The sequence below is a fragment of the Bacillus sp. RC242 genome, from assembly GCF_044908245.1.
GTDB classification, from domain to species: Bacteria; Bacillota; Bacilli; order Bacillales; family Bacillaceae_G; genus Bacillus_A; species Bacillus_A mycoides.
Map to the genome: position 1 here is coordinate 574944 of NZ_JBIYCZ010000001.1, position 57671 is coordinate 632614.

At 37.2% G+C, this 57671-nt stretch carries 55 protein-coding genes, 1 pseudogene and 3 other annotated features (2 of these 59 cut by a window edge); of the genes and pseudogenes, 7 read left to right on the forward strand and 49 right to left on the reverse strand.

Going from position 1 to position 57671, the window contains the following annotated elements:
• The 10 genes from aspS to ABH957_RS03180 all read right to left on the reverse strand — a co-directional run.
• Window positions 1-451, reverse strand: partial view of an aspartate--tRNA ligase gene (aspS, locus tag ABH957_RS03135; protein ID WP_002067242.1) — the 5' portion only. 1325 nt of this gene lie to the left of the window's left edge; 451 of the gene's 1776 nt are visible here — the first part of the coding sequence; its start codon is at window positions 449-451; the stop codon falls past the left edge of the window.
• Window positions 452-463: 12 nt separating this feature from the next.
• Window positions 464-1735 (reverse strand): histidine--tRNA ligase, encoded by a 1272-nt coding sequence (gene hisS, locus ABH957_RS03140; protein ID WP_404510642.1) that lies wholly within the window; start codon window positions 1733-1735, stop codon window positions 464-466.
• 69 nt (window positions 1736-1804) lie between these two features.
• Window positions 1805-2035 (reverse strand) — a binding site (T-box leader).
• A gap of 54 nt (window positions 2036-2089) precedes the next feature.
• Complete coding sequence (locus tag ABH957_RS03145) at window positions 2090-2266, reverse strand: hypothetical protein (protein WP_001242605.1); 177 nt, start codon at window positions 2264-2266, stop codon at window positions 2090-2092.
• A 269-nt stretch (window positions 2267-2535) separates the two neighbouring features.
• Window positions 2536-2976: a D-tyrosyl-tRNA(Tyr) deacylase gene (locus ABH957_RS03150; protein WP_016092357.1), complete on the reverse strand. Its 441-nt coding sequence runs from the start codon at window positions 2974-2976 to the stop codon at window positions 2536-2538.
• 17 nt (window positions 2977-2993) lie between these two features.
• Complete coding sequence (relA, locus tag ABH957_RS03155) at window positions 2994-5177, reverse strand: GTP diphosphokinase (RefSeq protein ID WP_002138443.1); 2184 nt, start codon at window positions 5175-5177, stop codon at window positions 2994-2996.
• A gap of 211 nt (window positions 5178-5388) precedes the next feature.
• Window positions 5389-5901, reverse strand: coding sequence for an adenine phosphoribosyltransferase (locus ABH957_RS03160; protein ID WP_002015305.1), 513 nt, complete (start codon window positions 5899-5901; stop codon window positions 5389-5391).
• 65 nt (window positions 5902-5966) lie between these two features.
• Complete coding sequence (gene recJ / locus ABH957_RS03165) at window positions 5967-8288, reverse strand: single-stranded-DNA-specific exonuclease RecJ (RefSeq protein WP_002138444.1); 2322 nt, start codon at window positions 8286-8288, stop codon at window positions 5967-5969.
• 101 nt (window positions 8289-8389) lie between these two features.
• Window positions 8390-9283 (reverse strand): cation diffusion facilitator family transporter, encoded by an 894-nt coding sequence (locus ABH957_RS03170; RefSeq protein WP_002034095.1) that lies wholly within the window; start codon window positions 9281-9283, stop codon window positions 8390-8392.
• 297 nt (window positions 9284-9580) lie between these two features.
• A complete protein-coding gene (gene secDF / locus ABH957_RS03175; protein ID WP_113935635.1) occupies window positions 9581-11845 on the reverse strand; it encodes a protein translocase subunit SecDF in 2265 nt (754 codons plus the stop codon).
• A 282-nt stretch (window positions 11846-12127) separates the two neighbouring features.
• Window positions 12128-12412, reverse strand: coding sequence for a post-transcriptional regulator (locus ABH957_RS03180; protein ID WP_002015311.1), 285 nt, complete (start codon window positions 12410-12412; stop codon window positions 12128-12130).
• 186 nt (window positions 12413-12598) lie between these two features.
• Here ABH957_RS03180 and spoVB point away from each other — a divergent pair, with 186 nt between their 5' ends.
• Window positions 12599-14158 (forward strand): stage V sporulation protein B, encoded by a 1560-nt coding sequence (gene spoVB / locus ABH957_RS03185; RefSeq protein WP_113935636.1) that lies wholly within the window; start codon window positions 12599-12601, stop codon window positions 14156-14158.
• A gap of 29 nt (window positions 14159-14187) precedes the next feature.
• On the opposite strand, the gene ABH957_RS03190 is transcribed toward spoVB, so the two are convergent.
• Window positions 14188-14844 (reverse strand): DUF421 domain-containing protein, encoded by a 657-nt coding sequence (locus tag ABH957_RS03190; protein ID WP_002015314.1) that lies wholly within the window; start codon window positions 14842-14844, stop codon window positions 14188-14190.
• Between the two features lie 103 nt (window positions 14845-14947).
• Between ABH957_RS03190 and ABH957_RS03195 the strand changes: the two genes are divergently transcribed.
• Entirely contained in the window at window positions 14948-15331 is a 384-nt protein-coding gene (locus tag ABH957_RS03195; protein ID WP_404491110.1) for a TIGR04086 family membrane protein, read from the forward strand.
• Between the two features lie 37 nt (window positions 15332-15368).
• On the opposite strand, the gene yajC is transcribed toward ABH957_RS03195, so the two are convergent.
• Genes yajC through ruvA form a run of 6 tightly spaced genes read right to left on the reverse strand, consistent with a single transcriptional unit; the run spans window position 15369 to window position 19702 of the window.
• Window positions 15369-15629, reverse strand: a complete 261-nt coding sequence (gene yajC, locus ABH957_RS03200; protein ID WP_002015317.1) for a preprotein translocase subunit YajC — start codon at window positions 15627-15629, stop codon at window positions 15369-15371.
• A 27-nt stretch (window positions 15630-15656) separates the two neighbouring features.
• The gene (gene tgt, locus ABH957_RS03205) at window positions 15657-16796 is read right to left on the reverse strand and encodes a tRNA guanosine(34) transglycosylase Tgt (RefSeq protein ID WP_002015319.1); all 1140 of its coding nucleotides are present in this window, start codon (window positions 16794-16796) and stop codon (window positions 15657-15659) included.
• A gap of 12 nt (window positions 16797-16808) precedes the next feature.
• On the reverse strand, window positions 16809-17861 hold the full coding sequence (queA, locus tag ABH957_RS03210) for a tRNA preQ1(34) S-adenosylmethionine ribosyltransferase-isomerase QueA (RefSeq protein ID WP_113935637.1): 1053 nt from the start codon (window positions 17859-17861) through the stop codon (window positions 16809-16811).
• 19 nt (window positions 17862-17880) lie between these two features.
• Window positions 17881-18081, reverse strand: coding sequence for a DUF2905 domain-containing protein (locus ABH957_RS03215; protein WP_000138161.1), 201 nt, complete (start codon window positions 18079-18081; stop codon window positions 17881-17883).
• Window positions 18078-19079: a Holliday junction branch migration DNA helicase RuvB gene (gene ruvB / locus ABH957_RS03220; RefSeq protein ID WP_000344470.1), complete on the reverse strand. Its 1002-nt coding sequence runs from the start codon at window positions 19077-19079 to the stop codon at window positions 18078-18080. The genes ABH957_RS03215 and ruvB overlap by 4 nt, the downstream gene beginning before the upstream one ends.
• Before the next feature lie 5 nt (window positions 19080-19084).
• Window positions 19085-19702: a Holliday junction DNA helicase RuvA gene (gene ruvA, locus ABH957_RS03225; protein WP_002088786.1), complete on the reverse strand. Its 618-nt coding sequence runs from the start codon at window positions 19700-19702 to the stop codon at window positions 19085-19087.
• Window positions 19703-19891: 189 nt separating this feature from the next.
• On the opposite strand from ruvA, the gene ABH957_RS03230 reads away from it, so the two are divergent.
• On the forward strand, window positions 19892-20836 hold the full coding sequence (locus ABH957_RS03230; protein ID WP_113935638.1) for an iron-hydroxamate ABC transporter substrate-binding protein: 945 nt from the start codon (window positions 19892-19894) through the stop codon (window positions 20834-20836).
• Window positions 20837-20849: 13 nt separating this feature from the next.
• Here the strand turns inward: ABH957_RS03230 and ABH957_RS03235 are convergent, their stop codons facing one another.
• Window positions 20850-21365, reverse strand: coding sequence for a BofC C-terminal domain-containing protein (locus ABH957_RS03235; RefSeq protein ID WP_113935639.1), 516 nt, complete (start codon window positions 21363-21365; stop codon window positions 20850-20852).
• Between the two features lie 433 nt (window positions 21366-21798).
• Between ABH957_RS03235 and ABH957_RS03240 the strand changes: the two genes are divergently transcribed.
• Window positions 21799-22233: a hypothetical protein gene (locus tag ABH957_RS03240; protein WP_002143234.1), complete on the forward strand. Its 435-nt coding sequence runs from the start codon at window positions 21799-21801 to the stop codon at window positions 22231-22233.
• Between the two features lie 32 nt (window positions 22234-22265).
• Here ABH957_RS03240 and ABH957_RS03245 read toward each other — a convergent pair whose 3' ends face one another.
• From ABH957_RS03245 to nadB, 6 genes and pseudogenes are all read right to left on the reverse strand, one after another.
• Complete coding sequence (locus ABH957_RS03245) at window positions 22266-22913, reverse strand: YhcN/YlaJ family sporulation lipoprotein (RefSeq protein ID WP_002034140.1); 648 nt, start codon at window positions 22911-22913, stop codon at window positions 22266-22268.
• 180 nt (window positions 22914-23093) lie between these two features.
• Window positions 23094-25031 (reverse strand): spore coat assembly protein ExsA, encoded by a 1938-nt coding sequence (gene exsA / locus ABH957_RS29440; RefSeq protein ID WP_483862338.1) that lies wholly within the window; start codon window positions 25029-25031, stop codon window positions 23094-23096.
• A pseudogene (gene safA, locus ABH957_RS03250) lies at window positions 25013-25169 on the reverse strand (SafA/ExsA family spore coat assembly protein); the annotation flags it as partial. The gene exsA and the pseudogene safA, both read right to left, overlap by 19 nt.
• A gap of 224 nt (window positions 25170-25393) precedes the next feature.
• Window positions 25394-26500 (reverse strand): quinolinate synthase NadA, encoded by a 1107-nt coding sequence (gene nadA / locus ABH957_RS03255; RefSeq protein ID WP_113935641.1) that lies wholly within the window; start codon window positions 26498-26500, stop codon window positions 25394-25396.
• A 30-nt stretch (window positions 26501-26530) separates the two neighbouring features.
• Entirely contained in the window at window positions 26531-27364 is an 834-nt protein-coding gene (gene nadC, locus ABH957_RS03260; RefSeq protein WP_002184918.1) for a carboxylating nicotinate-nucleotide diphosphorylase, read from the reverse strand.
• Between the two features lie 19 nt (window positions 27365-27383).
• Entirely contained in the window at window positions 27384-28913 is a 1530-nt protein-coding gene (gene nadB / locus ABH957_RS03265; protein ID WP_113935643.1) for an L-aspartate oxidase, read from the reverse strand.
• Window positions 28914-29066: 153 nt separating this feature from the next.
• On the opposite strand from nadB, the gene ABH957_RS03270 reads away from it, so the two are divergent.
• The 3 genes from ABH957_RS03270 (at window position 29067) to ABH957_RS03280 (ending at window position 31479) form a co-directional block, all read left to right on the forward strand.
• Entirely contained in the window at window positions 29067-30209 is a 1143-nt protein-coding gene (locus ABH957_RS03270; protein WP_002034158.1) for an IscS subfamily cysteine desulfurase, read from the forward strand.
• Window positions 30209-30751 carry a transcription repressor NadR gene (locus ABH957_RS03275; RefSeq protein ID WP_113935644.1) on the forward strand — a complete coding sequence of 181 codons (543 nt, stop codon included), beginning with the start codon at window positions 30209-30211 and terminating at the stop codon, window positions 30749-30751. The genes ABH957_RS03270 and ABH957_RS03275 overlap by 1 nt, the downstream gene beginning before the upstream one ends.
• 80 nt (window positions 30752-30831) lie before the next feature.
• Window positions 30832-31479, forward strand: coding sequence for an MOSC domain-containing protein (locus tag ABH957_RS03280; protein WP_002088802.1), 648 nt, complete (start codon window positions 30832-30834; stop codon window positions 31477-31479).
• A gap of 112 nt (window positions 31480-31591) precedes the next feature.
• Here ABH957_RS03280 and pheA read toward each other — a convergent pair whose 3' ends face one another.
• The 25 genes from pheA to ysxE all read right to left on the reverse strand — a co-directional run.
• Complete coding sequence (gene pheA, locus ABH957_RS03285; protein ID WP_002015384.1) at window positions 31592-32443, reverse strand: prephenate dehydratase; 852 nt, start codon at window positions 32441-32443, stop codon at window positions 31592-31594.
• A 97-nt stretch (window positions 32444-32540) separates the two neighbouring features.
• A complete protein-coding gene (locus ABH957_RS03290) occupies window positions 32541-34454 on the reverse strand; it encodes an ABC transporter permease (protein ID WP_404510644.1) in 1914 nt (637 codons plus the stop codon).
• A 49-nt stretch (window positions 34455-34503) separates the two neighbouring features.
• On the reverse strand, window positions 34504-36417 hold the full coding sequence (locus tag ABH957_RS03295; protein ID WP_002165036.1) for an ABC transporter permease: 1914 nt from the start codon (window positions 36415-36417) through the stop codon (window positions 34504-34506).
• Complete coding sequence (locus tag ABH957_RS03300; RefSeq protein ID WP_002015381.1) at window positions 36392-37168, reverse strand: ABC transporter ATP-binding protein; 777 nt, start codon at window positions 37166-37168, stop codon at window positions 36392-36394. Before ABH957_RS03300 ends, ABH957_RS03295 begins: the two co-directional genes overlap by 26 nt.
• A gap of 93 nt (window positions 37169-37261) precedes the next feature.
• Window positions 37262-38344 carry a HAMP domain-containing histidine kinase gene (locus ABH957_RS03305; RefSeq protein WP_113935648.1) on the reverse strand — a complete coding sequence of 361 codons (1083 nt, stop codon included), beginning with the start codon at window positions 38342-38344 and terminating at the stop codon, window positions 37262-37264.
• The gene (locus ABH957_RS03310; protein WP_002034150.1) at window positions 38334-39041 is read right to left on the reverse strand and encodes a response regulator transcription factor; all 708 of its coding nucleotides are present in this window, start codon (window positions 39039-39041) and stop codon (window positions 38334-38336) included. Before ABH957_RS03310 ends, ABH957_RS03305 begins: the two co-directional genes overlap by 11 nt.
• Before the next feature lie 172 nt (window positions 39042-39213).
• Window positions 39214-40497: a GTPase ObgE gene (obgE, locus tag ABH957_RS03315; protein WP_002015378.1), complete on the reverse strand. Its 1284-nt coding sequence runs from the start codon at window positions 40495-40497 to the stop codon at window positions 39214-39216.
• On the reverse strand, window positions 40497-41045 hold the full coding sequence (locus ABH957_RS03320; RefSeq protein ID WP_002015377.1) for a sporulation initiation phosphotransferase B: 549 nt from the start codon (window positions 41043-41045) through the stop codon (window positions 40497-40499). The genes obgE and ABH957_RS03320 overlap by 1 nt, the downstream gene beginning before the upstream one ends.
• A gap of 63 nt (window positions 41046-41108) precedes the next feature.
• Window positions 41109-41399 (reverse strand): 50S ribosomal protein L27, encoded by a 291-nt coding sequence (rpmA, locus tag ABH957_RS03325; protein ID WP_000944957.1) that lies wholly within the window; start codon window positions 41397-41399, stop codon window positions 41109-41111.
• A gap of 3 nt (window positions 41400-41402) precedes the next feature.
• Window positions 41403-41747: a ribosomal-processing cysteine protease Prp gene (locus ABH957_RS03330; protein WP_002138477.1), complete on the reverse strand. Its 345-nt coding sequence runs from the start codon at window positions 41745-41747 to the stop codon at window positions 41403-41405.
• 11 nt (window positions 41748-41758) lie between these two features.
• On the reverse strand, window positions 41759-42067 hold the full coding sequence (rplU, locus tag ABH957_RS03335; RefSeq protein ID WP_000270907.1) for a 50S ribosomal protein L21: 309 nt from the start codon (window positions 42065-42067) through the stop codon (window positions 41759-41761).
• Between the two features lie 14 nt (window positions 42068-42081).
• Window positions 42082-42160, reverse strand: a sequence feature (ribosomal protein L21 leader region).
• A gap of 77 nt (window positions 42161-42237) precedes the next feature.
• A complete protein-coding gene (locus ABH957_RS03340; RefSeq protein ID WP_404491117.1) occupies window positions 42238-43647 on the reverse strand; it encodes an Rne/Rng family ribonuclease in 1410 nt (469 codons plus the stop codon).
• A gap of 133 nt (window positions 43648-43780) precedes the next feature.
• Window positions 43781-44641 carry a M50 family metallopeptidase gene (locus ABH957_RS03345; RefSeq protein ID WP_002088816.1) on the reverse strand — a complete coding sequence of 287 codons (861 nt, stop codon included), beginning with the start codon at window positions 44639-44641 and terminating at the stop codon, window positions 43781-43783.
• Complete coding sequence (locus ABH957_RS03350; protein WP_404510646.1) at window positions 44634-45380, reverse strand: peptidoglycan DD-metalloendopeptidase family protein; 747 nt, start codon at window positions 45378-45380, stop codon at window positions 44634-44636. The genes ABH957_RS03345 and ABH957_RS03350 overlap by 8 nt, the downstream gene beginning before the upstream one ends.
• A 133-nt stretch (window positions 45381-45513) precedes the next feature.
• Window positions 45514-46311, reverse strand: a complete 798-nt coding sequence (minD, locus tag ABH957_RS03355; RefSeq protein WP_000503308.1) for a septum site-determining protein MinD — start codon at window positions 46309-46311, stop codon at window positions 45514-45516.
• A 2-nt stretch (window positions 46312-46313) separates the two neighbouring features.
• Window positions 46314-47000: a septum site-determining protein MinC gene (gene minC, locus ABH957_RS03360; protein WP_002015372.1), complete on the reverse strand. Its 687-nt coding sequence runs from the start codon at window positions 46998-47000 to the stop codon at window positions 46314-46316.
• Window positions 47001-47035: 35 nt separating this feature from the next.
• Entirely contained in the window at window positions 47036-47581 is a 546-nt protein-coding gene (gene mreD, locus ABH957_RS03365) for a rod shape-determining protein MreD (RefSeq protein WP_404510648.1), read from the reverse strand.
• Between the two features lie 14 nt (window positions 47582-47595).
• Complete coding sequence (mreC, locus tag ABH957_RS03370; protein WP_002138478.1) at window positions 47596-48447, reverse strand: rod shape-determining protein MreC; 852 nt, start codon at window positions 48445-48447, stop codon at window positions 47596-47598.
• 41 nt (window positions 48448-48488) lie between these two features.
• The gene (gene mreB / locus ABH957_RS03375) at window positions 48489-49508 is read right to left on the reverse strand and encodes a cell shape-determining protein MreB (protein WP_002015369.1); all 1020 of its coding nucleotides are present in this window, start codon (window positions 49506-49508) and stop codon (window positions 48489-48491) included.
• Between the two features lie 158 nt (window positions 49509-49666).
• Window positions 49667-50344, reverse strand: a complete 678-nt coding sequence (gene radC / locus ABH957_RS03380; RefSeq protein ID WP_002015368.1) for a DNA repair protein RadC — start codon at window positions 50342-50344, stop codon at window positions 49667-49669.
• Between the two features lie 50 nt (window positions 50345-50394).
• Complete coding sequence (locus ABH957_RS03385; protein ID WP_002143262.1) at window positions 50395-50970, reverse strand: Maf family protein; 576 nt, start codon at window positions 50968-50970, stop codon at window positions 50395-50397.
• A gap of 217 nt (window positions 50971-51187) precedes the next feature.
• Window positions 51188-52150: a stage II sporulation protein B gene (locus tag ABH957_RS03390; protein WP_098167963.1), complete on the reverse strand. Its 963-nt coding sequence runs from the start codon at window positions 52148-52150 to the stop codon at window positions 51188-51190.
• A gap of 164 nt (window positions 52151-52314) precedes the next feature.
• Entirely contained in the window at window positions 52315-53616 is a 1302-nt protein-coding gene (locus ABH957_RS03395; protein ID WP_113935651.1) for a bifunctional folylpolyglutamate synthase/dihydrofolate synthase, read from the reverse strand.
• Window positions 53617-53710: 94 nt separating this feature from the next.
• Window positions 53711-56356: a valine--tRNA ligase gene (locus tag ABH957_RS03400; RefSeq protein WP_002143265.1), complete on the reverse strand. Its 2646-nt coding sequence runs from the start codon at window positions 56354-56356 to the stop codon at window positions 53711-53713.
• Window positions 56357-56394: 38 nt separating this feature from the next.
• Window positions 56395-56626 (reverse strand) — a binding site (T-box leader).
• A 134-nt stretch (window positions 56627-56760) separates the two neighbouring features.
• Window positions 56761-57671: the 3' portion of a spore coat protein YsxE gene (gene ysxE / locus ABH957_RS03405; RefSeq protein WP_002088823.1), read on the reverse strand. Its footprint extends 115 nt past the window's final position; the window shows 911 of its 1026 coding nt (coding positions 116-1026); the start codon falls outside the window, past its right edge; its stop codon occupies window positions 56761-56763.

Below are 57671 nucleotides of genomic sequence, written 5' to 3' on the forward strand. Positions count from 1 at the left end.
TCGTTACGTCATGACGCATTTTGAATGTGTTGAACATTGCAGGACGACGTAAGTCTAAGTAACGATATTTTAAACGCACATCTTCTGATGCATCTGTATCATCAGCAATAATGATTGGCGTTGTTTTCGCTGCGTTTAATACATTTACTTTCGATGCTTGTACTTCAATACGACCAGTTGCCATATTATCATTAATTGCGCCTTCACCACGTTCAACAACTGTACCTTCTACGTGTAATACGTATTCGCTACGAATCGTTTCTGCTACTTCTAACGCTTCTTTTGATGTTTCAGGATTAAATACAACTTGTACGATACCTGTACGGTCACGTAAGTCGATAAAGATTAATCCACCTAAATCACGGCGTTTTTGTACCCAACCTTTTAATTGAACTGTTTGTCCAACCGCTTCTACTGTTACTTTCCCGCATGCATGTGTTCTTTCAGCCACTTTAAGTTCCCCCTATATTAATTTCTCTGCTACATATGAAGCAAATACATCTAACGCTACTTCTTCTTGTCCGCCTGTTGCCATATCTTTTAAGTTAATGATGCCTTTATCTAGCTCATCTTCCCCTAATACAGCTACGTATTTCGCATTTAAACGATCTGCAGATTTAAATTGTGCTTTCATTTTGCGATCTAAATAATCTTTTTCAACTGATAATCCAGCTTTACGAAGATCGAACGTAACTTTTGCAGCACGGTCTTTCGCTTTTTCACCAAGTGCTACAACGTAACAATCAATACTATGTTCAATTGGTAACTCAATATTTTCAGCCTTCAGTGCCATAATTAAACGCTCAATACTCATCGCAAAACCGATACCTGGCATTTCCGGTCCACCGATTTCTTGTACAAGTCCGTTATAACGGCCACCGCCACTTAATGTTGTGATAGCACCGAAACCTTCTGCCTCACTCATAATTTCAAAAACAGTGTGTTGGTAGTAGTCTAAACCACGTACTAAATTCGGATCTTTCTCAAATGGAACATCCATCATCGTTAGTAGTTCTTGTACTTTGTCGTAGTATACTGCTGAATCTTCGTTTAAGTATTCTGTAATAGATGGTGCCGTGCTCATTAATTCATGATTACGGTCCTTCTTACAGTCTAAAATACGAAGAGGGTTTTTTTCTAAGCGAGATTGGCAATCAGAACAGAATTCTCCGATGCGCGGCTCAAAGTGAGCAATTAACGCATCACGGTGTGCTTGACGACTCGCTGCATCACCTAAGCTATTTAATACAACTTTAATATTTTTTAAGCCCATACCGCGGTAAAACTCTACAGCAAGTGCAATTACTTCTGCATCAATTGCTGGGTCGTTACTACCAATTGCTTCAATACCGAATTGTACGAATTGACGATAGCGACCTGCTTGTGGTCTTTCATAACGGAACATTTGGCCGATATAGTATAATTTTGTTGGTTGTGTTGCATCACCGAACATTTTGTTCTCAACGTAAGAACGTACAACAGGTGCAGTACCTTCTGGACGTAATGTTAAACTACGCTCTCCACGGTCTTGGAATGAATACATTTCTTTTTGTACGATATCTGTCGTATCACCAACACCACGTAAAAATAGCTCTGTGTGCTCAAAAATTGGTGTACGAATTTCTTTATAATTGTAACGACGGCAAATGTCGCGCGCTTGCCCTTCGATATACTGCCATAACTCAACACTACCTGGAAGAATATCTTGCGTTCCGCGTGGGATTTGAATAGACATATTCAGTTCCTCCTCAAATTGTTTTAATCTTAATAAAAATAAAAAAACTCCCGCCTCTACTGTTTGAACAGTAGGGACGAGAGTATTATACCCGTGGTGCCACCCTAATTGAAGCACGTATGCTTCCACTTTTTTAATAACGCTTAAATTTGCGTTCATCTCTACTAAGCGTATAAGCCTTTCAAGTTGAAACCTACAGAGTGTCATTCAATCAGTCATCATGTAGAAATGTTTTCAGCCTAGGACATTTCTTCTCTTTCCATGTGTATCTCATTTACTCTCCTCTATCAACGGCTATATTCATATGTAAATATAAAATTACTATACGTTTGTTGAGTAGGATTGTCAAGTGCTCTAAGAGCGCTCAATTTGCTTCTTTAGGCGCTTTACATCTTGCAGTGAAATTCCGAACTCTGAAGCAAGCTCCATTGAAGTATTGTTTTGCTCTTTTGAAATAAAATCATGAAAATTCACGTTAAACAGTTGATTTGCACCATTTGTAACAGAATGCCCTTTTTCATTCATACGCATACGTATATCCCTCACATTCAATATGGATGTTTTACTTGTTATTGTTCCATATTGATGAAAGAGTTATACATAACTGAAAACAGCTATTGATTCCAAATAAAGTGAAACTTTAATGAATAGGGGTTTTGTCCATCGCCACTCATTATTAGCCCTCACTAATCAGGCTTTTACGAGCAGTGGATCTCCCACAAATAGCGGGATAAATGAACAAAACATACAACAATGTATAAAAAAGAGAGGATTATATAATCCCCTCTTCTTAAGCAACACTATTTACTATCCACAATTAAGGTCACCGGACCATCATTGATTAAAGAAACGTCCATCATTGCTCCGAACTGTCCTGTCTCCACATGCAGTCCTTGTTTACGAACTTCTTCATTAAAGAAATCATATAAATGTTCTGCATAATCAGGTTTCGCAGCATCCATAAAGTTTGGACGTCTTCCCTTGCGGCAATCTCCGTATAATGTAAATTGCGAAATAGATAGAACTTGTCCCTTCATATCAAGTACAGAGTGGTTCATCTTTCCGCTCTCATCTTCAAAAATACGTAGGTTTGCAATTTTTTCTGCGATATAAGTTGCATCTTTTTCTGTATCTTCATGCGTAATGCCAACTAGTAATGTTAAACCGAATGGAATTTGTCCTACAATCTCGCCATCTACTGTGACAGACGCTTCCTTTGATCGTTGTAAAACAACTCTCATCTTTTCTACACTCCCTATTAATGCATCATGCGTCGTACGGCATAAATTTCCGGAACACGTTTAATGCGCTCTACTACTTTTTTCAAGTGTTGTAAGTTTCGAATAGAAATCGACATGTTAATCGTTGCCATCTTATTACGATCACTTCTACCAGAAACAGCTGAGATATACGTCTTCGTTTCTGTAACAGCTTGTAATACTTCATTCAATAAACCACGACGATCATAGCCTGAAATTTCAATATCAACATTGTACTCAATTTCTTTTTCAGGACTACCTTCCCAATCTACTTCTAGTAAACGCTCCACCGCTTCTTCTGTATGCACATTGACGCAATCGCAACGGTGAATTGATACGCCTCGACCTTTCGTAATATAACCAACGATATCATCACCTGGAACTGGGTTACAGCATTTTGATAAACGAATTAACAAATTATCTGCACCACTTACCTTTACACCAGAATCCCATTTTCGAATTTTCATCGGTTTACGAACTTCTTTAACTTCAACGATGTCTTCTTCTTCACGTTGTTTACGGAACTTGTCCGTTAGTCGCGTAACAATTTGCGCTGCTGTAATTCCGTTATATCCAACTGCTGCAAACATATCTTCTTCATTTGCAAAGTTAAACTTCTCAGCGACACGTTTTAAATTATCAAGCGCTAATACTTCTTTCATCTCATACTCTAAGCCACGCACTTCTTTTTCAACAAGCTCACGGCCTTTTTCAATATTTTCATCTCTACGTTGTTTCTTAAAGAATTGACGTATTTTATTTTTCGCATGAGATGTTTGAGCAAGCTTTACCCAATCTTGACTTGGGCCATAAGAATGTTTCGATGTTAAAATTTCAATGATGTCACCCGTTTTTAATTTATAATCAAGGGTCACCATTTTCCCATTTACTTTTGCACCAATTGTTTTATTCCCAATCTCTGAATGGACACGATACGAAAAGTCAATTGGAACAGATCCAAGTGGTAATTCCATTACATCGCCTTTCGGTGTGAAGACGAATACCATGTCAGAGAACAAATCAATTTTTAATGATTCCATAAACTCTTCTGCATTAGAAGCTTCATTTTGCCATTCTAATATTTGACGGAACCAAGTTAGTTTCTTCTCTAATGTACCAGTTGTTTCTGCTGTTTTTCCTTCTTTATACGCCCAGTGTGCCGCGATTCCGAATTCTGCAATCTCATGCATTTCTTTCGTACGAATTTGCACTTCTAGCGGATCACCTTTTGGTCCAATTACAGTCGTATGAAGAGATTGATATAAATTTGCTTTCGGCATTGCAATATAATCTTTAAAACGACCTGGCATTGGTTTCCAGCACGTATGAATAATTCCAAGCACCGCATAGCAATCTTTAATACTATTCACAACGACACGTACAGCTAGTAAATCGTAAATTTCATTGAATTGTTTATTTTGCAATGCCATTTTACGATAAATACTGTAAATATGTTTTGGTCTTCCAGAAATCTCAGGTTGAATTGAAACTTCTTTTAATTTCTCACGAATACCAGTCATTACTTCATCTAAATATTCTTCACGCTCTGCACGTTTACGCTTCATTAAATTTACAATACGATAATATTGCTGTGGGTTTAAATAGCGGAGTGACGTATCCTCTAACTCCCATTTAATAGTACTAATTCCGAGTCTATGTGCTAAAGGTGCAAAGATTTCTAACGTTTCATTCGCAATGCGACGCTGCTTCTCTTGAGGCAAATGTTTCAATGTACGCATGTTATGAAGACGATCAGCTAGTTTAATTAAAATAACTCGAATATCTTGAGCCATTGCAATAAACATTTTGCGATGGTTTTCTGCTTGTTGCTGCTCATGGGATTTATATTTAATCTTTCCAAGCTTTGTAACACCATCGACAAGCATAGCGATTTCTTTATTAAATTCCCGTTCAATGTCTTCTAATGTAATTTCTGTATCTTCCACTACATCATGTAAGAAACCTGCCGATACTGTAGCCGGATCCATGTGTAAATCAACTAAAATACCTGCAACTTGAATTGGGTGAATAATATATGGTTCACCCGATTTTCTATATTGTTCGCTATGTGCATCACGCGCATATTCATAGGCACGTGCCACTAGCTCAATATCTCCATCCGCTAAATATTGACTTGCTTTCTCGAGTACCTGTTCAGCTGTTAGTACTTGCTCATTTGCCATCGAATCACCTTTTATTGAAAATTGACTTTATCTTTATTGAATAGAATAAATTATATTCTATCATTATAACCCAATGATTGTGAATTGTGAAAAGGAAAAGATTTTACTGACATTTCACCATGTTTTTTTGTGCAATTATACAAAAGTACCCGCTCCTCTCCAAGAGATTCACGGGTACTTTTTTATCACCGTAGTTTCACCTATATAATGATTAGTATTTTTCTAATACTAATACATCGTAACCATCTAACATTTTACGACCATCTAAGTAAGTAAGCTCTACTAAAAATGCAATTCCTGCTACAACTCCACCAAGTTCTTCAACTAGTTTAATTGTCGCTTCGATTGTTCCACCTGTAGCTAATAAGTCATCTGTAATTAATACACGTTGGCCTGGCTTAATTGCATCTTTATGGATTGTTAAAACATCCGTTCCATATTCTTTACCGTAGTCAACTGTAATTACTTCACGTGGTAATTTTCCTAATTTACGAACTGGTGCGAAACCTACTTCTAATGCATAAGAAACTGGGCAACCAATAATAAAACCACGCGCTTCTGGTCCTACTACAACATCAATGTCTCTTTTATTTGCATACTCAACGATTGCATCTGTTGCTGCTTTATATGCTTTTCCGTCGTTCATTAAAGGTGTAATGTCTTTAAACACAATACCTTCTTTCGGATAATCTGGTACAATTGCGATATGTTGCTTGAAATCCATATTTCTGAATCCTCCTCAGATATAAAAGGTTTGTAAATACAAATCCTTTACCCTAACTGTTCTACTTATTTATGATCACGAATCGTTTCAAACCATGTATATAGTTGCTGATATGTGCTATAAACCAATTCTTTCTCTAATTGTAAGTGGTTCATTTTCTCACGATATGTGTTCGATTCAATTAAATCACGCTTTTGTTTTTTGTCTGCCATAAAAATGACACCGTCTTTTATTGTAACAAATTCTAACTCAAAAAACACCTGTGTCATGAAATTTACTGTATCTTTTGACCAACCTTTATGACGACACAGTTGTTCCCCATATTGCCTTAAAGAAAATGGTGTTTTTTGGCTTAAGAAAGAATAGTACCATTTAAAATGTTCCCTCGTTGGGACCGTACTAAATAAATGATTATTCTCTTGATAAAATAGCGTGTAAATTCGAGCTGGGAATCCAGCCTTAAATACATCACCTAATTCATCTGTTCCTTTCGGCAAATCAAGTAGCACAATGTATTGATCATCAAAATGAGCTACCTCTGATGCATGCACGAGCTGTTCTTTATAGCCTTCTAAAGAAAATTTATTCAATACCTCTTCAGAAAAATACACCATTGTTATTTTTTCTTTCGGAAGTTCTGCTAAATTTGCTTCTACATTACGCATACTACGCCAGTCAAATAATTGCCATGCCTCTACAGCAATATCTTGCACCATTAATTGCGGCTTTTTAAAGTTATTCCATTCATTAATGGACACTTCTCCTACTACAGAAACCTTCGCAACTGGAGAGATTTCTTTCGCATAAGTACCAAATCCAAATCCAATCGTGTCCAGTGTTGCTTGTCCATCACGAAGAGCCATTTTCAAATGCGAACCATCAGATCCAATTGCACGGATACTTTCTAAGTCGGCATCTTTCACCGCAATACGCGGTTTCGGATTTCCTACGCCAAATGGCGCTAACTTTTGCATATCCTCAATCGCGGCAAGCGTTACATCCTCTACTTTACAAAATGCATCCACTGCTGTAATCGGAATAAAATCTTCTGCTGTTAAAATTACATCAGCTTGCTCATTTAACCTGCGTCTTAATTCATCCACATCATTCATATTAAGCGTCATTCCCGCTGCCATCGGATGACCTCCGAAATGCGGTAACAATTCACGGCAATCTGAAAGGTTTGCAAACAAATCAAATCCTGCAATACTACGAGCCGATCCCTTTGCTGTTTCTTTATGAGGATCAATGCTTAATACAATCGTCGGACGATAAAAACGTTCAACTAACTTAGAAGCGACAATTCCAATTACCCCTGGATTCCAACCTTCTTTTGCAAGGACTAATACTTTATTTTCTTCTGGCGGGAAATTATTTTCGACTTCAGCGATAGCTTCTTCAGTAATTTGCTTTACAATATCTTTTCGAAGTTTGTTCAGCTCATCAATTTCTTCAGCTAGCTCTTTCGCTTCCTCTGGATCTTCTGATAATAAAAGGTGTACAGCAGGTGTTGCATCTTCCAAACGACCAACCGCATTAATACGAGGTGCGAGTGAGAATCCGATGCTTTCTTCTGTAATTTCGCTTTGCGAAACGTTAGCGACTTTAAATAACGCCTTTAAACCGATATTTCGAGTCATTCGCATATGCTTCAGTCCACGCTGTACTAATAATCTATTTTCACCGTGAAGCGATACTAAATCGGCTACCGTACCGATTACTGCAATTTCCAACAAATGCTCTGGTACACGACCCAAAAGTGCATGTGCAACTTTAAATGCAACACCAACACCCGCTAAATAATGAAACGGATAAACACCGCCTTCTAATTTCGGATGAATAATCGCAAGTGCCTCTGGTAATTCTGGTGGTGGCTCATGATGATCTGTAATAATAAGATCTATTCCAAGTTCCTTCGCTACCTTCGCTTCATGTACCGCTGCGATACCAGTATCGACAGTAATAATTAGTGAGAACCCTGCACTGTGCGCCCAACGAAACGCTTCTTCATTTGGCCCATAGCCTTCAGTAAAACGATTTGGAATATAAAACTCTACTTCTGCACCTAATTCTTTGAGAGCAAGATATAACACAGTCGTACTACTTACTCCGTCCGCATCGTAATCGCCAAATATTAATATTTGTTCTCCATTTTCAATAGCTTTTTTCACACGTTCTACAGTCCGATCCATTCCTTCAAGTAAAAATGGATCATGAAATTCTTGATCTGCTGTATTTAAAAAGTCTACAATCTTATCTTCTGTATTTAAGCCTCTGCCAAGAAATAATGAAGTCACAAGAGGTGATAGTTGCAATTTATTTGCTAATTCACTCACTAGTTCCTCATTATATTCTTTTTCTTTCCAACGCGTCTTCGGTTGTAACACGAAATCACCCCTTAACCTATCCATTATACAAGACAGATTAAGGGGTGACAATATAATGCAAACTACGATTAGATATCTATATAATTAAATATCTGTTATGTTTAATTTGGAGAATACGGATTAATATGTACAAAAACGTTTTGTACGTTATCTTGTTTCATAAGTTTTTCTTTTACATGTTTTCCGATGCGGTGACCTTCTTCTACAGTGATATATGGATCTACAGATACTTTAATATCGACAATAACATAGTGGCCATGTTCTCTTGCATATAAAGAGCCGATTTTTTTCACACCTTCCACTTGAAAAACTGCCTCCCTAAGCGGAACAACATCTTCTTCATGCAGAACATGATCGAGCGTTGCATGAATAGCTTCTGCTCCAATACTCCACGCCATCTTAGCAACGAGAATTGAAACAAATAATCCCGCAATTGGATCGGCATATACAAGCCAATCTATACCTAACTTACCGCCGATAATAGCTGCACAAATGCCGATTAAAGCTGCAATTGAAGAAAACACATCCGAACGATGTTCATATGCATTTGCAATAATTGCAGCACTATTTATCCTCTTCCCTAATCGATATTTATACTGAAACATCCCTTCTTTCACTACAATCGAAAGAATAACTGCAAAAATCGTAATTCCTTTTGGTGGTTCCAAATCTTGTGAAAAAGCTTTTATAGACGAAATCGCTATCTCTATTCCAACAATAAATAATAATACCGCAACAATAATCGCTGAAATCGATTCCGCTTTACCATGACCATACGGATGATCTTCATCAGGCGGTTGCTTTGCCGCTCGTAATCCAAAAAGTACAGCTAACGAGCCAATTACATCTGATCCAGAATGCACTGCATCCGCTAAAAGTGCCTTACTGTTTCCAATATAACCAATTACCGCTTTTACAATCGCTAATATAATATTACCAACGATTCCGACAATAGCACCAAACTCGGCCTGTTTAAAACGTTCATCTTTTTCCATAATTGAAATCCCTTCTTTTCTTAACCTATCTTTTTATCCCGCTATTTGCGCCCCACCTCAAAATCCGGCAAATACAAGGAAGTTAGGTGGGAGATCAACTGCCCGTAAAAGCCCGATTGGTGAGGGCTAATAATAAGTGGGGATGAACAAAACCCCCCACTTATTAAAGTTTCACTTTATTTTAACAAAATCAGCGATAACATCACCACTTTATTCCATTTCATTCTTTCAAAAGTTGCTATCTTATTGTATCCACAAACGAAAAAAGAGATGCCTCATAATGAGACATCATCTTTTTTATACTTGCGGTTCAGGTTCTTCTTTCTCAACCTTCTTCTTGTTTTTTCCCCTTTTCAAACGACGGTTTTCAAGCATTAACCAAATTTGAGAAGCAACGAAAATAGAAGAGTACGTACCTACAACTAATCCAATTAATAACGCAAGTGAGAAGTTACGCAGTGATTCACTACCGAAAATAAGTAGTGCAATTACTGGGAACAACACTGTTAAAACAGTATTAATTGAACGACCAATTGTTTGGCGAATACTTGAGTTTACGATTTCTTCTAGGTCTTTTATGTCGCGAACTCGTTTTTTCTGTTTGTATAACTCACGGTTTCTATCAAACGTAACGATTGAGTCATTGATAGAGTAACCAATAATCGTTAATACCGCAGCGATAAACGTTAAGTCTACCTCTATCTGGAAAAGACTAAACACAACAATCATAACGAACGCATCATGTAATAATGCGATTACTGCAGATACTGCGTACGTAAGACGGAAACGAATACTTACGTATAAAACGATTACTGCAGAAGCAATTAATACTGCGATAAATGCATTTCGTGCAATCTCTTTACCGATTGTCGGTGAAACTGTACTTACATTCGGATCTGTACCGTATTTATCGTGGAAGAATGTTTTTGTTTTCGCAATTTCATCTTTTGATAGAACACCTAATGTACGAACTGCGAAACCTTTATTGTCATCTCCAGTCGGTACAATATTTTCTTCCTTCACATCGATGTTCAATTCTTTAAAATCTTTATGAACATCAGACACAGTAACTGCTTGTTTTGATTGCAAGTCGATACGTGTCCCACTTGCAAAGTCAATACCAAGATTCATTTTGAAAATCGGTAATATAATTGCCCCAGCAATTACGACTACAATTGAGAATAAGAAGAATTTATGACCGATATTTACGAAGTTAATACGATCAAATCTCGTTGGCGGATGTACTACACCTTTTGTTAATGGAATAATATCCTTTTCCTTAACACCAAAGTAAGATTGTTTTTTATCGAAGTAACGGCTCTTTACAAGTAAACCTAGTAAGAAACGAGTACCGAATACGTTCGTAATGAAACCGACTAAAATACTAACAATTAAACTTGTTGCGAAACCTTTTACAGAGCTATTACCGTAAGCAAATAATACACCCGCTGCTGCAATCGTTGTAATGTTCGCATCTAAAATTGTTGCTAATGAACGATGGTTACCAGCACGAAATGCTGACATCATTGACTTACCAATTTTCAGCTCTTCCTTTAACCTCTCGTACGTAATAATATTCGCATCTACTGCGATACCTACCCCGAGCACTAATGCCGCAATACCTGGCAACGTGAGAACCGCATGCATCCAGTTAAAGACAAGTAATGTAACGAAAATGTATAAACCTAACATAATAACCGCTACAAGCCCTGGTAAACGGTAGAATACAAGCATGAATAAGAAGATAATAGCAATACCGATTGCACTAGCGAAAATCGTTTGCTCTAATGCTTGTTGACCAAATTTTGCTCCAACAGATGTTGAATACATTTCTTTTAAATCAACAGGAAGTGCACCTGCATTTAATAAAGATGACAGTTCTTTCGCACTTTCAACTGTAAAGTTTCCACCTACGATAGATACTTCAGCTTGATTAAATACTTGTTCTACTGTTGCCGCTGATAAAAACTTTGGATTCGGTTTTGCAGATTCTGCTTTATACGAATCTTTTCCTTCTTCAAAATCAAGCCAAATTACCATTAAATTCGTTGGTGGTGGCATTTTTGAAATCTTCTCTGTTACTTCACGGAATTTTTCAGCGCTTTTTAACGTAAGTCCAACACTTGGACGACCTTTATCATCAAATGTTTGCTTCGCTCCGCCGCCTTTTAAATCCGCTCCATCCATAAGAAGGTTGTCATCTACATCACGGAATGTTAATTTCGCTTGCGTTGATAACATTTCACGTGCTTTTTGCTGATCTTGTACACCAGCAAGCTGCACACGAATTCGATCCTGTCCTTCGATTTGAATGTTCGGCTCACTTACACCGAGTGCATTGACACGATTTTCAAGAGCACCTACTGTACTTACAAGTGCCTCTCGGTCAATTTTATCACCTTTTTTGGCTGGTTTTACTTCATACAGAATTTCAAAACCACCGCGAAGGTCTAGTCCTAGACTAATTCCTTTTGCTATGTCTTTTCCTGCCGCACCAATTACGCCACCGATTAATAAAACGATGAGGAAAAAGGCGGCAATTCTTGTACCACGCTTTGCCATATGTACCCTCTTTCTGCTACTAACACTTTCAATAAATCTCTTACGATTCATTTTCGCACGTGTGCATACGCCTAGTTAGTAGACTTACTTTCTATAAAATACATGTATTTCCGCTAGTTCATCACTAGCTGTGTCGGTAAGCTTTTCACAATACCTACACTATTCATTATTTATTTTCCCTCTTCACTACCTCCTTTATATATAATCTTAGACATAATTAATTCCTCTTTATCAATACCTATCATTATACTGCAAAAGGAAGAACAAACCAATTACAGCCGGTTATTTATTTTCATATTCATCAAACGACCAAAGTGGCGCTTGATATGCTTCAACAGTTAAATAATTCATATATTCATTAGTACTTACTCTTAATACATCATTTACTAATTCATATAACCTAACATCACTATCTATCTTTTTCCACTTTTTCGCCTTGAGAAACTTCCAAATATCATTATCTGTCACTCGGTCGTAACCGAACAACTGAAACTCTTCTACTTTACTTTCTAAAACGACTTGTAACTGTCCGCGGTATGATTCTACCAAAGCCTCTTTATCCAACATATATAACATCTCCTTCTTATTTCAGCACGAAAAGTCGCTTTTAATCCCGCTCTAATGGACAGTAATAACTTCTTTCAAGAGTACCATTCATACTTCACTCTCTTAAATGCTTGTCATTCTTGTCTCATACGTGCATATAAATTATTGTAAATCATTCCATTGATTTTGAGAAGGTAGGAGAAGAGTATGACGAGACAAAGCTTTTTAAAAGGCGCATTTATTTTAATGATAGCCGGTTTTATTACAAAAATCCTTGGATTTATTAACCGCATTGTAATGGCACGTATTTTAGGAGAAGAAGGCGTTGGCCTTTATATGATGGCTGTCCCCACCTTCATTTTAGCAATTACATTAACACAAATTGGCCTTCCTGTTGCGATTGCAAAATTTGTAGCAGAAGCGGAAGCAGTGAACGACAAACAAAGAGTTAAAAAAATATTAACCGTCTCCCTAGCTGTTACATCCTTTATTAGTATCATTTTAACAATTGGTATTATGCTACTCACACCTATTTTAGCAAAAACATTATTAACAGATGAAAGAACTTACTATCCATTAATGGCTATTTTACCTGTCGTCCCCGTTATTGCAGTTTCTTCCGTTTTACGTGGTTATTTCCAAGGGAAACAAAACATGAAGCCGAGCGCTTACGCTCAAGTCATAGAACAAGTTGTCCGCATTACAATTATCGCTGTATGCATTCGGTTATTTTTACCTTACGGCGTAGAATATGCTGCAGCCGGTGCTATGCTATCAGCTGTTCTTGGCGAAGTTGCATCTTTATTATTTTTACTTACTTTATTCCAGCGCGAAAAACATTTATCTATACGCTCTGGTTTTTTCACTACGGTAAAGGAGAGCAAAAATACATTTTATTCTCTTATGGATATCGCACTTCCAACTACAGGAAGCCGTTTAATCGGTTCCGTTTCATATTTCTTTGAACCTATCGTTGTTATGCAAAGCTTAGCAATTGCCGGGGTTGCCGCTTCTGTCGCAACACAGCAATACGGTATATTGAACGGTTACGCCTTCCCGCTTCTATCACTACCTGCCTTTATTACATACGCTCTTTCTACAGCACTCGTCCCATCAATTAGCGAGGCAATGGCAAAGAGACAGCACAAATTAGTGGAACACCGTTTACAACAAGCCCTTCGAATTTCCTTAATTACTGGTGGATGGTCAGTCGTTATTTTATATGTATTTGCTTCACCCATCTTAACGCTTATGTATGGATCGGACAGTGCAACAGCGTTCATCCAACTTCTTGCACCTTGCTTTTTATTTCATTATTTTCAAAGCCCACTTACATCTGTGTTGCAAGCTTTAAACTTAGCAAGAGCTGCAATGATGAACACATTTATTGGCGCTATCGTGAAATTAATCGTTATTTTTGTACTAGCTTCAAAGCCAGAGTTTCAAATGATGGGAGTTGCCCTCGCTATTGCAGCAAATATAGTGACCGTAACATTCCTTCACTATGCTACTGTTTTAAAGAAAATTAAATTTACCATTTATGCAAAAGACTATATTTTTGGAGGACTTGCCATCGGTATTGCAGGCGCCTTCGGTTTTTACCTTCATAAGTATATTATTTTCTCTCATTCACTTGGCGTACAAACATTATGGGAAATCACTTTAACAACAATCGTTTATATTTTCCTCCTCTTTGCTTTCAAACTCATTCGAAAAGAAGAATTAAGTCGTCTCCCTATCATTCGGAAACTTTCATTTTTGAAGTAAGCAGGCTTGCCATTCAAAATGGTAAGCCTCTAATTTTCTTTCAAATCAACGAAAAACTGTCCATTTTGAAAACTACAATATAAAATCTGTTTCACATCTTTATAACCTAAGTTATTCAGTTTCTCAACGAGCCACCCATCTGTATGTTCGATCATTTGCAAATGATTGTATTGAATTTCTCCATCAATAATTAGTGGGAGTGTAAAAATTGGTGTATCATTTTTGCTCTTTTTACTTTTTTGTTTTTGAAAGACAGATAACTTTCCAGATGGTTCTAAAATAGCGTATTCTACATCACGCACATCTCCGATTCCTTGCTCACGTAGTTGCATCAATAAATCATCTATGTTATATCGCTGCTTCCGCATCTTTTTTTCATCAATTTTACCTGCATTCACAAGAATCGCAGGCTCCCCTTCTATTAAATGCCGAAAACGCTGGAACTTTAAAGAAATGACCGACAAAATGATTTGTATACACATAAGAAAAGTCATTGGAACTAATTGATGCCAAAGTGATTTATCTGTATTTTCAATTGCCACTACAGCCATTTCACCTAGCATAATGAATACAACTAAATCTAATACACTTAATTCTCCAATTTCACGTTTACCCATAAGACGAAAAATAATTAAAATGATTATATACAAAAGCATTGTTCGTCCGATTATTGATACCCATTCCATTTCTACATCCCCTTTTTTTACTTATAGGCTCCCCTACAAAAAAGAAACTAGTCTAACTTAAACAAAATGAAAATATGCTTGTATTAAAAAGGGGGAATGCATAATGGATGGAACGAAAAAATTATCGAGCGCAATCGGCTTCGGTATTATTACCCTATTAATCCTCGCATCTATTACAAGTATGGTCATGGCTCTTTTATTAAAATTTACGAATATTAATGAAGGGACATTAGTAATTATTATTTTTATAATAGCCCTTCTGTCTATGCTTATATCTGGATTTATTGCTGGTAAAAAGGCACAAGGAAAAGGATGGCTAGTAGGTTTCACAACAGGCCTTACATTCGCTATTCTCGTCTTTCTCGTTAACTATTTAGGCTTCTCTCAAACTTTATCGAACTCACAGTTACTCTACCAATTAGCATTAATGGGTGCGAGTACACTCGGAGGTATTTTCGGTGTAAATATGTCAAAACAAAATAGTTAAAAAAAGGCCCTGCACATTTCATGCAGGGCCTTCATCATTAGTTTTTCACAACTTCACGAATCGCATTGCGATCGAAAGTTAAGTGTGCACCACCAGATTTAACAACAATTTTTGTTTCATCCACTGATTCGATTGTAGCGTGTAAACCACCGATTGTTACGATAGCATCACCTTTTTTGATTTCATTTTGCATTTGTGCAACTGCTTTTTGACGCTTTTGTTGCGGGCGAATTAATAAGAAATAGAAAATCGCAAACATCGCAACAATCATAACGATATTCATCATACCTGCATTCATCTTGTGTTCCTCCTTTTAAATTATGTATTAGAAGTTTTTAGCATTCGGTTTATTAAAGCCATACTGTTCAAAGAACTCTTCGCGGAAATCGCCAAGACGGTCTTCACGAATAGCTTGTCTCACCTGCTCCATTAAGTTTAACAGAAAATGAAGGTTGTGATAAGACGTTAAACGAATTCCGAACGTTTCATCACATTTCATTAAGTGACGAATGTACGCACGAGAATAGTTTTTACATGTGTAGCAATCACAGTTCGGATCAAGCGGCCCGAAGTCTCTAGCGAATTTCGCATTTTTCACAACTAAGCGGCCTTCACTTGTCATACATGTACCATTTCGAGCGATACGAGTTGGAAGTACACAGTCAAACATATCAACACCGCGAATCGCACCATCAATTAACGAGTCAGGAGAACCTACACCCATTAAGTAGCGTGGTTTATCATCAGGAAGAAGTGGTGTTGTAAACTCAAGAACACGATTCATAATATCCTTCGGTTCACCAACAGATAGACCGCCTATAGCATAGCCAGGGAAGTCCATTGAAACAAGATCTTTCGCACTTTGACGACGAAGCTCTTCAAACTCCCCGCCCTGTACAATACCGAATAAACCTTGATCTTGTGGACGTTCATGCGCCTTTAGGCAACGCTCTGCCCAGCGGCTTGTACGCTCTACAGACTTTTTCATGTATTCAAAAGTAGCAGGGAACGGTGGACACTCATCAAATGCCATCATGATATCTGAACCTAATGCATTTTGGATTTCCATCGCTTTTTCTGGAGATAAGAATAATTTATCGCCATTTAAGTGATTGCGGAAATGAACACCTTCCTCTTCAATGCGTCGGAAATCACTTAAGCTAAATACTTGGAATCCACCTGAATCCGTTAAGATTGCACGATCCCAGTTCATAAACTTATGCAAGCCACCTGCTTCACGAATAATTTCGTGGCCTGGACGTAGCCATAAATGATACGTATTGCTTAAAATAATGCCAGAATCCATTGCTTTTAATTCTTCTGGTGACATTGTTTTAACTGTTGCAAGTGTACCAACTGGCATAAATGTCGGTGTATCAAATGAGCCGTGTGGCGTGTGCACTCGACCTAAACGCGCACCCGTTTGTTTACAAGTTTTAATAAATTCATAACGAATTGCTGTCATAATTTACTCCTTTTATTTGTTTCTCATTTTAGCGTGAGATGCAACGAACATCGCATCACCGAAACTAAAGAAACGATATTTTTCTTTTACTGCTTCATTATAAGCATGAAGTACATTATCTCTATTTGAAAATGCACTTACAAGCATAATTAATGTTGATTTCGGCAAATGGAAGTTTGTAATTAAACCATCAATTGCTTTAAATTCATATCCTGGGTACATAAAAATATCTGTCCAGCCAGAAGCTGCGCAAAGCTTACCACTATGATCTGTCGCAATCGTTTCTAACGTACGTGTTGATGTCGTACCTACAGTAATAATACGGCCGCCATCCTCTTTCACGCGGTTTAATAAAGCCGCAGTCTCTTCAGACATATGGTAATACTCTGCGTGCATATGATGCTCTTCAATAGTATCTGCAGAAACTGGTCTAAATGTTCCAAGTCCTACATGGAGTGTAATGAATGCTAACCCGACGCCTTTTTGCTTCAATTTCTCAAGTAACTCTTCTGTAAAGTGAAGGCCAGCCGTCGGTGCTGCTGCTGAACCGATTTCCTTCGCATATACCGTTTGATAACGATCGCGATCTTCTAGCGTCTCTTTAATATATGGAGGAAGTGGCATTTCTCCAAGCTCGTCTAAAATTTCATAAAAGATGCCGTCATATGAAAACTCAAGTTGACGCCCACCTTGATCTGCTGTTCCAATGCAAGTTGCTTTTAACTTTCCTTCACCAAAAGAGATGACAGTTCCTTCTTTTACACGCTTCGCTGGCTTTATAAGCGTTTCCCACTTATCGCCTTCCTCTTGTTTCAAAAGAAGCACTTCAATGTGTGCACCTGTATCTTCTTTCACACCGTGCAAGCGAGCTGGCATCACTTTCGTTTCATTTAAAACTAAGCAATCCCCCTCTTGTAAGTAAGAAAGAATGTCCGTAAAATGTTTATGCTCAATATCTCCTGTTTCACGGTCTAACACCATCAATCTTGATGTTTCACGCTCTTCAAGCGGAATTTGTGCAATGAGTTCTTCTGGTAAATGAAAATCAAACAGATTAATATCCATAACTGTATCCACCTATTTCTTATTTGAATCGATTTATTATATACATAATGAAAGATAATGCAATACTTAACACAATACATGTAATGATAGGAAAATAAAAGGTAACGTTACCTTTTTTCACAAAAATATCGCCTGGAAGCCTTCCTATGAACTTCCAAGCTAATCCAACAACAATGAGCAAAATACCAGCTGTAATAAGCAGCTTTGGCATCTCCGTCATACTTTTGGCATCTCCATTCCGAAATGCTCATATGCAAGCGGTGTTACGATCCGGCCTCTTGGCGTTCTTTGTAAAAAGCCAATTTGTAATAAATACGGTTCATACACATCTTCAATCGTATGCGATTCTTCTCCAATCGTTGCTGAAACAGTTTCTAATCCAACTGGACCACCGCGGAACTTTTCAATAATACCAAGCAGTAATTTATGGTCGATATGATCAAGTCCTAATTTATCTACTTGTAATAGTTCTAACGCCATTTGTGTAATTTCCATCGCAATCGTTCCGTCACTGCGAACTTGTGCGAAGTCACGTACACGTCGTAATAGACGATTCGCAATACGAGGTGTACCACGGGCACGTCTTGCAATTTCTAATGCTGCTAACGAATCTATTTCAACTTCAAACACTTCTGCTGTACGTTCTACAATCGCAGAAAGCTGATCTACTGTATAGTACTCTAATCGTGAAAGTACACCGAAACGGTCACGAAGTGGTGCTGATAATGCACCTGCACGCGTCGTTGCCCCAACTAGCGTAAATGGAGGTAAATCTAGACGTACAGAGCGAGCTGACGGTCCTTTCCCAATAACGATATCAAGGCAAAAGTCTTCCATCGCTGGGTATAGCACTTCTTCAATAGATCTATGCAAACGATGAATTTCATCAATAAATAATACATCTCCTGGCTGAAGCGCTGTTAATACAGCTGCTAAATCTCCTGGTCTTTCAATTGCGGGACCTGACGTCGTTCGAATGTTAACACCCATTTCATTGGCAATAATATTCGCAAGCGTCGTTTTACCAAGTCCAGGTGGGCCATATAAAAGTACGTGATCTAACGTTTCTTCACGCATTTTCGCCGCTTCAATAAACACTTCTAAATTATGTTTCGCTTTATCTTGGCCAATATACTGACGGAGCGTCTGTGGCCGTAATGAATACTCTAAATCCGCATCTTCGTATCCAGATTCCCCTGAAAGGAGACGTTCGTCCATTATACTCACCTCTTACCATTTAGTAAAAGACTAAGTGCCTTTTTAATATATTGATCCGTCGTTAGTGATTCTTTTAATAACTCTGGTACAACGCGAGAGACTTCTCGTTCTGCATAGCCAAGTGCACGCAGTGCTTCCAGTGCTTCATCAAGTTCAACTGATGAACCTTTCTTCGTATCAAAACTTTCAGTATCTGAGAACAAATCAACAAACGCATCTGGTACAACATCTGCTAGTTTTCCTTTTAAATCTAAAATCATTTGGCGCGCTGTTTTCTTTCCGACGCCTGGGAACTTCACTAAGAACTTCTCATCTTCATGTTCAATCGCTTGAACGACCTGTCCGGTTTGACCAGAAGCTAAAATTGCAAGAGCACCTTTTGGTCCAATCCCCGATACACCTAACAATTTTGTAAATAATAAACGCTCTTCACGTGTTTTAAACCCGTAAAGTGCCATAATATCTTCTCTCACATAGTGATATGTATAGACACGGATTTCTTGCTTACTTCTTTGAAATACATACGGATTTGGTGTGAAAATTTGATAACCAATTCCATTATGGTCAATTACGACATATTCCGGTCCTACATACTCCACGTAACCTGTAACATATTCAAACAAAATACGATCTCTCCCTCTCAAATCATGTATTCCATTTTAACATATTTAACAATAGAAAAGCGAGACTGCCCCAACAAATGTTCCCCGTTTACAATTTCCGTTTTTTTCTATTGACATAAATACAAAAAGAACATTAATATACAGAAGTCGATAATGATTATCAATATTAATTAAAGGGGTTACATCAGGATGAAACAAAAGCTATTTATTTTATTTACTATTATGCTAGTTGTTCTTTCTATCGTTGGCTGTTCTTCTCAAAAAGAAGAAGCAAAAGCAAAAGAACAACCGAAAACAAAAGTTGTAAAACATGCTAAAGGGGAAGCAACAATTCCAGCTAATCCAAAGAGAATTGTTGATTTATCTGGATCAACAGAGGAATTATTAATCCTTGGACATAAACCTGTTGGCACAGCAAACACATATAAAGATAAAATCCAAAATCACTTAACGGACAAGCTAGACGGTGTAAAGGCAGTCGGCTGGTACTGGGCACCTAAAGTTGACCTAGAGGCTGTTACAGCTTTAAAACCAGACTTAATTATTTTAAACAATCGTCAATTGAAAATTTATGATCAACTAGAAAAAGTGGCACCGACAGTTGTTCTAGAAACAAATCTAGAAGACTGGCGCGGTAAGTTTAAAGAAGTAGGTAAACTATTTGGCGAAGAAAAGAAAGCCGACAAATGGATTGCAGATTACGATAAAAAAGCAGACTCTTTATCTAAAAAAATTAAAGAGAAAACAAAAGATGAGAACTTTATGTTCGTTGCAGTAACACCACAAAACTTCCGTGTATACGGTAGCTTCGGATATGGTGACATCATCTTTAACGACTTAAAACTTCCAGCAACAAAAGGTACAGATTTAAAACAAACGATGGCACAAGTATCACTAGAAGGTCTTGTTGCATTCCAGCCTGATCAAATGTTTATTGTAAACTTCGGCGGAGAAGCTGATAAAGTGTACGAAGACTATAAAAACAGTGCGGTTTGGAAAGATAATAAAGCAGTAAAAAACAATCACGTATATGAAGTATCGAATGAAATCTTCAATACGAAAGCATTCAATCCAATCGGAAAAGATATGCTAATTGATGAAATCGCAAAAGAGATTTTAGCTAAGAATAAATAAGAAAAAAAGCAGCTCACCCTGAGCTGCTTTTTTTCTTATTTTGCACTGCGTATTGCTTCATTTTTTCGATTGTCTTTACAAAACCTTCTTTTGATTTTATGCGAATACCACGTTTCAATTCCGCACGCTCATAACTTTCAAGCTTTTTCATATCAATTTGAAAGAAGGAATGGATCGCGTTATCACTTTTCGGTACCCCTTTAAAAATTTGCAATATCCCTTCCTCTGAAACACCAAAATAACCGCTCGTTTTCAGTAAAGGAGAAATATCATCAACTTTCCTTTGTAATACGATTTGCACATCATCACGATCAACAAGTTGCCATTCTTTATATTGCTGCAAAAACTTTTCTAAATCCGCTACTTTTTCTGTCAGTATTTCCTCGCTTACTTCTCCATCAACATACATACGCTCTAATAAAATTGTAACCTCAGGTACTTTTTCTGTTATTTCTGCCCTCACATCGGATCCATAAGCTAAGCAAAACATCACAACAAAAGCTTGCACTGCAATTAGCATCCATTTCATTTCCGTTCACCTCTTCTAGGCAAAATCATACTTTCATTTGTAGCTTTTCCGGAAATGGGGGTTTTATCCATATAAACAATAGCATTAAATTTCTAAGGAAAATAAAAAATGCAGATAAGGGTTAATCCTCATCTGCATGTATCATTTACTTTTATATAAAATGAAAGACGCCTGCAAAGCAGGCGTCTGATGCGTTTACGGCGAAAGACCAGGCGACCACATTCGCGTGTTTAGCACTTAAGCATATCTCTCGACTTACGTAAATTAGCTCATCGCTTTGCTAATATAACATTAACAAGGTAGAAGCGCAATATATTTCTAAATATATTTTTCTTCCTCTTTCAACCAATTGAAATCTATGTAAATTATAAATTGATTAATGCAATATATATGTTACAATTGATACTATAAATATAAACAGGGGATGAATGCTTTGAAAAAAATTAAAGATGAACGCCTCATACTTCAAACGTTAAAAAACATACGTATTGCCTTTCTTTTTCAATCAATTGGTATAATCGGAATTTTAGGCTATATCGGATTCACAGAAGGAATGGATCAAATTACGAAATCTCCATTGTGGTTATTATTTATTCTTACAAGTATTGTACTTAGTTATTTACAGTTAAGCGTTTCTATCGATGTAGAAGAAAGCGAAAAGGAAATAAAGTTAACTCCTTATTACAAAATTATTTTACGCTCTCTTATTGTAGGAATTATCATAGCTATTATTTATATCATTTTCAGTCCAGAAAGACCTCTATTTGAAGCTATTTTAACAGGTGGTATTCTCTTCATATGCTTTTTAGCGTCTTACTCCGTTAGTTATTTTATAACAAAACGCCGTTTACAAGACGATGATGAATAAAGAGGAAGGGCTAGCCCTTCCTCTTTAATTTGTTATCGCATAGTACCAGTCAGGCCGTAACGAATGTCTCGGAACATATTTGTTATGTCACGATTAAAATCGTTTGTAGCTGTGCCGTTACGTAAACGCGTACTCATTGCATCGACACGAGTAAACATGTCATTTCTTACAGAAACATATACGTTTCTATTTCCAACTTCATTCACAACAGCTTGACGAATTTCGTTCGCCATCGCTGTTTCATTCGTCGCTGTATTACGTGGTTTTACCGCAATCGCTACATCGTTTCCATATACAACTGTAGAAACTCGGTCTACGTTATTCATACGTTTCACACGATTCGTAATTTTCTCCGCAGTTTTACCATCATTGTTAATGTATGAATTGTTCATTGTAATATTACGAGTTGGATGTGGATTAGCAATTTGCCCATTGTAATTTACATCACGGTAATAATTATTATATCCTGTATCGTTACGACCGTTTCTATATGTTACATAATCTGTAGAACGATCGTTACGCGCTACATTATCACGATACTGGTGTGTATCATTATAAGATGTACGCTCGTAATTATAGTTACGTCCATCCATCGCATTATTATCTTTTGGTGTACCACATGCAGCTAATGCACTGGTAACTAACAAAGAAGCAGCAATAACTTTTACTTTCGTATTCAATACAAAAACCCCCTCTGTTAGAATGAACTTCTCTTTCGAAAAGCTCCCCCTTATGATGAGTAACAGAGAGGTTTTTTACACTGTTAATATTTCACTAGGAATTTTCTAACACTTAATGTAAATTCACCATATTCCTAACTATCACGAATACAAAAAAGGTGGGAATAACCCCACCTTTTTTTAAACTTCCTCTTCGTCCTCTTCTTCTGAAACTGGTTCTCCAAATACGTTTGGTGGGTCCGGCTGATAATACATCGTTCCTGGCTGTGGTGCATATGCTGGCTGAGTTGGTTGATAATATAAAGGATTAGCATATTGTGGTCCACCCGGTTGTGGACTATATAACCTACTTTCTCCTCCGCATCCACAATCTTCTTCACCTTGCACGAGTGGCGGCATATTATTATCCATTGGCATCATATTTGGATTTGGCATAGAAGTATATTGCGGTGCCATTTGTTGATACGGCATTTGATTGTATGGATTTTGTTGCTGATATTGCGGATATGGCGGCATCATTGGCTGTTGATATGGCATCATGTTTGGCATTTGATTGTTATCCATTATCGGCATCATGTTTGGCATTTGATTGTTATCCATTATCGGCATCATGTTCGGCATTTGATTGTTATCCATCATCGGCATCATGTTCGGCATTTGATTGTTATCCATTACTGGCATCATATTTGGCATTTGATTGTTATCCATTATTGGCATCATATTTGGCATTTGGTTGTTATCCATTATCGGCATCATGTTTGGCATTTGATTGTTATCCATTATCGGCATCATATTTGGCATTTGGTTGTTATCCATTATCGGCATCATATTTGGCATTTGGTTGTTATCCATTATCGGCATCATGTTTGGCATTTGATTGTTATCCATTATCGGCATCATGTTCGGTATTTGATTGTTATCCATTACTGGCATCATGTTTGGCATTTGATTGTTATCCATTATCGGCATCATGTTTGGCATTTGGTTGTTATCCATTATCGGCATCATGTTTGGCATTTGATTGTTATCCATTATCGGCATCATGTTTGGCATTTGATTGTTATCCATTATCGGCATCATGTTCGACATTTGATTGTTATCCATTATTGGCATTATATTTGGCATTTGATTGTTATCCATTATTGGCATTATATTTGGCATTTGATTGTTATCCATTATTGGCATTATATTCGGCACTTGAATATTAGGCGGTATTACTTGCGGGATAATAACACTTTCTTTTGATACGTTTGGTGAGACTATGCTTCCTATATTTTCTTTCTTCACTTGTGGCGAGACTATGCTTCCTACATTCTCTTTCTTCACTTGCGGCGACACTATATTCCCTACATTCTCTTTCTTCACTTGCGGCGACACTATATTCCCTACATTTTCTTTTTTCACTTGCGGCGACACTATATTCCCTACATTCTCTTTCTTCACTTGCGGCGACACTATATTCCCTATATTTTCTTTTTTCACTTGCGGCGACACTATATTCCCTACATTCTCTTTCTTCACTTGCGGTGACACTATGTTTCCTATATTGTCTTTTTTCGTTTGCGGAGAAATGACATTGTTAGGTTTCATTTTATTAATTTGAGGAGCAATTAACTCGCTTCCCTTTTTTATTACATCTGAAATTTTATATTCTTTTTTCGCTTTAATTGGTGGTTGCGGTGGCTGTGGTAACACATTGATAGAAAATTTAGTGTTTTCTTTCGTAGTAGGTTTTAGTTTTTCTACTTTCTCTACAACAGGTGGTTTTTGAATGACAGGCGGCTTTTCAACTGGCTTCTCTTTTTGAATCGGAATTTCTTTTTGCACTTCTTTTTGTGGCTTCACTTGCACTTCCTTTTGCGGCTTCACTTGCATTTCCTTTTGCGGCTTCACCTGCATTTCTTTTTGCGGTTTTATCTGCATTTCTTTTTGCGTTTGTTGCATAGCTGGTTGTTGTGTAATAGGTGTTGATTGATACGTGATCTCATCTTCATCTTCTATTGCAAGTGGCGTTGGTGTTGATGCAAACTCTTTTTGCTGCACCTCTTTTACATATTGTTTCGGGGGCGCTGAACCCGATCCAGTTTGTTGTTTCACATGAACGCTATGCGATGGCACTTTAATTTTCATCCCTGGCATAATTAGGTCTGGATTACTAAGCTGTGTATTTGTTTTTTTTAGCGTTTCAAAATCCACTCCGTACTTTTTTGCAATTTTCCAAAGGGTCTCCCCTTTTTGCACGATATGAATTTTCAAATTTTCCCCCTCCTGTATAACTTATCTATAAGTAAAAACACTTTGAAGTAACACTTTCTAAACAACATTAACTTCTTTTACTTTTATCACTTCTTCTATTTTCAATATGATTCGAAGTGGAATAAGCATAGAAAAACCGCAATGATTTCCTCAACACAATGTATGCCTATTTCATCCTTGTTATGATTATATGTACGAAAAAAAGCAACGGAAATCCCGCTGCTTTAAACGCGCTCTAACATACGATTTAATGCAAGAACTGCCTCTTCTGTTACTTGTTTCTCTACACGAATAACGTTAATTTGTTCTCCTCTTTCTATGTTCTCAAGTGCCCATAACAGGTGAGGTAAGTCAATTCGGTTCATCGTTAAGCAAGGACACATAAACGGATTTAGCGAAATAATTTCTTTATCTGGATGTTGCTGAATAATTCGGTTCACTAAATTCATCTCTGTACCAATCGCCCACTTACTTCCCGCCGGAGCTGCTTCAATCATATCAATAATATATTTCGTTGATCCTGCATAATCAGAAGCAGCAACCACTTCATAACAACATTCAGGGTGAACAATAATATTCATATCCGGATGATTTTCCCGCACATTTTCAATATTTTTCACAGTGAAGTTTTGATGAACAGAACAATGGCCTTTCCATAAAATCACTTGAATTTCTTCTATATCTCCATCGTACTCTAATGAATCTGTATGCGGGTTCCACACTGCCATTTTTTCTAACGGAATACCTAAATCATACGCTGTATTTCTTCCTAAATGTTGGTCTGGTAAAAAGACGAGACGCTCTTTTTGTGTAAACGCCCAAGACACCATTTGTTTTGCATTAGAAGAGGTTACTGTTGCCCCTCCATTACGACCACAAAACGCTTTGATCGCAGCTGTTGAATTTACATACGTTAATGGAATCATCGTATCCCCAAATAATTTCGCGAGCTCTTTCCACGCTCTTTCTGTTTGTTCAATATCTGCCATATCTGCCATAGAACAGCCGGCACGCATATCTGGTAAGATGACAATTTGATCATCTGTCGTTAACATATCTGCCGTTTCTGCCATAAAGTGCACACCACAAAACACAATATATTTTGCCTCTTTATTATTCGCTGCAACTTGCGCGAGTTGCAGTGAGTCCCCTGCTGCATCTGAAAATTGCACCACTTCATCTTTTTGATAATGATGTCCTGGAATAAATAGTAATGCCCCCATTTTTTCTTTAATTTCACGGACACGCTCTTCCATCTCTAATGTAGACATCGTTTGATAACGCTCTGGTAACATTACTTCAATTGGCTGAACTTTCTCTAAAATACCCATTTATGATTCTCCCCCTCTAAACCACTCTCATTAGGCCTCAATATTAAAACTAATATCAAGTGCTTTCACTGAATGTGTTAACGCTCCAAGTGAAATATAATCTACCCCTGTTTTTCCGTATTTTGATAAATCTTCAATTGTAATACCACCTGAAGCCTCCGTAACGATGGCACTTGGTACAATTTTTGAAAACTCACGAATCTCTTCTGGCGTACGATTATCGAACATAATAACATCTGCGCCGGCCTCTACTGCTTCTCTTACTTGCGCCTCTGTCTCTGTTTCGACTTCTACTTTCACCATATGTCCCAATCTTTCTTTCACCGATGTAACAGCTTTTGTAATCGAGCCAGCAAAAGCAATGTGATTGTCTTTAATCATGACACCATCATATAAACCGAATCTGTGGTTAAATCCGCCCCCGCATACTACAGCATATTTATCAAACATACGTAGTCCTGGCATCGTTTTTCTCGTATCACAAATGCGTGTATGACTGCTATCTAAAGCAAAAACCGCCTTACGTGTCATCGTCGCTATCCCGCTCATACGCTGAATAACGTTTAATATAACGCGCTCTGCCGTTAATAATGATGCGATTGGGCCTTGCACGGTTGCAATTATTTCGCCTTTTTCTACAAGATCCCCATCTTTTTTATGAAGTTCAACTTCAATTCTCTGATCAATTAATTTAAATCCTTCTTCAATTACTAAGCACCCTGCAAATACCCCTGTATCCTTTACAAGAAACGTTCCTTTCGCAAGTGCATTATCGGGAAAGATAAGCTGAGATGTTACATCTCTTTCTCCTATATCTTCTAGAAAAAATCGATTTAATGCTTCCTTAACTTTTAACGTATTCATAAAATCCCTCTTCCCCTTATTAAACAAGTTGTAGTTTTCTTCTCACTCGGATAATCTCTTTTTTCACGCTATTTCTTTCTGGATAATCAATACGATAATGACCACCAACACTGTCTTCTCTTTGCAAAGCTGATACTGTTATAAGCTCACAAACTGTTAACATATTAATAAGCGTTATCTCTTCATTTGTAAGTGCATCATATTGTAAGATCATATTTCGCACACCGTACCTACTAAACCATCTCTGAGCATATGATAAATTTTTCTCAGTTCGCACAATCCCAACATGCTTCATCATGTATTCTTGTATTTCTTCTTTCAACGGTAAATCATTAAGAGCTATAAAACTTTTCCCTCTCTCTTCCGGCACATTTTTTCTTTCCTCTGCTGGCTTAGCTAAAATGTGTTTTCCTATTCGTCTTCCAAACACAAGACCTTCTAATAATGAATTACTCGCCAATCTATTCGCACCATGAACTCCATTACAAGCCACTTCACCGACCGCATATAAGTTTGAAATGGACGTCTCTCCGTCACAATTCGTCTTCACGCCGCCCATATGAAAATGAGCGCCCGGTACGACCGGAATAGAATTTTCTTTTAAATCAACACCATTCTTTTTACATAATGATGAGACGGTCGGAAAACGTTGTTCAAAGTTTTGAATGGTTTCGATGTTTAAGTACACTGTTTCACCCGCAAGAAGTTGTTCATGAATAGCCCTTGCCACTACATCACGCGGTGCGAGATCTTTCCCGGGATGTATATCCATCATAAAACGCTGTCCTTTTGCATTTATAAGGACAGCTCCTTCACCACGGACTGCTTCAGAAACGAGACCACAACATCGCCCGTCCACATATAACATTGTCGGATGAAATTGTACAAATTCTAAATCAACAAGTTCTCCCCCAGCTCGATATATCATCGCAAGTCCATCGCCTGTAATTGTCTCATCATTCGATGTAAAGGCGTACAAACCACCTATTCCTCCTGATGCTAACACCGTATTATCAGCATAGTAACGCTTCAGCTTCCCTTCACTATTTCGCGTTAAAGCTCCTATGCATTTATTATTTTCTATAATAAAATCGAGTACCATTTCATGCTCAACGACAGTAACGTTCGGAACTACTTCTTGTATTAAATGCTCTAATAGATTTTTACCAGTTGCATCTCCTCCGGCATGTAAAATGCGCCGTTTTCGATGCGCCCCTTCTTTACCAAGGTGGATCCCTTTTTCATCCCCATCAAATTTCATTCCATTCGTAATAAGCTTACTTATTTCTTTCGGTCCCTCTTCAACTAAATAACGAACTGCTTCTTCGTTGTTATAATGGCAACCTGCCACTAATGTATCTTCAAAATGCCCACTCGGATCGTCATATGTAGCAACAGCTGCTGCAATTCCTCCTTGAGCTAAATGTGTATTGTTATTACGTCCTGTTTTTTTTGTGATAATTATCACATTCTTTTCGTGACAAAGCTCTTTCGCAACACGAAGCGCTGCAACGCCGCTTCCGATAATCAAGACATCTGCACTTGGCATAATTGTTGCCTCCTACTTTACACTTTTCAACTGTCTTGACACCTATATTTACATAGTTTTAAAATAATGACAAGAGTTTTTTTACAATTCTTATTTTCACTACCATTCTAAAAACGAAAACAAATGTCACTCTTACTGAAGAGAGGAAATTACATGATGATATATCTAGATTATGCAGCGACAACACCTATGAGCGAAGAAGCCTTAGAAACATATATAGCAGCGGCAAAAACATATTTCGGAAATGAACAAAGTTTACACGATATCGGCGGAAGTGCATCATCTTTATTACAAGTTTGTAGAGAAACATTTGCAGAAATGATTGGGGGTAAGGAACAAGGTGTATTCTTTACAAGCGGCGGTTCAGAATCTAACTACCTTGCGATTCAATCCCTTCTAAATGCTAGAAATGGAAAGCACATTATTACGACACCTATGGAACACGCATCGATTCGAAGTTATTTCCAATCCTTACAATCGCAAGGTTATACTATTACTGAGATTCCTGTGGATAAAAGTGGGATAATTCATTTAGTAGATTTAGAAGCAGCTATTACAGAAGATACTGCTCTAGCAAGTATACAGCACGGAAACTCTGAAATCGGGACCGTTCAAAACATTGCAGAGATCGGAGCACTTTTAAAAAAATATAATGTTTTATTTCATTCGGATTGTGTTCAAACGTTTGGTAAACTTCCAATAGACGTTAAAGCGATGGAGATTGATAGTCTCTCTGTTTCAGCTCATAAAATATACGGACCAAAAGGAGTTGGAGCTTGCTATATAAATCCGCAAGTTCGCTGGGAACAAGTATTTCCGGGAACTTCTCATGAAAAAGGCTTTCGCCCTGGTACAGTGAACGTTCCTGGAATTGCTGCTTTTTTAACAGCCGCAGAGCATATATTAAAGAATCAAAAGGAAGAGAGCTTCCGTTTTAAACAATTACGATCTTATTTTTTAGAGCAATTACAAACACTTCCTCTAGAAATTGAAGTGAAAGGACATTCTACTTCTTGTTTACCACATATTATTGGGGTTACAATAAAAGGAATAGAAGGTCAGTATACAATGTTAGAATGTAACCGTCATGGTATAGCCATTTCAACTGGAAGTGCTTGCCAAGTCGGTAAACAAGACCCTTCAAAAACAATGCTTGCAATTGGAAAAACGTATGAAGAGGCAAAACAATATGTCCGCTTTTCTTTCGGACATCACACAACGAAAGAACAAATTGATACAACTATTCATGCACTACACACAATTGGAAATCAATTTTATAGAGGTGTTAAATCATAATGAAACAAAATGATCAAAAAAAGATTTTAGGCGAAGAAAGACGACAACTCATCCTTGAGTGGCTTCTTGCTGCAAATGAACCGTTATCGGGGAATGAGCTATCTAAAAAGACAAACGTAAGTAGGCAAGTTATCGTTCAAGACATTTCCTTACTAAAAGCACGAAATGAACCAATTATTGCGACTGCACAAGGGTATTTATATTTAAAACCACAAACAAGACAACAAGCTTTTGAACGCGTAATCGTATGCCAACATAAACCGGCAGAAGTACGTCAAGAACTTACTATGTTAGTTGACCACGGCATTACGATTAAAGACGTAAAAGTTGAGCATCCTGTATACGGCGATTTAACAGCATCAATTATGGTAAGTAATCGCTTTGATGTAGAGCAATATTTACAAAAAATCGAAAACACAAACGCTTCCTATCTTTCGCAACTAACAGATGGTATTCACTTACATACAATTGAAGCAGATTCTAAAGAGAAATTAGATGCCGCTTGCGAGGCACTAGACCGCGCTGGATTTCTCGTTTATTAATGTAAAGCACAGAGTTTTTTATCATTCTCTGTGCTTTTTTAGTGATATAATATTGTAATCAATTGTAAAGGGGGTCAAATATGGGAATTGAACTCGTTCACTTTAGCACCGGTAAACCGAAACAAATGAAATATGGCGAAGATAAAGAAATGATAACAGGTATATGTAAAGATCCTACAGAAGAGGCCTTCCTCTCAAAAGACGGATTCCGTGGTGATGATGTAGCGGATTTAAAACACCACGGGGGACCTGATCGCGCAGTTTGCGTGTACCCACACGAGCATTACGCACTATGGGAAGAAGAATTTCAAACTACACTTCCGGCTTCCACATTTGGCGAAAACATTACCGTAACAAATATGTTAGAGCGTGATGTATGCATCGGAGATACATATCAACTAGGCGAAGCAATCATTCAAGTTACACAAGCGAGAGTACCTTGTAGCACAATTTCAAAACGCCTTGGTATTCCTGGTATTTTGCCACGCATTGTAGCAACTGGATATACTGGTTATTTATGCCGCGTTCTTCAAGAAGGTACTGTACGTCAAGATTCTAAAATTACATTATTAGAGCGTCCATCAAACAATGTATCTGTTTTGTTCTCTAACGAAATTTATTTTCATAATAGGAAAGATAAAGATGGCATTGAGAAGGTTCTTGCTGTTCCAGAACTAGCCGAGATTTGGCGTGGTCAGTTAGAGGATCGTCTTGCGAAGTTAAAATAAATAGAATCCCACCATTTATAGGTGGGATTCTATTTATCTATCACAAAATGTATTATCTGATAAAATTATATCAGCGATTAGAAGGGAAATATCGACAGTTCATCCACCTCTCTTACAACCAATAAGAAGAATAACTCCCCAGCACTGTAACAGAAAAACCGAGTGCTTCAAGTTCCATCATTACGCCTGGCAATAATACGTCATCATATGCTTTATCTACGTCGATTAAGAAAAAGTAATTTCCAAGACCTGTTTTCATCGGGCGAGATTCGATTTTTGATAAGTTTAATTTTCTCCATGCGAAAGCTGATAACACTTGATATAGTGCCCCTGCGTAATCAGCAGGTAACGTTATCATAAGCGTCGTTTTCTCTCCTCGGTTTTCTCCGTTATTTGGGAGTACTGCTTTCTTTTTCTTATGGAGAACAAGGAAACGTGTATGATTGTTTTTATGCGTATGAATATCACGCCTTACAATTGTTAATCCGTATTTTTCTGCCGCTGCTTCATTTGCAATAGCTGCAATTTTTTCTTCAGGATGTTCTTTCACATATTGCGCAGCAGCGCTTGTTGATGTCATATCGCGAACGGTTACCCCTTTTAATTCCTCATTTAAAAATTTATGGCACTGTGCAATGGCATGCGGATGAGAATGTACAGCGTATACTTCTTTCCACACTTCTTCGTACTGCGGGTGTACGAGTAAATGCTGCTGAATTGGCACTGTAATTTCTCCTACAATGGAAAGTGGCTGCTCATGTACGAGATAATCAACCGTTATATTAACTGAACCTTCTATGGCGTTCTCTAACGGTACGACCGCATAATCTACATTTTCATTTGCAGCTGCATCAATACAATCTGGAATCGTTCGATACGGTACATGCTCTGCTTCCGGAAAAAAACGACTCACCGCCATATTTGTAAATGTTGCCTCTGGTCCTAAATATCCTACTCGAATCATCGTCTTTTCCCTCTCTTTTTCGTTTTCTTACTGTTATACCACAATTTTAAATATTCTTCTATGTAAATTTCGAATATTTAAAAAAGACTAGCATTCGCTAGTCTAAATGTTTCCTATATTCTCTTTGAGCGAAGAAGAAATACATAATGCATGCAGCAATGTAAAATAAAATAAACAAGCCTACTTTTCTTAATGAACCGTCCATAAAGATCGTATTATGAAACGTATATAACGCAACTGCACTATGCATACTCCCTACTATAATAGGCGCAAAAAATAGCATACATAATTGCCAACGAGAAATCTTCCACACCTCTTCCTTTGTCATCCCAAGTTTAAAGAGTGCACCATACTGTTTACGATCCGATGCAATATTATGAAACCATTTAAAATATACGATACTGCATGAAGTAAGGAAGAATAATATACTAATGAATGAGCCTACAAATAGAGTAATATTACCGAACTCTTTCATATTCACATATAACTCCATATTACTTCGAAATGCATCATTTGTATCTTGTTTCATATGTTTCCGTAAATCTGCATTCAAATCTTTCGTATTTTCGATATTTGGTAATGTGTAACCTCTATATATCATTTTTTCAGAATCCGTAATTGTATTTGATATAATCTCAAAATCTTCATCATTCATGACGAAAAACAGACCATTAATGTGCGAAGGGTGATAGTTAAATTGTACCCCTTCTTTCTGACCGTTAAATGCAAATTGATATGTTTGATTTATTACTTGTAATTGAATCTCTTTTTGATTATATACATTCGGATGATTGCGTTTATTATAATAAACAAGTGTAACTGTTCCTTTTTTAGGATGATACGTTTTCTGTTTTTGTTTTCTCGCCTCTTGATTGTATTCACTTTCCTTTATAAGCGGCGCTACCTCTGTTTCTCCCTTATTGGACTGAAAAGATGCATACACTCCAACAAAACTCATATATTGAAAATCATCATATCCATATTGATGTAATAAGTTTTCAACCTTGTCTTTCTCGAAAACTTCATGAGCAGAAGTGCCTTTTTCTATGTATGAAAATGAGTGTACTCCTCCGCCACGCCACATATCTTGCATGCTAGAAAAATATAAGAACACCGTACCTGTCGCCGTAACGACAAACGTTGTTGCCATAGACAACAGAAAGAAAAAGCGACTATTTTCCTTCATTCGATGTGACAATTGATTCACTATAAATAAATACGGATATGTATACATAATCCTTTTATTTCTTTTTATCACTTCTAATATTTGTGTAGCGCCATGTGTAAATGAAAAATACGTCCCAAAAGAAATGAGTATAACAACCGGAAAAAAGTATAATGCTATCGTTGTCATCGTCACTTGTAGCGCTAACGCATATCCCGTCCCTAAACAAGCAAAACCGAATAAACAAAGCCACTTTGATGTTTTCCTCTCTCGTTTATCTGTTCGAAATTCTTTTAATAACCGTATGATTTTTATATTCCATATACGTAAAGCACTTATAAAAGATAACAGAACAAAGACAAGCATATATGTAACAAACGTTACACCAATCGCTCTCATGTCAAATATGACAGGGAGTTCTTTCGGAAGATGAAGTAACATACTAAATACCATAAAAAAGAGTTTTAAAGAAATCATGCCCAGCCCAATACCGAAAATATTAGCGAAAATTCCGATCAATATTTGCTCGGTCATAATCACTCCTATTACGTTAGACTTCGTCGCTCCCATTAACATATATAACCCTAATTCTTTCTTACGTGCTTCTATGAAAATAGAAGTAGAGTACAAAATAAATATGACGAAAAAAGAAATAATTATAACGTTACATATGATAAGTCCCCAGCGTACATTTTGATACCACATCGTCTCTTGCATATACGGATGTACAATGACAGACATGTATGCATAAGAAGCAAATATTGCAAAACAACTACTTAAGAAAAACACTTTATAATTACGCCAATTTCCCTTTATATTTTGTAGCGCTAGTTGCCGAATGTTCATCTATCGTCCTCCTGTACCTTACTACATAGGCAAAAAGCTAGAGGTTTCCCTAGCTTTTCACGTGTTTTAAATATCCTCTTTGCGCGATCATAAAGTAAATGGCAGAAGCTAAAATATAAGCCCCTATTACAATCGCACCTGATTTCCATAAATCGATATAAAGCATTTTCCCTAACGTATGAAGAGCAAACCCACTATGAATTGTACCGATTAAAATTGGGATAAAGAAGATAACACCCATCTGACGAATTGCAATTTTACGAATTTCTTTATCTGTCATACCAATTCTTTTTAATGACTTAAATTGAATACGATCTTGTTCTTTATCATTAAACCATTTAAAGTATGTCATGCTACAAGCAAAGAAGAAGAACAGTACTGCTACGAAGAAGCCGATGAACATTGTAATCGCTCCTTGCTCCTTTATCGCTTTATACGTAAGGATAGAATTGTGGAAATTCTGTTGTTGTTCTTGTGCAATTTCTTTCTTTAAGTCTAGTACAAGATTTTCTGTTCCTTTCCAATCTTCAATATAATATCCATAATATTTTGTCTTTTCTTCATCTGCTACGAGCTGTGAATATTTCACAAAATCCTCATCATTCACAATCAAATAGCCATCATCATTAAAAACAGACTTTGATACTGGATCATTTAGCTTAATAGACTGTTTTTGTCCGTTCAATTTAAATTCAAATGGCTTCGTAAGATCCGGCTTGACAATATCATTCATCATATCAACTACAACCATCGTTGCACTTCCCGGCTTATTTTGCACTTCTGGCACGTTCTGTTTACGCGCTTCTTTATTATATTCCTTTTCAGAGATAATCCCTAACGGCATCTCATGTTCACCGTTAAACATCGTTACCTTTTGAGTTGCAGGAAGTTTTACATACGTTACTTTTCGCGCTTCTTCAAATCCGTGTTTTTTTATTAGTTCTTGTGCTTTCCCTTCACTAATGATGTTATGCGTATTTACCCCCTTTTCTTCATACGAAATAGCATGCGGAGCACTAGCCACTGTTTTATAACTCATATCCTCAAAGAACACGTACAGTGTACCAACTGCTGAAGAAACAACCGCCGTAATGATAGAAATTACAAATAGAAAACGAGCATTATCTTTCATTTTGTAAATAAGATTGCTAAATACGAACATATTTGGATACGTATAAAAAGATTGTTTTCTTTTTTGCAGTGCTTTTAATACGACTGTACTACCTTGCGTAAACAGTAAATACGTTCCGCCTATTGTCAGCCCTACAATCGGTAAAAACAGCATTATAAAATTCATAAATGTCACTTGGAAGCTAAGCACATATGCAGCAATAATACAGCCTATACCAACTACCCCTAACCATGTAAATGCAAAAGGTTCTACTTTTTGTTTTCTTGCCTCTCTTAATAAATCAATAATTTGCAAGCGGCCTACTGTCCAAACACTAAACAATGATAGTATTAAAAAGAGGACAAAGTATATACCAACTGTAATAAGAACTGCTTTTCCATTCCACACAAGCGGCAGTGTTTTATCAATTTTTAGTAAGACACTGAGTGCTTGGAAGAAAAGTTTTGAACAAAGCATTCCAATCCCAATACCTACTACAATGGCAATACTCCCTAACATCAGTTGCTCTAATATAATCATTCGGCCGAGCTGAGACTTTGTTCCACCTATTAACGTTAATAAGCCAAATTCTTTTTTTCTTGCTCGTAAAAACGTTGAATTCGCATATAAAATAAAGAGTGCTGAGAAGATTACTACAATATAATTCATCGATTCTAACCCTTTTGTAATCATCGTCTTCATACTAATATTACCGCTTACGACATCTGGATGATAAATGAAGGAAGCATACATGAAAAATACGACAATCGATAAACAACTACTAATAAGAAACGCTTTATAATTACGCCAATTTCCTTTTACATTATTAAGCGCGAGCTGGCGAAAGTTCATGATATTCTCCTCCTAGCATCGCAAGTACGTCTAAAATTTCTTGGAAAAAGGCTTGCTTCGTTCTTCCTTTATGTATTTCTGAAAAAATCTCTCCATCACGTATGAAAAGGATACGTTCGCAATAACTAGCGGCTACTGGATCATGTGTTACCATTGCAATCGTTACTTTCTTTTGCTCATGCAAATCTTGAAGTGCTCCCATTAATGATTTCGCTGACTTAGAATCTAGGTTTCCTGTTGGCTCATCCGCTAAAATTAATGTTGGTTCATGAATAATCGCCCTTGCAGCTGCTGCACGTTGTTGTTGTCCACCTGATACTTCGTATACTTTTTTATTTAAAATTTCTTCGATGTTTAAAAACCTCGCAATTTCAAGTACTTTCGCATCAATTTCTTTTACAGATTTCTTCGCCATTACAAGCGGCAAAATAATATTTTCTTTAATCGATAATGTATCAAGTAAGTTGAAATCTTGGAAAATGAATCCTAGATGTGTACGGCGAAATTCCGCCAATTTTGCAGCACGCATTTGATTAATTTCTTCACCATTTACAAGCACATGACCTGAAGTTTGCTTATCAATTGTTGCTAATAAATTTAAAAGCGTTGTTTTTCCGCTCCCTGAAGGCCCCATAATTCCTACAAATTCGCCTTCTTCAATTTTAAAATTTATATCATTTAAAGCAGTCGTCGCTACTGACCCTTTTGATTGGTACACTTTTGTTAATCCTTTTACTTCAAGAACACTCATTTCTAATCCCCCTATGTGTTTTCTTCTTACACTTACTATAAGAAAAATAAGAAAAAGAAACGAGTGATTTCCCTTACAAAACGTTTTGTTATCTTACAGTTTTGTCATTTTTCTCATTAATGTATGATATTCTTCATCTTTTGCAAATTGGAACGTGAATGTTGTCCCTTCCCCTTCAGCCGATTGCACATACATTCCATGATGTAAATTATCGCAAATTTCCTTCGTAATATATAAACCCATTCCAGTCGCTTCTCTCGTTTTACGGCCATTTATTCCCGTAAAGAACGGATCAAATATACGCTTTACATCCTGCTCAGGAATACCAATTCCATTGTCCTTAATATGTAATAACACCTTTTGATCTTTCTCTTCAATTTGAAATTGAATTTCTTTTTTCTCTGCTTCTGAAATTTTTGTATACTTAATTGCATTCACAACAATTTGGCTCATCGCGATACTAAGCCACTTTCTATCAGACGCAATCATACAAGTCTCTTCTTCAAACATCATTTTCGGAAATACAGAAGATTGAATGAACGACTTCCGATTTTCATTAATAATATCTCGAATGACCTCTATAACATTTACTACTTCTACTTTATAGTCTTTCGAAAATTGATCTAACCTTGCCATATGTAACGCTAAATCTAACCCATTTAAAATACGGTTATTTTCTTCACGAATACTTTCAATCGTTCCCCTTGCTTCACGGTGTTCCTTACCATATTTCTGTAACAATAATTCAATAACGGATACTGGTGTTTTCATTTGATGGATCCACTGGTTCATAAAAATCATTTGCTGTTGCTCTTTTGCATGCTGCTTATGAACTTCATTCATATATTGCTGCCTTAATAGCGTAAACGCTTCAACGACCAGTTCTTGCTCTGCTGTATAAGAAGTATCAATAAGTAAAGAGTCATGTAATGTATGTCCACCGGCAATATACTGTTCTATTCTCTTTAAAAACACACTTCGTTTTCGGTAATCGTAAATAAGGTATACACTAAACACAACTGTCCCTAATAAAAGTCCGTATAACCATGTACTCCAGTCCAGCGCACGCTTTTCTAAAAGGCTTTGCAACTGCAATACGAGTCCAAATAAACAAAGGCTTATAATGTAAGAAAGGATTAAGGAAAAACGTTCTATGAGGTAATTTTTAACCTTCATGCCCTTCGCCCCACTCAGTAAGAAGAGCATAACCGTACCCACGCTTTGTGACAATTGCATTTTTAATGCCTAACTCCTCAAGTTTCTTCCTTACACGCTTTACATTCACGGTTAATGTATTATCATCAACAAAAGCTACTTCATCCCATAAAGCCTCTAACAGCTCTTCACGTGTCACGTATTGATTTGCTTGTTTCATTAAACATTCTAATAAATAAAACTCATTTTTTGTAAGTTCCGTTTGTTGACCTTTCCACTCTACTGTGTGCTGTGATGGGAATAATAACAATCCATTAACACCTAAGCAGTCACTTTCCGCGGCCAAAGCATACTCACCATACCCGCGGCGGAGTGCACTTTTCACCTTTGCCATTACGATATCTAAATGGAATGGCTTCGTAATGTAATCATCTCCGCCATTTTCAATCGCCATTACTTGATCCATTTCCCCTGTTCTTGCAGAAACAAAAATAATTGGCGCATTCGATACAGTGCGGATTTGGCGGCACCAGTAGAAGCCATCAAAGTATGGTAAATTAATATCAAGTAACACAAGATGAGGACTTACTTTTACAAACTCATCTTTTATATGCCGTAAATCGCTCACTCTGAAAGATTGATATCCATACCTTTCTAAATGCTCCTCTAATATCTCTGCAATTTTTTCATCATCTTCTACAATTAATATTTTATACATATTCCTTTTCTCCCCATAAAATATTCTTCTAAAATCACTCCTTTTTCTATTATAAATTGAAACTTTAATCAATGGGGATTTTTTCCTATATCGACTTATGGTTCGCCTATATGAATTAGGTTTTTACTGGACTCAAATAACGAAAAAAAAAGACCGCCATATTTCGGCAGTCTTAATCGATAAATTCAAATTGATATTCAAGAATTTTCACAATATCTCCGTCTGTTGCACCACGTGCACGAAGGGCTTCATCAATACCCATTCCACGCATTTGACGAGCAAATCGGCGTACAGATTCATCACGTGAGAAGTCTGTCATCTTGAATGTTTTCTCAATGTCATAACCAGAAATAACAAATGTGCCATCACTTTCGCGTGTAATTTCAAAATTAGATTCAGATTCAAATTTGTACATTACACTTGCTTCAGATTCTTCTACATCATCGTACATTGGGAATTCTGGTGTTGTTTCTAATAAGTTCGCTACTTCAAATAGTAAGTCACGAACACCTTGTTTCGTTACAGCTGAGATTGGGAAAATTTTCACTTCGTCTCCCAATTTCTCTTTAAATGCTTGTAAGTTTTCTTCTGCATCTGGCATATCCATTTTGTTTGCAACAACAACTTGTGGACGCTCAGTTAAACGCATATTGTATTCTTTTAGTTCATTATTGATTGTGACATAATCTTCATATGGCTCACGTCCTTCTAAACCAGACATATCGATAACGTGCACAATTACACGTGTACGTTCGATATGACGTAAGAATTGGTGTCCAAGTCCAACGCCGGAGTGTGCGCCTTCAATTAGTCCAGGAAGGTCAGCCATAACGAAGCTGCGGTTATCACCAGTTTCAACAACACCAAGATTCGGAACGATTGTTGTAAAGTGATATTCTGCAATTTTCGGACGCGCTGATGATACAACAGATAATAATGTAGATTTACCTACACTTGGGAATCCAACAAGTCCAACATCTGCTAGCACTTTAAGTTCTAGCGTGACATCACGTTCTTGACCTGGTTCCCCGTTCTCAGCGATTTCTGGCGCTGGGTTCGTCGCTGTTGCGAAACGTGAATTACCACGGCCACCACGGCCACCTCTTGCGATTACAGCTGTTTGTTCATGCGTTACTAAATCGGCAAGAATTTCACCTGTTTTTTCATCTTTCACTATTGTTCCTGGTGGAACCTTTACGATTAAATCTTCAGATTTACGACCGTGCTGACCTTTACTCATTCCGTGCTGACCGCGATCAGCTTTGAAATGACGTTGGTAGCGGAAGTCCATTAATGTACGTAAGCCTTCCTCAACAACAAAAACAACATCTGCACCTTTACCACCGTCGCCACCTGCTGGGCCACCTTTAGGTACATACTTCTCACGACGATACGCAACCATTCCGTTACCACCGTCGCCGCCTTTTACATATATCTTGACCTGATCTACAAACATTATTTCACCACACTTTTTTCGATTAGTTGTAATATAACTGAGACTTCTTCGTCTCGTACTGTATAAGAAATGGAATACCATTTATTGTTTTCGTTCGCAAGCCACGTTTGTAGTTCTTCTACATTCGTTAGCTTTCCACGAAAATCAAAAAAGAAACGAGCATTCTCCGCGTCACTTTCAATTGTGATACAAACATAATTTTCAACATATACGTCTAAACTATGCTGAAGCATTAAGAAAAACTGATTCGTCCATGTACATACAGTCTCATCTAGATGAGATAAGTTATGTAATTTCCCTAATACTTCGTACTCCAATAAGCACGGTTGCTGTTTCCAATTATATGTTAAAATCCACTCTGAAAATAAAGGCATTGATAGCCCCATCAGATTGGATTCTTGTCTCGCTTCTTGGACAAAACGATCGATGAGCCTATGAATCTCTTCCACTTTTCCAAGGGAAAGATTTCCTTTAACCATCTGCAAACGATTGAGCCAATCATGTCTCGAGTGGCTCAACGCATCTATAATTGTCCATTTTTCATTCATTTAGATACCCCTTAATATAGAAAAACTCTAACCTGCACTCAGGTTAGAGTTTTCCGTGAGTTCTTATGCTTCTTGAGCAACAGGATATACGCTCACTTGTTTGCGGTCACGACCAAGACGCTCAAAGCGTACTACGCCGTCAACTTTCGCGTATAAAGTGTCATCGCCACCACGACCAACGTTAACACCTGGATAAATTTTTGTACCGCGTTGACGGTAAAGAATTGAACCACCTGAAACCGTTTGACCATCTGCGCGTTTAGCACCAAGACGTTTTGACTGAGAGTCACGACCGTTCTTTGTACTACCTACACCTTTCTTAGATGCGAAAAACTGAAGATCTAATCTTAACATACGTTACACCTCCTGCACTTTTTCTATTAAACGGATATACTTTCCGTAATCAAGTTCAATCGTCTTAAGTGAAACAACCAATCCTTCTAAAAGTATTTGTGCTTTTTCTGCTGTATGAACGTCTAAATCATTAGGCAATTCATACGTCAAGAATCCGCCATCACTTCCGAGTTCAATAGTTGCCTGCACATTACAAAGTTCTTCCACTGCATTTATAGAACCAAACACAACCGCTGTAGTTCCAGCACAGACAAGATCTTGTCCATGTGGCGCATAATTGGCATGTCCCGTCATTTTAAATGATCGGATACTTCCTAGTTTCGTGCGACTTATCGTAATCTTAATCATCTTAACCAGAATTAAGCGTTGATAGCTTCAACTACTAGCTTAGTGTAAGGTTGACGATGACCTTGTTTCTTACGATTGTTCTTTTTCGCTTTGTATTTGAAAACGATGATTTTCTTAGCGCGACCTTGTTTTTCAACTTTCGCAGTAACTGTTGCACCCTCTACAACTGGGCTACCAACTTTCACGTTTTCGCCACCAACGAAAAGAACTTTGTCAAAAGTAACAGTTTCACCAGCTTCAACATCTAATTTTTCAATGTAGATTGCTTGACCAGCTTCAACTTTAATTTGTTTTCCACCTGTTTCGATAATTGCGTACATACTTGCACCTCCTCTTAATTACTAAGACTCGCCAAAAACGAGGTAGACATAAAATGTCTTTAGGGAACCTGTCTTGTGCGGTTGTAGCATATAGCAGTTTAGGTGCTATAAACTATAACATAAAAATATTACCATGACTCATTGACTATTGTCAATGAATGTTCTGCTAACTATTTTTTCCGTTCTACAATTTCTTTCTTACTTCCAAAACGGATAATAGCGTACTTTTCGATAATATCATCTTTGAAATAAATTTCAAATGGAATATTTTTTTGTAATTCTTTTTGTGAAAAATGTTTTTGTACTTTTTTTGAAGCACCAATCAATACAGCTTCATCCTCTATATTACCATAAGTAATAAGCTCTCTCTCTAGCTCATACGCAATTGTTTCATTAGATATAACGTAACCTGTCGCTTTACAAGGCGCACACTCTTCTAATAATACGTCACGTAACGAATGTTTCTTGCGCTTACGCGTCATCTCTAAAATACCTAGCTCTGTAAACCCAAGCACTCTTGTATATGTGCGATCATCTTGTAAAGCTATCATTAAACGCTCTCTTACCTTCTCTTTATCTTCCCGTCTTTTCATATTAATAAAATCAATTAATATCATCCCGCCAATATCACGAAGTCTTAATTGACGAGCAATCTCTTCAGCAGCCATTTCATTTGTGCGAAATACGGTATCTTGTAAATTTTGTTTTCCAGTAAATTTACCTGTATTCACATCAATTACAGTCATCGTCTCCATTTGTTCTACAATTAGATAGGCACCATTTGGTAGCCACACAATTTTTTGAAGTGCTTTCTCGATTTCACGATCTATTCCAAAATGGTTAAACATCGAAGATTTTTCATTATAAAAGGATACTCTTTCTTTCCCTACTTTTTCTTCTAATTCTTTTACTATACTTCTCGTATCTACAACTATTTTTTCAATTGTTTCAATTGGGTTCTCCTGAAATACACGATCTAAAAACGTCGCTGGTTGATGAAGTAGTAAGGGCGCTTTCCCTTGATCTTCTTTTCTTTTTAACTCTTCATATAACTGCTGCAACCCTTGCATTTCAGCATGTATTTCATCGATTGTTCCTTTTTCAGAAGCAGAACGGAAAATATATCCACCTGTTCCTTCTACTTCAATTCCCAGTAACTGTTGTCTTCTTTTATTATTTTTTATTTTTCGAGAAACAGCGCGCATGTCATCATAGGGCATGTAAACGACATATTTTCCGGTAAATTCTATCTTCGCCGTTAATTTTGGCCCCTTCGTATCAATTGCCTCTTTCACAACTTGTACAAGTATCGCCTGTCCTTCATGTATGCGATATGAAGATGGTACATCATCAAATGAAAGATATGCATGTTTTTCTAATCCGATATTTACAAAGGCTGCGTTCATTCCAGCAATTGTTCTTACGATACGCCCAACATAAATATGTCCGACAATCTCCTGCTCTTCATTCCGTTTCCATAAAAGCTCGACAACTTTTTGCTTCTCTTCTATCGCAACACGCTTTTCCGAACCAGTGTAGTTAATATATAACGTCTTCAAAATTCTTTCCTCACTTTTCATTTCTTTTCCTTACAATATAAAGTGAAACTTTAATCAGTGGGGGTTTTATTCATCCCCCACTGATTATTAGTTGAACCAATCGGGCGTTTACGGGCAGTTAATGCGGGGTAAAAGGTTAGTGTCGTCGTCAACACTAACCAATTAATTCTTCAACAGATGAGGTTGTTCGTTTTTCAGCAAAATACGCATACAACAATTCATTTTCGTCCAATGTGTAATGCTCTTTATATTTTCCATGGACGATAATAGAGTGTTTATATCCTCTGCGAAATTTTGTGAAAATCGTATATAAATGATCTTCCGTTTTCACCTCAATAGGTGCTATTTTTTCAATATCTCTTTTATTCCCATAATAACGCTCTAATAAAAAACGCATAAATGCGTACCGTCTTTGTTTCCATTCTTGATATAAAGAAATCGCTAGAAAAACGAGTAATACCCACATCATAATGTTATTACTATTCCAAAGTAACTGCCATCCTAATATTACACTAAAAAAAACACATGACAATTTCATCATCTTTTCATGTGCTTGTAAATAGGGAAAACGATATGATAATACATTAAATAATACTTTTCCGCCATCAAGTGGCCAAATAGGCAATAAATTAAACCCTAAAATAATGACATTATTCCATACAAAGAAATGGTACAAATCATCAGTTACCCAGCCCGCTTTATACAAAATGTAAGCGACCGCAATCATCCATATATGCTGAATTGGCCCCGCCATAACGACAATTAATTCTTCTTTTAATGATTTATTCCCATGTTCTTCCATCTCGACTACGCCACCAAACGGCAAAAGCTGAATTTGTTTAATACGCCAATTATAATACGCTGCGGCAAAAGCATGCCCAAGTTCATGAACTAAAACGATACAAAATAACAATAGTAACTCTTTAAAACGCGCCGTAAAAATACCAATGACAATAATAACCCAAAATAACGGATGCACAGAAATTTTCGTGAAAACATCCCTATATTTAATCAAATGAAATCACCTGAATGGGATCAATAAATTTTTCATTCTTTTTTATTGCAAAATAAAATTTTCCATTTTTATTGTTTTCATCATTACTCACTATTCCAATTCTTTGTTTCTTTGAAACGTAATCATATAATTTTACTGACATATCATTTAAATTTGCATACCATGACTCCGTGCCATCAGCGTGCTGAATTTGAACTGTATTTCCAAGTTCCTCTTTCTTGCCCGCAAAAACAACTACACCTTCATTTACTGACTCTACCGTTGCATTTGTAGCCGTTTGAACAAATACACCCTGGCCGTTTTTTTGAAATCCTTGCATCACCTTTCCAGAGGCAGGAATCGCATAATCCTTTTGCTGAATAGCCTCTTCTTTTTTCTCATTTGGAGAAAAGAACACGAGAGGTTTTCCAAACTGATTTTCATACCATTTCGATATAGTAGCAAATTGAAATTCTTCTTGCATAACTTTTTCTGTAACAGCTCTAGTACCATCAAAAGAAGAAGGTGCGTTCTTAAATAAAATAGCAACCGAAAGAACTAATATTGCTGATAGCAAAACTTTGAAGAGAAAAACTTCTTTTCGAAATAGAGGATGAATTTCCTTCTCCCCCTCTTCAATAAAGACCGTTTCGCTATCAAAATCTCCTCCCGCAAAATACTGCTCTTCTTCTAGCAATTCTTGCTCTGCTTTCCTTTTCGCAATCCGCTTTTTAATTTCTTCCACACGTCTATTCTTCATACTGTCTCCTTTCTTTCGTTAGCCTTATTCAAATAGAAACAGTTATATACAGTTTGTACATATGTATGAGTTATAGAAGGAAGATATTCATGCGAAGAAAAAAGAAAGCACTCCGCATTTATGCGAAGTGCTTTTAACGGATTCCAAAGAAATTTTTCATCTTTGTAAATACCGATACTTTTTCTTGTTCAAATGCTTGTAATGGTACATTCTCACCTAACAAGCGTCTTGCAATATTACGATAAGCTATTGCTGCTTTCCCACTAGGTTGCAGCGCTACAGGTTCACCTGTATTCGTAGCACGAATAACTTCATCATCATCCTCGACAACTCCAAGAAGCTCGATTGACAGTGTACGTACGATTTCATCAACGTCTAACATATCCTGTTCATGAAGCATATGACTACGCACACGGTTAATGACAAGTTTCGGTGGTTCAATATCCTCTTTCTCTAAAAGCCCGATAATACGATCCGCATCACGCATTGAGGATACTTCTGGTGTTGTTACAACGATTGCTTTATCCGCACCTGCTACTGCATTTTTAAACCCCTGCTCAATCCCCGCAGGACAATCAATTAATATGTAATCATAATCTTGACGTAATACTTGTATTAATTCATCCATTTGTTCAGGTGTTACCGCCGATTTATCGCTCGTTTGTGCTGCAGGTAATAAATAAAGATCATCAAAACGCTTATCTTTAATAAGAGCCTGAGGTAAACGACAACGCCCTTCAACGACATCAACAAGATCAAATACAATACGATTTTCTAGCCCCATTACTACGTCTAAATTGCGTAAACCGATATCTGTATCAATTAAACACACTTTTTTTCCAGATAACGCAAGGGCTGTACCAATGTTCGCAGACGTTGTAGTTTTACCTACTCCGCCTTTTCCAGATGTAATTACTATTGCCTCTCCCACAGCTATACAATTCCCCTTTCTAACTTTGTTAAATTAGGTCTAAGATGAGTGAGAAGTTGCAGGCGATCGACAACAATGTGATTATTCTCATTAATGTACGCACATTCTGCCGCCTCTGCTCCGTCTTCTTTCTCTTCCGGAGCCCGCATTGTCACATCACTAATTCGGAGTTGCATAGGGTTCATAATAGATGCAGCAATAACAGCTTCTGAATCTCCATCATACCCCGCATGTGCAATTCCTCTTAATGATCCCAAGACAAAAATATTCCCCCCAGCGATAACCGTTCCGCCTGGATTAACATCTCCAATTAATAATAAATTGCCTTTTACATGTAACACTTGTCCAGAGCGAACAATTTTGGAAATAGGGACAATTTCTGTTTCTTCTTTCCAAGCTATTGCTTCTGCTTTTGTTATAACATCACTTTCGATTGATTCTACAACAAGGTTCTTCTTATTGCGAATTAACGTACGAATCTCTTCTTGTTGTACTTCTGTTAAATAGCGATTTCCTACTTTAACACGCACTTCAATTAAAGAACGTCCGTCACTCTCATAGTAATGTGTAGAAAGCTTTTCATCCAATTCTTTTAGTAGCTCAGAGAATGAACAGCAATCATCTAAATGAAGTGTTATTCCATCTTTTGTCCCTTTTATCGTTACATTTTGTTGCTTTTTTTCTTCCACTAAAGTTCACCCCACCGATTCAATTCGACATAAAATTAGAAAATCCTTTTTTCTTTTTCTTCTATCGCTTTTGAAAGACGCACTAAATATCGTCTCAGTGGGAAACAAACTATTAATAAGAAAATTCCATTTAGCAATAAAGTAGCAAGGAGACGATCTGTGAAAAAGACAGATGCTGACATGTGAGTACGTCCTAACAAAGTTAAAAACCCATACACATAATACTCTAATGCTGCAATGCCAGCCAGTACGATAGAAGCGACAATAAATAAATTCAATTGTAATACTTTCATCACACTATAAACTAAATAAGCTAAAATCGGATAAGCAAATATATATATACCGACAAGTTCCGTGTATACGGTATCAAATAAGAAACCAAATAATAGTCCGTAGTAAATCCCTTGAACCGGACTATAGTACACTGTAATAAAACATAACACAATTATAAAGAAATGCGGTGCTGCTATACTGCCTTTCCAAAAGACGTCTGTTGGAACAATAGTAGAGAACATATTTTCAAATAAAAAAACAAAAAGGAGCAAAAGAGGAAGAGCTGCTCTTTTTAAAATCGTCATCATCTCTTCTCTCCCTCCTATTCTAACGGCGCTGTAGGCATATCACGTTTTGCAACTATAATATGCTCTACATCATTCAAATCAGCGGATGGTTTTACATAAGCTGTTTTTGTTAAACCGTATGGATCTGGCTGAACATCAACAATTTTCCCAATCGCAAGACCTTTTGGGAAGATATCACCAAGTCCAGATGTTACAACTAGTTGATCTTTTTCTACTTTTGCATCAGAGCTAATCTTTGTGAAAAGAAGTAGTTGTTTTTCTTTATCGTAACCTTCAATCAATCCAAAGATATTTTCTTGTCCTTGTACAATAGCAGAAACACGGTTTGTTCGGCTCATCGAACTTAACAACTCTACTGAAGATGTAAACTGAGATACACTTTTTACGCGTCCAACTAAACCTTTCGGAGTTACAACAGCCATATCTTTTTTGATCCCTTGCTGTGCTCCTTTATCAATTCCAACTAAATCGTACCATTTATCGGGATTACGAGAAACCACACTAGCTTGTACTTCCGTATAATCACCACGGGACTTTTCTTTACCAGTTAATTCTCGTAGTTTTTTATTCTCATCGTCTAAATTTTTCACTACTGCAGATAAATCTGCGGTAGAATCTAATTTTGCTTTCAGCTTTTTATTCTCTTCATACGTGCGCTTTACATCTTCTACGTTCTCGAAGAATCCGGCAACATAATTCGCTGGCTTTTGGAATACACGTTCTACAACACCGACAGTATCTTTTATAAACTGCTCTGGCCATGATAAACTGTTCCGTTCTTTCAATGAGATTCCAATCAATGCCACGAGAAGAATAATACTAACTAACAAAACAATTAATCTTTTGTTTAAGAAAAACTGTGGCACGTTCACACCCTCTTAATTTCATTGATTTTTATTTTGCAATATTATCGAGCAGCAGTTTTGAAAAGGTCGATATTGTCTAATGCTTTACCCGTTCCAATTGCTACGCAATCTAATGGATCCTCTGCAACAAGAACTGGCATATTTGTTTCTTCACTAATAACTTTATCTAAGTTACGTAGTAATGCCCCGCCACCCGTTAATACGATACCGCGGTCCATAATATCCGCTGCTAATTCAGGTGGAGTTTTTTCTAACGTATTTTTAACTGATTCTACAATTGCATCTACTGTATCTTTTAATGCATCTGCAATTTCTTCTGGTTGAATTAGTACTGTTTTCGGTAAACCACTTACTAAATCACGACCGCGAATTTCCATAGGCTCAATACCTTCTGGCTCGCCTGCAGAACCGATTTCTAATTTTAGTGCTTCTGCTGTTCTTTCACCAATCATTAAGTTGTAGCTTTTCTTAATGTACTGAATGATTGAATCGTCCATATCATCACCAGCAACACGAACTGATTGACTTGTTACGATACCACCTAAAGAAATAATTGCAACTTCTGTTGTACCACCACCGATATCAACAACCATACTACCAGTCGGCTCCCAAACAGGTAAGTTTGCACCAATTGCTGCTGCAAATGGCTCTTCGATTGGATAAGCATCACGAGCACCAGCTTGACGAGTCGCATCGATTACTGCACGTCTTTCTACAGCTGTAATACCAGATGGTACACATACCATTACATATGGTTTACGTGAGAAGAATCCATTTGATTTTTGAGCTTGTTGAATGTAGTATTTCATCATTATTGCTGTTGTTTCGTAATCAGCAATTACACCATCTTTCATAGGGCGAAGTGCCACTACATTTCCTGGTGTACGACCAATCATTTGTTTTGCATCGCTACCTACCGCAACGATTTGTTTCGTATCAGTTTGTAATGCTACTACTGAAGGTTCACGTAAAACTACACCTTTCCCTTTCACATATACAAGCGTGTTCGCCGTTCCTAAGTCTATTCCAAGATCGCGAGTAAATCCACCAAATCCAAACATATCATTTATCTTCCCTTCTTATTTTCACGGACTCATTTTTCTTACTTTATATTTATAAAAACAGTACGTTTTTTTATATCTGCATCCTTTTTGTAGATAATTTTCTACAAAAAACTCATAAATCACATTATAAAACAAAATAAGTAAAAAGAATAGTCTTAAATATGACCTTTTTCCTTTAAACTCACGAATTTATGGTCACCTATTATGATATGATCAAGTACTTCAATTCCGATAATTCGACCACATTCTACTAATCGTTTTGTAACTTCAATATCTTCACGGCTCGGCGCCGGATCTCCTGAGGGATGGTTATGAAGACATATAATAGAGGCTGCTGCCCGACGGAACGCTTCTTTAAAAACTTCCCTTGGGTGCACAATCGACGTATTTAAACTTCCAATAAAAATAGTTTGCCTATGTATAACTTGATTTTTCGTATTCAAATATAAACAAACAAAATGCTCCTGTTGCAAAAAACGCATCTCTTCCATCATATAACTCGCACAATCTTCTGGACTTCGAATACTATATCTATTTTGATATTCTAAACGTACCATTCTTCTACCTAATTCAAAAGCAGCCATAAGCTGCGACGCCTTTGCAATCCCAACACCATGAATGCTCATCATCTCTTCTAACGTTGCATCCTTTAACATTCGTAAGCCGTCAAAATGATGTAGAATATTATCTGATAACGTTAACACCGTTTCTTCTTTAGAACCCGTTCTGAGTAAAACTGCAAGAAGTTCTCGATTCGATAAACTTCCTGCTCCTTCTAACAATAAACGCTCCCGTGGCTGTTCTTCTCTCACAACATCACGAATACCGTTCATCTCTCCACCCCTTTTTTTACGATTTCTCCTAAAGAAAACCCCATGCAATTTTACACATGGGTTACATCGCTATCAAACTGTTTTAATTCACGGACAAGACGTGCAATTGGCAAGCCAACTACACTGTAGTAGTCCCCTTGAATATGTTGAACAAAAATAGACCCTTTACCTTGAATTCCATAGCTTCCTGCCTTATCAAGTGGTTCCTTCGATGCAACGTATACGTCTATTTCTTCTTCTGTTAATCCCCAAAATGTTACTTCTGTACGTTCATAAAAAGTTACAGTTTTTTCTTTCGATATAATTGCAACACCTGTGTATACTTCGTGTGTTTTCCCTGATAATAATTGTAGCATTTCTTTCGCCTCAGCCCCATTAGACGGCTTTCCAAGAATACGCGAATCATATGTAACAATTGTATCTGCACCTAGTACAACTTGATTACTATGGTTTTCTGCCACAGCAGATGCTTTTTGCAAAGCAAGCGACATGACAATATCAGAAGGTGATGAATATGCACCAATCTTCTCTTCTACTTCACTAACAACGATGTCAAATGGCACATCTGCTAATTCAAGCAGTTCCTTCCTCCTAGGTGACCCTGAAGCTAAAATAATTTTCCTCATATTTTCTCCTTCCCTTCTCACATGAAGCAGAATAATTCAAATCAATCGTATCAAAGGAATAGTTTCCCCACAAATTCTAGAAATATCATTTTCTCTAAACAAAATAATAGTTCTTTTTAAATACGATTATATGCTGCCCATACAGAAAGCACTTTGTTCTAAATTCAAAAGAAAAGAAAGAAGTATATGTACTTCTTTCCCCTTCATCATTATCTTATTATTTTACTTTTTGTGAAACCATTTTTTCATACGAAAGTATACCATCAATAATAACTTGATTTAATTTAGCTACAGATTCCTTATCGCTCTTCCCTTCCTTAATCGTTTGCACCGCTATTGACGTATACGTATAAAGCTTCTTTGCATCTTCACGCTTCATACTCTTCCCTTCCTTTTCCATAGCTTTCCACTCTTTTTGAATCGCTTCTATATCTTTTGGATTACTTTTTCCACTAGTTTGTACGCTGGACACATATTTTGCTAAATGAGTATATAATGGCTGCACTTTCGCTAAAAACATTCCTACTTCTTTATCATTTTTGAGCAATGCTTTATCTGTAATATCCCAATTTTTTTTCAAAACTGAAACACCATCTTGCTTATACTGATCTATTAATTGATTAACAGCCTGTTCATCGCTCGTAATAGCAACAACTAACGCATACTTATCACCACTCGGTTTCAAAGTAGCCACGCCCCCATTACTTTTCCACTCTTCAATAGCAGCCTGTCCTTTTTCTTCAGAGGAATAAAGCCCTCCTTGAACGAAAAATAGTTTCATTGGGTCTAATGACGTTCCTACCTGTGCTTTTGGTTTTTCCTCTTTCGGTGTTGGTGTTTGTTCTGCCGTTCCACCCACCTTTTGTTCCTCATTACCTGCCTGCTTCGAAGCCGTTACCTTACCTTCTTCTGTCGTCCCTTGTCCAGTTAATAAATGAATCATACCCATCCCAAATGCAGTACCAATAATTATTGCAGTTGCAACGATTGCGATTATTGTATTGCTCCACTTCTTTCGATATTTTTCCATAGATACTGATTTCGCTTTTTGAAACGGAACGACATTTTTCGGTCTCTCACTTTCTGCTACCATCCAGTCAAACTCATCCTTCTTTTTTTCCTCATACTTCGCTTCTGTTCCATTTACTTTCACCGAGATCGTTCGTGATTGCTTGTCCATACACTCACACCTCACCTCTTGTCATTGTCCGCATCATATCATATTCATTCCACAAAAAAACGAGATATTTGTCAGAGGAATTCGTCAAATAACCCTATATTATTATCTTATATGTATGCATTTGACTTCATTTGTAGAACAAAAAACTAGATAGCAAAGACTATCTAGTTTTTCTCGCGAATATATTTTCGAACTTCAGAAATGAAATAAAGAGAACCTGTTATGATAAAGACATCATTTTCTCCAATCATATCAACTTTTGTATCAATTGCCTCTTTCCAATCTTCAAAAACTAATTTTGATTCTTGTTGTGAATACGATGCAAGCTTGTCAGCAGAAATGGCACGATCAAAGGCAAACGTCGTAAATATTATTTCATCAGCAACTTTTTCTAATTGCCCTACCATGTTATGTAACTGTTTGTCACCAAGAGCAGTAAATAAAACTATTACATTCTTCTTTTTATAATGTGCCTCTACTGTTTTTACAAGACTTTCAATACCTTCTGGATTATGAGCACCATCTATTATAATATCTGGATTACTTTGTAACTTTTCAAATCGACCAATCCAGTATGCTTCTTGTAAGCCAGCTTTTATTTCCTCTTCATTAATTAAAAATGATAAATATGTTTTTAAATACATGACTGCCATAAGTGCTAGCGCTGCATTGCCTACTTGATGAATACCTTTCATTGAAATCCGAACATTTTCAAACGAGGCGAATGGACAAGCAAAATCAAAATGTTCCCCATCTTTATTAGAATGTTTATGTAATGTTGTAAACTGTTTTCCAAATTCATATAAGCTTGCATGATTTTCCTTAGCAACCTTTTGAATTACTTGCAATGCTTCTTCATTTTTCACACCAGTAATAACTGGAACACCAGACTTAATAATCCCTGCCTTTTCATATGCAATTTCTCCTAGTGTATTGCCTAAAATATGCATATGATCGTGACCGATATTCGTAATAATCGTGAGAACCGGATGAATAACATTTGTAGAATCAAATCTTCCCCCAAGCCCCGTTTCAAATAAAACGACATCACAGAAATTAACTCTACCGAAATAATAAATTGCCATTACTGTAATAATTTCAAACTCAGTCGCTTCTCCTAAATCCGTCTCATCTAATTTTTCAACGACTGGCTTTACCATATTTACAAGTTCTGCAATCTCTTCATCTGCAATCGGTATTCCGTTTACACTAATACGTTCATTGAATGTTTCTATGTAAGGCGATGTAAACGATCCTACTTTATATTTCGCACCTTCTAACATGTAGCGCATGTATGTTAAAGTTGAACCTTTTCCATTTGTGCCGGCTAGATGAACACATTTTATATGACGCTCTGGATTTCCGAGTTCTTCTAACATCCATTGCATTCTTTCTAGCCCTGGTTTTATCCCAAATTTCAATCGGCTATGAATCCAGTTTATCGCTTCTTCGTATGTATGTATCACGTGTGTTATTCCCCTTTCAAAAGACAACCTTCATACTTCTATTATACGCAAAGAAAAGAGACTCACCAATATAGTGAGTCTCTGAAAAACATTTTTATTTCTCAAGATCAGCTAGACGTTGACGAACCGCTTCGCGTTTTTCTAGATAATCTTGCTCTTTCGCACGCTCTCCGTCAATAACTTCTGCAGGAGCTTTCGCTACGAATCCTTGGTTTGAAAGTTTCTTCTGTACACGTTCTACTTCTTTACCAAACTTCTCAAGTTCTTTTTCAAGACGCGCTTTCTCTTCATCAAGATTGATAAGATCAGCTAACGGTAAGAATAACTCTGCACCTGATACGATTGCAGTCATCGCTTTTTCTGGCGCTTGTAAATCAATCTTAATTGTTAGTTCACTTGGGTTACAGAAACGCTCAATGTAAGAGCTATTTTTCGTAAGCTGGGCTAGTACTGCCTCGTCTTTTGCTTTAATTTGCATTTGAACTTTTTTGCTCATTGGCGTATTTACTTCCGCACGGATGTTACGAACAGAGCGAATGATATCAACTAGAAGGTGCATTTCCGCTGCCGCTTCTTTATCTTGTAAATCTTCGCGAACTGTTGGCCATGCTGCTACTGTAATAGACTCGCCTTCATGCGGTAAATGCTGCCAAATTTTCTCTGTTACAAATGGCATGAATGGATGTAATAGACGCATTGTTTGGTCTAATACGTAAGCTAAAATCGAACGAGTTGTTTTCTTAGCTGCTTCATCTTCACCGTATAGTGGAAGTTTCGCCATCTCAATGTACCAGTCACAGAAATCATCCCAAATGAAGTTGTATAATGAACGACCAGCTTCACCGAACTCATATTTATCCATGTTACGTGTTACACTTTCGATTGTTTCGTTTAAGCGAGTTAAAATCCACTTATCTGCAACTGATTTTTCACCAGTTAAATCGATTTCTTCATACTTCATGTCATCCATGTTCATTAATACGAAACGTGATGCGTTCCAAATTTTATTAATGAAGTTCCAAGTAGATTCTACTTTTTCCATGCTGAAACGTAAATCTTGACCTGGTGCACTTCCTGTTGATAAGAAGTAACGCATCGCATCTGCACCGTACTTCTCGATAACATCCATCGGATCAATACCGTTACCAAGAGATTTACTCATTTTACGTCCTTGCTCATCACGAACTAAACCGTGAATTAATACATCTTTAAATGGACGCTCTCCTGTAAACTCTAAACCTTGGAAAATCATACGAGATACCCAGAAGAAGATGATGTCATAACCAGTTACTAAAGCATCTGTTGAATAGAACTTTTTAAAGTCTGCTGCATCTTCATTCGGCCAGCCAAGTGTTGAGAATGGCCATAATGCTGAACTGAACCATGTATCAAGCACGTCATTATCTTGATTCCAGTTTTCAAGATCTGCTGGCGCTTCTGTACCTACGTATACTTCACCAGTTTCTTTATGATACCAAGCTGGAATGCGGTGTCCCCACCATAATTGACGAGAAATACACCAGTCATGAATGTTTTCCATCCAGCGTAAGTATGTGTTTTCAAAACGCTCTGGTACGAACGTTACTTTTTCTTCTTCTTTTTGTTGAAGTTCTACCGCTTTTTCTGCAAGTGGAGCCATTTTTACGAACCATTGTGTTGATAAATAAGGCTCAACAACTGCACCGCTACGCTCACTATGACCTACTGAGTGCATATGAGGCTCGATTTCTACTAATACGCCAGCTTCTTGTAAGTCTTTCACTAACTCTTTACGGCATTCGAAACGATCCATACCGTTATACTTACCAGCTTTTTCGTTCATCGTTCCATCTTCGTTCATTACTAAAATACGTGGTAAGTCATGACGGTTACCTACTTCAAAGTCATTCGGGTCATGAGCTGGTGTAATTTTCACAACGCCTGTTCCGAAGTCTTTTTCTACGTATTCATCAGCAATAATCGGAATCTCTCGGCCTACGATTGGAAGTGTAACTGTTTTTCCGATTAAATGTTTGTAGCGATCATCTTCTGGATGAACTGCTACCGCTGTATCACCAAGCATTGTTTCTGGACGAGTAGTTGCAAGGCGAATGTGACCAGAACCGTCTGTTAGCGGATAGTTCATATGGTAGAATGCACCTTGAACTTCTTTATGAATTACTTCAATATCAGAAAGAGCTGTGCGTGTTGCTGGATCCCAGTTGATGATATACTCACCGCGGTAAATTAAGCCTTTTTCATATAATTGAACGAATACTTTATTAACAGCGTTAGATAAACCTTCGTCTAATGTGAAGCGTTCACGAGAATAGTCTAGTCCTAAACCAACTTTCCCCCATTGTTGACGAATGTGAGAAGCGTATTCTTCTTTCCATTCCCAAGCTTTTTCAAGGAATTTCTCACGACCAAGATCGTAACGTGAAATACCTTCTTCACGAAGTTTCCCTTCTACTTTCGCTTGCGTTGCGATACCAGCATGATCCATTCCTGGAAGCCATAATACATCGTAACCTTGCATACGCTTTGTACGAGTTAAAATATCTTGAAGCGTCGTATCCCAGGCGTGACCTAAGTGTAACTTACCAGTTACGTTCGGAGGTGGAATTACAATTGTATATGGTTGTTTCTTCTCATCTCCTGTTGCTTCGAAATATTTGCCTTCAAGCCACCACTTGTAAAGGCCTTCTTCAACGGACATATGATCATATTTAGTTGGTAAATTATTTTCCGTGTTTGACATTATTTTCCCTCCTTAAAATAAAAAATGCCCCTCATCCAAAAAAGGACGAGGGACATCGCGGTACCACCTTTATTTACAAACAAATTCAGAATTTGCTTATACTCTTAATTTGATAACGGACAAATCCGTCTTTTCCTAATAAGAATCATTCCGTTCAGAAAAGATGCTCCAGGGCTACCTTCTAACATAACTATCTAGAGAACCTCCCAGCCAATGGTTCCCCTCTCTGAAGACGTTTCATGTTATACTCTTCCCCTTCAATGCATTTATGTGATTGTTAATTATTATATACAATAGTGTAAAAAACGAAACCTTATTCGTCAAGATAAATTTGAAACTACGGCTTTTATCTCTTTATGGAACTAATAAAAAAAGATAAGCAGGGTTCTCCCTACTTATCTTCTTTATCCGTTCCCTTGCTGGGCAGCTTGTAATTGCGAAAGGAAATATTCTGTATTACTAATGAGCCAATGCGATTGCTGCAGAATTTTCACCCCGCGAAGCTCATTTTCTTCATTACGACTCTTTCTTCTTTTCGTATACGACTGAATTTGCCGAATAAAATGCGACGGGTACGTCATATACGCAAACATAAGAAGCTGCTCCTCTTTCGTAAATGGAAAATTTTTTTGATACATTTGATACCATTCAAAGCGGTCGCTCCGCGCAATTGGATATGTGTTCAAAGACCTTGAATAAAAGCTGACGATATCCTGTACCGGTGTAGCAAACTGAGACTTTTCTAAACTAATAAAATAACCGTTTCGTTCATAATCAAATAAAAAGTGATTAAGCGATACATTTCCATGAACGAAAGTAGTACGTGTTTTTTCCTTTTCTTTCATTGCATCATGCCATTCACTTAATTGTTTCGTTGCGAACTCACGTGCTCTCATAACGTGGTGATAATACGTACAATATTGTAATTCAAATGGAGACATATACCACTTCGCTTCAGATTCTATGAGAAACTCTTCTAATATCTCGCCATCATTTTCCCAACGGTCGGATATATTTGTATAATGTTTTTCTAAATCTTCTTCTGTATAAGTCTCCTCTTTCACCGTTTTTTGATGCAACGTCCCGAGCGTTTGAAACATCTTATGGTATTGATCATTATCTTCGCCGTTTCCTTCCGCACGTTCTAACCAAGGCATTAAATAATAGCTATACGCCCCATCACTTAAAACATAATTCCCGTCCGTCGTGTGATAGATAGGTACATAATTCGAAAAACCTTTCTCCTTCAAATATTGAATATGGTGTAAAAAATTATTCCGCTCTAATTTTCTATCTTGTATTTTCTTTAACGCAT

Excerpts from the sequence above, each read along its gene's own strand:
- hisS (WP_404510642.1), bottom strand. The coding sequence starts at position 1,735 with ATGTCTATTCAAATCCCACGCGGAACGCAAGATATTCTTCCAGGTAGT.
- ABH957_RS03145 (WP_001242605.1), bottom strand. The coding sequence starts at position 2,266 with ATGCGTATGAATGAAAAAGGGCATTCTGTTACAAATGGTGCAAATCAA.
- ABH957_RS03150 (WP_016092357.1), bottom strand. The coding sequence starts at position 2,976 with ATGAGAGTTGTTTTACAACGATCAAAGGAAGCGTCTGTCACAGTAGAT.
- relA (WP_002138443.1), bottom strand. The coding sequence starts at position 5,177 with ATGGCAAATGAGCAAGTACTAACAGCTGAACAGGTACTCGAGAAAGCA.
- ABH957_RS03160 (WP_002015305.1), bottom strand. The coding sequence starts at position 5,901 with ATGGATTTCAAGCAACATATCGCAATTGTACCAGATTATCCGAAAGAA.
- ABH957_RS03170 (WP_002034095.1), bottom strand. The coding sequence starts at position 9,283 with ATGGAAAAAGATGAACGTTTTAAACAGGCCGAGTTTGGTGCTATTGTC.
- secDF (WP_113935635.1), bottom strand. The coding sequence starts at position 11,845 with ATGGCAAAGCGTGGTACAAGAATTGCCGCCTTTTTCCTCATCGTTTTA.
- ABH957_RS03180 (WP_002015311.1), bottom strand. The coding sequence starts at position 12,412 with ATGTTGGATAAAGAGGCTTTGGTAGAATCATACCGCGGACAGTTACAA.
- spoVB (WP_113935636.1), top strand. The coding sequence starts at position 12,599 with ATGACGAGACAAAGCTTTTTAAAAGGCGCATTTATTTTAATGATAGCC.
- ABH957_RS03190 (WP_002015314.1), bottom strand. The coding sequence starts at position 14,844 with ATGGAATGGGTATCAATAATCGGACGAACAATGCTTTTGTATATAATC.
- ABH957_RS03195 (WP_404491110.1), top strand. The coding sequence starts at position 14,948 with ATGGATGGAACGAAAAAATTATCGAGCGCAATCGGCTTCGGTATTATT.
- yajC (WP_002015317.1), bottom strand. The coding sequence starts at position 15,629 with ATGAATGCAGGTATGATGAATATCGTTATGATTGTTGCGATGTTTGCG.
- tgt (WP_002015319.1), bottom strand. The coding sequence starts at position 16,796 with ATGACAGCAATTCGTTATGAATTTATTAAAACTTGTAAACAAACGGGT.
- queA (WP_113935637.1), bottom strand. The coding sequence starts at position 17,861 with ATGGATATTAATCTGTTTGATTTTCATTTACCAGAAGAACTCATTGCA.
- ABH957_RS03215 (WP_000138161.1), bottom strand. The coding sequence starts at position 18,081 with ATGACGGAGATGCCAAAGCTGCTTATTACAGCTGGTATTTTGCTCATT.
- ruvB (WP_000344470.1), bottom strand. The coding sequence starts at position 19,079 with ATGGACGAACGTCTCCTTTCAGGGGAATCTGGATACGAAGATGCGGAT.
- ABH957_RS03230 (WP_113935638.1), top strand. The coding sequence starts at position 19,892 with ATGAAACAAAAGCTATTTATTTTATTTACTATTATGCTAGTTGTTCTT.
- ABH957_RS03235 (WP_113935639.1), bottom strand. The coding sequence starts at position 21,365 with ATGAAATGGATGCTAATTGCAGTGCAAGCTTTTGTTGTGATGTTTTGC.
- nadA (WP_113935641.1), bottom strand. The coding sequence starts at position 26,500 with ATGGGTATTTTAGAGAAAGTTCAGCCAATTGAAGTAATGTTACCAGAG.
- nadC (WP_002184918.1), bottom strand. The coding sequence starts at position 27,364 with ATGAATACGTTAAAAGTTAAGGAAGCATTAAATCGATTTTTTCTAGAA.
- nadB (WP_113935643.1), bottom strand. The coding sequence starts at position 28,913 with ATGCCAAGTGCAGATGTCTTGATTATCGGAAGCGGCGTTGCAGCGCTT.
- ABH957_RS03270 (WP_002034158.1), top strand. The coding sequence starts at position 29,067 with ATGATGATATATCTAGATTATGCAGCGACAACACCTATGAGCGAAGAA.
- ABH957_RS03275 (WP_113935644.1), top strand. The coding sequence starts at position 30,209 with ATGAAACAAAATGATCAAAAAAAGATTTTAGGCGAAGAAAGACGACAA.
- ABH957_RS03280 (WP_002088802.1), top strand. The coding sequence starts at position 30,832 with ATGGGAATTGAACTCGTTCACTTTAGCACCGGTAAACCGAAACAAATG.
- pheA (WP_002015384.1), bottom strand. The coding sequence starts at position 32,443 with ATGATTCGAGTAGGATATTTAGGACCAGAGGCAACATTTACAAATATG.
- ABH957_RS03290 (WP_404510644.1), bottom strand. The coding sequence starts at position 34,454 with ATGAACATTCGGCAACTAGCGCTACAAAATATAAAGGGAAATTGGCGT.
- ABH957_RS03295 (WP_002165036.1), bottom strand. The coding sequence starts at position 36,417 with ATGAACTTTCGCCAGCTCGCGCTTAATAATGTAAAAGGAAATTGGCGT.
- ABH957_RS03300 (WP_002015381.1), bottom strand. The coding sequence starts at position 37,168 with ATGAGTGTTCTTGAAGTAAAAGGATTAACAAAAGTGTACCAATCAAAA.
- ABH957_RS03305 (WP_113935648.1), bottom strand. The coding sequence starts at position 38,344 with ATGAAGGTTAAAAATTACCTCATAGAACGTTTTTCCTTAATCCTTTCT.
- ABH957_RS03310 (WP_002034150.1), bottom strand. The coding sequence starts at position 39,041 with ATGTATAAAATATTAATTGTAGAAGATGATGAAAAAATTGCAGAGATA.
- obgE (WP_002015378.1), bottom strand. The coding sequence starts at position 40,497 with ATGTTTGTAGATCAGGTCAAGATATATGTAAAAGGCGGCGACGGTGGT.
- ABH957_RS03320 (WP_002015377.1), bottom strand. The coding sequence starts at position 41,045 with ATGAATGAAAAATGGACAATTATAGATGCGTTGAGCCACTCGAGACAT.
- rpmA (WP_000944957.1), bottom strand. The coding sequence starts at position 41,399 with ATGTTAAGATTAGATCTTCAGTTTTTCGCATCTAAGAAAGGTGTAGGT.
- ABH957_RS03330 (WP_002138477.1), bottom strand. The coding sequence starts at position 41,747 with ATGATTAAGATTACGATAAGTCGCACGAAACTAGGAAGTATCCGATCA.
- rplU (WP_000270907.1), bottom strand. The coding sequence starts at position 42,067 with ATGTACGCAATTATCGAAACAGGTGGAAAACAAATTAAAGTTGAAGCT.
- ABH957_RS03340 (WP_404491117.1), bottom strand. The coding sequence starts at position 43,647 with ATGAAAAGTGAGGAAAGAATTTTGAAGACGTTATATATTAACTACACT.
- ABH957_RS03350 (WP_404510646.1), bottom strand. The coding sequence starts at position 45,380 with ATGAAGAATAGACGTGTGGAAGAAATTAAAAAGCGGATTGCGAAAAGG.
- mreD (WP_404510648.1), bottom strand. The coding sequence starts at position 47,581 with ATGATGACGATTTTAAAAAGAGCAGCTCTTCCTCTTTTGCTCCTTTTT.
- mreB (WP_002015369.1), bottom strand. The coding sequence starts at position 49,508 with ATGTTTGGATTTGGTGGATTTACTCGCGATCTTGGAATAGACTTAGGA.
- radC (WP_002015368.1), bottom strand. The coding sequence starts at position 50,344 with ATGAACGGTATTCGTGATGTTGTGAGAGAAGAACAGCCACGGGAGCGT.
- ABH957_RS03385 (WP_002143262.1), bottom strand. The coding sequence starts at position 50,970 with ATGAGGAAAATTATTTTAGCTTCAGGGTCACCTAGGAGGAAGGAACTG.
- ABH957_RS03390 (WP_098167963.1), bottom strand. The coding sequence starts at position 52,150 with ATGGACAAGCAATCACGAACGATCTCGGTGAAAGTAAATGGAACAGAA.
- ABH957_RS03400 (WP_002143265.1), bottom strand. The coding sequence starts at position 56,356 with ATGTCAAACACGGAAAATAATTTACCAACTAAATATGATCATATGTCC.